49 protein-coding genes, 1 tRNA gene and 1 pseudogene (1 of these 51 only partly in view) are annotated in these 57,671 nt (G+C 71.1%); 39 read left to right on the top strand and 12 right to left on the bottom strand.

Annotated elements, in window-relative coordinates:
- Positions 1–669, top strand: the 3' portion of a protein-coding gene (locus ACIOGX_RS23080) for a lactate utilization protein C (protein WP_401915751.1). 30 nt of this gene lie to the left of the window's left edge; only the last 669 of its 699 coding nucleotides appear in the window; its start codon lies off the left edge, out of view; it ends in the stop codon at positions 667–669.
- 18 nt (positions 670–687) lie between these two features.
- Here ACIOGX_RS23080 and ACIOGX_RS23075 read toward each other — a convergent pair whose 3' ends face one another.
- A complete protein-coding gene (locus ACIOGX_RS23075; protein WP_356508111.1) occupies positions 688–1,071 on the bottom strand; it encodes a DUF309 domain-containing protein in 384 nt (127 codons plus the stop codon).
- A gap of 205 nt (positions 1,072–1,276) precedes the next feature.
- Between ACIOGX_RS23075 and ACIOGX_RS23070 the strand changes: the two genes are divergently transcribed.
- A tRNA-Pro gene (locus ACIOGX_RS23070) sits at positions 1,277–1,353 on the top strand.
- Positions 1,354–1,647: 294 nt separating this feature from the next.
- Here the strand turns inward: ACIOGX_RS23070 and ACIOGX_RS23065 are convergent.
- Entirely contained in the window at positions 1,648–4,731 is a 3,084-nt protein-coding gene (locus tag ACIOGX_RS23065) for a LuxR C-terminal-related transcriptional regulator (protein WP_401915748.1), read from the bottom strand.
- A 135-nt stretch (positions 4,732–4,866) separates the two neighbouring features.
- Here ACIOGX_RS23065 and ACIOGX_RS23060 point away from each other — a divergent pair, with 135 nt between their 5' ends.
- The 3 genes from ACIOGX_RS23060 to ACIOGX_RS23050 all read left to right on the top strand — a co-directional run bounded on the left by ACIOGX_RS23060 (position 4,867) and on the right by ACIOGX_RS23050 (position 8,732).
- Complete coding sequence (locus ACIOGX_RS23060) at positions 4,867–5,505, top strand: response regulator transcription factor (protein WP_356508107.1); 639 nt, start codon at positions 4,867–4,869, stop codon at positions 5,503–5,505.
- 306 nt (positions 5,506–5,811) lie between these two features.
- Positions 5,812–6,498, top strand: coding sequence for a DUF4255 domain-containing protein (locus ACIOGX_RS23055; RefSeq protein ID WP_401762682.1), 687 nt, complete (start codon positions 5,812–5,814; stop codon positions 6,496–6,498).
- The gene (locus tag ACIOGX_RS23050) at positions 6,495–8,732 is read left to right on the top strand and encodes an ATP-binding protein (RefSeq protein ID WP_401915745.1); all 2,238 of its coding nucleotides are present in this window, start codon (positions 6,495–6,497) and stop codon (positions 8,730–8,732) included. Before ACIOGX_RS23055 ends, ACIOGX_RS23050 begins: the two co-directional genes overlap by 4 nt.
- 95 nt (positions 8,733–8,827) lie before the next feature.
- On the opposite strand, the gene ACIOGX_RS23045 is transcribed toward ACIOGX_RS23050, so the two are convergent.
- Complete coding sequence (locus tag ACIOGX_RS23045; RefSeq protein ID WP_401915743.1) at positions 8,828–10,351, bottom strand: hypothetical protein; 1,524 nt, start codon at positions 10,349–10,351, stop codon at positions 8,828–8,830.
- A 333-nt stretch (positions 10,352–10,684) separates the two neighbouring features.
- Here ACIOGX_RS23045 and ACIOGX_RS23040 point away from each other — a divergent pair, with 333 nt between their 5' ends.
- From ACIOGX_RS23040 to ACIOGX_RS23025, 4 genes are all read left to right on the top strand, one after another.
- Complete coding sequence (locus tag ACIOGX_RS23040; RefSeq protein WP_401915741.1) at positions 10,685–12,313, top strand: phage tail sheath family protein; 1,629 nt, start codon at positions 10,685–10,687, stop codon at positions 12,311–12,313.
- A 77-nt stretch (positions 12,314–12,390) separates the two neighbouring features.
- On the top strand, positions 12,391–12,834 hold the full coding sequence (locus ACIOGX_RS23035) for a phage tail protein (RefSeq protein ID WP_129771869.1): 444 nt from the start codon (positions 12,391–12,393) through the stop codon (positions 12,832–12,834).
- Positions 12,834–13,316: a hypothetical protein gene (locus tag ACIOGX_RS23030; protein WP_356508099.1), complete on the top strand. Its 483-nt coding sequence runs from the start codon at positions 12,834–12,836 to the stop codon at positions 13,314–13,316. Before ACIOGX_RS23035 ends, ACIOGX_RS23030 begins: the two co-directional genes overlap by 1 nt.
- Positions 13,313–13,471: a DUF6760 family protein gene (locus ACIOGX_RS23025; protein ID WP_014153881.1), complete on the top strand. Its 159-nt coding sequence runs from the start codon at positions 13,313–13,315 to the stop codon at positions 13,469–13,471. The genes ACIOGX_RS23030 and ACIOGX_RS23025 overlap by 4 nt, the downstream gene beginning before the upstream one ends.
- Positions 13,472–14,405: 934 nt before the next feature.
- Here the strand turns inward: ACIOGX_RS23025 and ACIOGX_RS23020 are convergent.
- A complete protein-coding gene (locus ACIOGX_RS23020; protein ID WP_401915737.1) occupies positions 14,406–14,561 on the bottom strand; it encodes a hypothetical protein in 156 nt (51 codons plus the stop codon).
- Between the two features lie 2,161 nt (positions 14,562–16,722).
- Here ACIOGX_RS23020 and ACIOGX_RS23015 point away from each other — a divergent pair.
- From ACIOGX_RS23015 to ACIOGX_RS22980, 8 genes are all read left to right on the top strand, one after another.
- On the top strand, positions 16,723–16,872 hold the full coding sequence (locus ACIOGX_RS23015) for a hypothetical protein (RefSeq protein ID WP_356508097.1): 150 nt from the start codon (positions 16,723–16,725) through the stop codon (positions 16,870–16,872).
- Positions 16,873–17,007: 135 nt separating this feature from the next.
- A complete protein-coding gene (locus tag ACIOGX_RS23010; protein ID WP_356508096.1) occupies positions 17,008–17,445 on the top strand; it encodes a phage tail protein in 438 nt (145 codons plus the stop codon).
- Between the two features lie 3 nt (positions 17,446–17,448).
- Entirely contained in the window at positions 17,449–18,171 is a 723-nt protein-coding gene (locus ACIOGX_RS23005) for a LysM peptidoglycan-binding domain-containing protein (protein ID WP_356508094.1), read from the top strand.
- A complete protein-coding gene (locus ACIOGX_RS23000) occupies positions 18,171–19,973 on the top strand; it encodes a VgrG-related protein (protein WP_401915734.1) in 1,803 nt (600 codons plus the stop codon). Before ACIOGX_RS23005 ends, ACIOGX_RS23000 begins: the two co-directional genes overlap by 1 nt.
- Complete coding sequence (locus tag ACIOGX_RS22995; RefSeq protein ID WP_356508090.1) at positions 19,973–20,416, top strand: GPW/gp25 family protein; 444 nt, start codon at positions 19,973–19,975, stop codon at positions 20,414–20,416. Before ACIOGX_RS23000 ends, ACIOGX_RS22995 begins: the two co-directional genes overlap by 1 nt.
- Complete coding sequence (locus tag ACIOGX_RS22990; RefSeq protein ID WP_356508088.1) at positions 20,416–22,374, top strand: putative baseplate assembly protein; 1,959 nt, start codon at positions 20,416–20,418, stop codon at positions 22,372–22,374. Before ACIOGX_RS22995 ends, ACIOGX_RS22990 begins: the two co-directional genes overlap by 1 nt.
- 62 nt (positions 22,375–22,436) lie before the next feature.
- Positions 22,437–23,036 (top strand): phage tail protein, encoded by a 600-nt coding sequence (locus tag ACIOGX_RS22985; RefSeq protein ID WP_401915911.1) that lies wholly within the window; start codon positions 22,437–22,439, stop codon positions 23,034–23,036.
- 290 nt (positions 23,037–23,326) lie between these two features.
- Positions 23,327–24,388: an NADase-type glycan-binding domain-containing protein gene (locus ACIOGX_RS22980; protein ID WP_401915731.1), complete on the top strand. Its 1,062-nt coding sequence runs from the start codon at positions 23,327–23,329 to the stop codon at positions 24,386–24,388.
- Positions 24,389–24,528: 140 nt separating this feature from the next.
- Here ACIOGX_RS22980 and ACIOGX_RS22975 read toward each other — a convergent pair whose 3' ends face one another.
- Together ACIOGX_RS22975 and ACIOGX_RS22970 are read right to left on the bottom strand one after the other, a co-directional pair.
- Positions 24,529–25,056: an HPP family protein gene (locus ACIOGX_RS22975; RefSeq protein WP_356508084.1), complete on the bottom strand. Its 528-nt coding sequence runs from the start codon at positions 25,054–25,056 to the stop codon at positions 24,529–24,531.
- A 19-nt stretch (positions 25,057–25,075) separates the two neighbouring features.
- Entirely contained in the window at positions 25,076–26,527 is a 1,452-nt protein-coding gene (locus ACIOGX_RS22970) for a dihydrolipoyl dehydrogenase family protein (RefSeq protein ID WP_401915728.1), read from the bottom strand.
- Between the two features lie 382 nt (positions 26,528–26,909).
- On the opposite strand from ACIOGX_RS22970, the gene ACIOGX_RS22965 reads away from it, so the two are divergent.
- Entirely contained in the window at positions 26,910–29,789 is a 2,880-nt protein-coding gene (locus tag ACIOGX_RS22965; protein ID WP_401915725.1) for an exo-alpha-sialidase, read from the top strand.
- Positions 29,790–29,893: 104 nt separating this feature from the next.
- Here ACIOGX_RS22965 and gap read toward each other — a convergent pair whose 3' ends face one another.
- Complete coding sequence (gene gap / locus ACIOGX_RS22960; RefSeq protein ID WP_401915722.1) at positions 29,894–30,892, bottom strand: type I glyceraldehyde-3-phosphate dehydrogenase; 999 nt, start codon at positions 30,890–30,892, stop codon at positions 29,894–29,896.
- 107 nt (positions 30,893–30,999) lie between these two features.
- Positions 31,000–31,956, bottom strand: a complete 957-nt coding sequence (locus ACIOGX_RS22955) for a GlxA family transcriptional regulator (protein ID WP_401761864.1) — start codon at positions 31,954–31,956, stop codon at positions 31,000–31,002.
- A 322-nt stretch (positions 31,957–32,278) separates the two neighbouring features.
- On the opposite strand from ACIOGX_RS22955, the gene ACIOGX_RS22950 reads away from it, so the two are divergent.
- From ACIOGX_RS22950 to ACIOGX_RS22940, 3 genes are all read left to right on the top strand, one after another.
- The gene (locus ACIOGX_RS22950; protein WP_401915718.1) at positions 32,279–32,734 is read left to right on the top strand and encodes a hypothetical protein; all 456 of its coding nucleotides are present in this window, start codon (positions 32,279–32,281) and stop codon (positions 32,732–32,734) included.
- Positions 32,735–32,887: 153 nt separating this feature from the next.
- Entirely contained in the window at positions 32,888–33,370 is a 483-nt protein-coding gene (locus ACIOGX_RS22945; protein ID WP_356508072.1) for a hypothetical protein, read from the top strand.
- Between the two features lie 326 nt (positions 33,371–33,696).
- Positions 33,697–34,260 (top strand): hypothetical protein, encoded by a 564-nt coding sequence (locus tag ACIOGX_RS22940; protein WP_384774738.1) that lies wholly within the window; start codon positions 33,697–33,699, stop codon positions 34,258–34,260.
- A 202-nt stretch (positions 34,261–34,462) separates the two neighbouring features.
- Here ACIOGX_RS22940 and ACIOGX_RS22935 read toward each other — a convergent pair whose 3' ends face one another.
- Positions 34,463–35,959, bottom strand: coding sequence for a ricin-type beta-trefoil lectin domain protein (locus ACIOGX_RS22935; protein ID WP_401915715.1), 1,497 nt, complete (start codon positions 35,957–35,959; stop codon positions 34,463–34,465).
- Between the two features lie 148 nt (positions 35,960–36,107).
- Here ACIOGX_RS22935 and ACIOGX_RS22930 point away from each other — a divergent pair, with 148 nt between their 5' ends.
- The 6 genes from ACIOGX_RS22930 to ACIOGX_RS22905 all read left to right on the top strand — a co-directional run bounded on the left by ACIOGX_RS22930 (position 36,108) and on the right by ACIOGX_RS22905 (position 42,168).
- Positions 36,108–36,893 carry a hypothetical protein gene (locus ACIOGX_RS22930; RefSeq protein WP_401915712.1) on the top strand — a complete coding sequence of 262 codons (786 nt, stop codon included), beginning with the start codon at positions 36,108–36,110 and terminating at the stop codon, positions 36,891–36,893.
- Positions 36,890–37,777 carry an SMP-30/gluconolactonase/LRE family protein gene (locus ACIOGX_RS22925; RefSeq protein ID WP_401915709.1) on the top strand — a complete coding sequence of 296 codons (888 nt, stop codon included), beginning with the start codon at positions 36,890–36,892 and terminating at the stop codon, positions 37,775–37,777. The genes ACIOGX_RS22930 and ACIOGX_RS22925 overlap by 4 nt, the downstream gene beginning before the upstream one ends.
- Positions 37,774–38,535 carry an SDR family oxidoreductase gene (locus ACIOGX_RS22920; protein WP_356508062.1) on the top strand — a complete coding sequence of 254 codons (762 nt, stop codon included), beginning with the start codon at positions 37,774–37,776 and terminating at the stop codon, positions 38,533–38,535. The genes ACIOGX_RS22925 and ACIOGX_RS22920 overlap by 4 nt, the downstream gene beginning before the upstream one ends.
- Entirely contained in the window at positions 38,532–39,284 is a 753-nt protein-coding gene (locus ACIOGX_RS22915) for an SDR family NAD(P)-dependent oxidoreductase (RefSeq protein WP_401915706.1), read from the top strand. The genes ACIOGX_RS22920 and ACIOGX_RS22915 overlap by 4 nt, the downstream gene beginning before the upstream one ends.
- 283 nt (positions 39,285–39,567) lie before the next feature.
- On the top strand, positions 39,568–40,596 hold the full coding sequence (locus ACIOGX_RS22910; protein WP_383969332.1) for a LysR family transcriptional regulator: 1,029 nt from the start codon (positions 39,568–39,570) through the stop codon (positions 40,594–40,596).
- 189 nt (positions 40,597–40,785) lie between these two features.
- Positions 40,786–42,168: a tannase/feruloyl esterase family alpha/beta hydrolase gene (locus ACIOGX_RS22905; protein WP_401915703.1), complete on the top strand. Its 1,383-nt coding sequence runs from the start codon at positions 40,786–40,788 to the stop codon at positions 42,166–42,168.
- Positions 42,169–42,238: 70 nt separating this feature from the next.
- On the opposite strand, the gene ACIOGX_RS22900 is transcribed toward ACIOGX_RS22905, so the two are convergent.
- From ACIOGX_RS22900 to ACIOGX_RS22890, 3 genes are all read right to left on the bottom strand, one after another.
- Entirely contained in the window at positions 42,239–43,873 is a 1,635-nt protein-coding gene (locus ACIOGX_RS22900; protein ID WP_401915700.1) for a flavin-containing monooxygenase, read from the bottom strand.
- A 3-nt stretch (positions 43,874–43,876) separates the two neighbouring features.
- A complete protein-coding gene (locus ACIOGX_RS22895) occupies positions 43,877–44,341 on the bottom strand; it encodes a cupin domain-containing protein (RefSeq protein ID WP_401915698.1) in 465 nt (154 codons plus the stop codon).
- A gap of 170 nt (positions 44,342–44,511) precedes the next feature.
- Positions 44,512–45,339 (bottom strand): IclR family transcriptional regulator, encoded by an 828-nt coding sequence (locus ACIOGX_RS22890; RefSeq protein WP_384771456.1) that lies wholly within the window; start codon positions 45,337–45,339, stop codon positions 44,512–44,514.
- Positions 45,340–45,434: 95 nt separating this feature from the next.
- On the opposite strand from ACIOGX_RS22890, the gene ACIOGX_RS22885 reads away from it, so the two are divergent.
- The 12 genes and pseudogenes from ACIOGX_RS22885 to ACIOGX_RS22830 form a co-directional block, all read left to right on the top strand.
- The gene (locus tag ACIOGX_RS22885) at positions 45,435–46,217 is read left to right on the top strand and encodes an SDR family oxidoreductase (RefSeq protein ID WP_401915908.1); all 783 of its coding nucleotides are present in this window, start codon (positions 45,435–45,437) and stop codon (positions 46,215–46,217) included.
- Positions 46,217–46,720, top strand: a complete 504-nt coding sequence (locus tag ACIOGX_RS22880; protein ID WP_356508048.1) for a cupin domain-containing protein — start codon at positions 46,217–46,219, stop codon at positions 46,718–46,720. The genes ACIOGX_RS22885 and ACIOGX_RS22880 overlap by 1 nt, the downstream gene beginning before the upstream one ends.
- Entirely contained in the window at positions 46,717–47,595 is an 879-nt protein-coding gene (locus tag ACIOGX_RS22875) for an alpha/beta fold hydrolase (RefSeq protein WP_356508046.1), read from the top strand. The genes ACIOGX_RS22880 and ACIOGX_RS22875 overlap by 4 nt, the downstream gene beginning before the upstream one ends.
- Complete coding sequence (locus ACIOGX_RS22870; RefSeq protein WP_401915693.1) at positions 47,592–48,527, top strand: 2,3-dihydroxyphenylpropionate 1,2-dioxygenase; 936 nt, start codon at positions 47,592–47,594, stop codon at positions 48,525–48,527. Before ACIOGX_RS22875 ends, ACIOGX_RS22870 begins: the two co-directional genes overlap by 4 nt.
- 13 nt (positions 48,528–48,540) lie before the next feature.
- Complete coding sequence (locus tag ACIOGX_RS22865) at positions 48,541–49,347, top strand: 2-keto-4-pentenoate hydratase (RefSeq protein WP_401915691.1); 807 nt, start codon at positions 48,541–48,543, stop codon at positions 49,345–49,347.
- Positions 49,344–50,279, top strand: a complete 936-nt coding sequence (locus ACIOGX_RS22860) for an acetaldehyde dehydrogenase (acetylating) (protein ID WP_401915688.1) — start codon at positions 49,344–49,346, stop codon at positions 50,277–50,279. Before ACIOGX_RS22865 ends, ACIOGX_RS22860 begins: the two co-directional genes overlap by 4 nt.
- Positions 50,276–51,289 (top strand): 4-hydroxy-2-oxovalerate aldolase, encoded by a 1,014-nt coding sequence (gene dmpG, locus ACIOGX_RS22855; protein ID WP_401915685.1) that lies wholly within the window; start codon positions 50,276–50,278, stop codon positions 51,287–51,289. Before ACIOGX_RS22860 ends, dmpG begins: the two co-directional genes overlap by 4 nt.
- Positions 51,290–51,606: 317 nt before the next feature.
- Positions 51,607–52,605 carry a LacI family DNA-binding transcriptional regulator gene (locus ACIOGX_RS22850; protein WP_383969307.1) on the top strand — a complete coding sequence of 333 codons (999 nt, stop codon included), beginning with the start codon at positions 51,607–51,609 and terminating at the stop codon, positions 52,603–52,605.
- Positions 52,606–52,819: 214 nt separating this feature from the next.
- Positions 52,820–54,154, top strand: coding sequence for an ABC transporter substrate-binding protein (locus tag ACIOGX_RS22845; protein ID WP_401915683.1), 1,335 nt, complete (start codon positions 52,820–52,822; stop codon positions 54,152–54,154).
- A gap of 7 nt (positions 54,155–54,161) precedes the next feature.
- The gene (locus ACIOGX_RS22840) at positions 54,162–55,127 is read left to right on the top strand and encodes a sugar ABC transporter permease (protein ID WP_356508032.1); all 966 of its coding nucleotides are present in this window, start codon (positions 54,162–54,164) and stop codon (positions 55,125–55,127) included.
- A complete protein-coding gene (locus ACIOGX_RS22835) occupies positions 55,124–55,981 on the top strand; it encodes a carbohydrate ABC transporter permease (RefSeq protein WP_383969300.1) in 858 nt (285 codons plus the stop codon). The genes ACIOGX_RS22840 and ACIOGX_RS22835 overlap by 4 nt, the downstream gene beginning before the upstream one ends.
- A gap of 82 nt (positions 55,982–56,063) precedes the next feature.
- Positions 56,064–57,671: pseudogene (locus ACIOGX_RS22830) on the top strand (alpha-mannosidase); the annotation flags it as partial.

Here is a 57,671-nt window from a genome sequence, read left to right as displayed (position 1 = left end):
ACCGGCTCGGACGCGGTTTCGGGCAGGGGCGGCGGATCCCGGGAGCGGATCCTCGCCAGGATCCGTGCCGCCGTCGCGGACGCTCCCGACGCCCCGGAAGCCGCGCGCGACTACCTGGATACCCACACCCCGGACGAACGCGTGATCGACCTGCTCGCCGAGAACCTCGCCGACTACCGCGCGCTCGTCCACCGGACGGACAGCGAGGAACTGCCCGCGCTCATCGCGCGCCTCCTGGCCGAACGCGGTGCCCGTACCGTCCTCGTCCCCCCGCTGCTCCCCGCCTTGTGGCTCTCCGCGCTCTCCTCGGTGGGCACCGATCTGGTCAGGATCGAGGACGACCCCACCTCCACGGCCCAGGAACTGGACGTCGTGGACAGCGTGATCACGGGCTGCGCCCTGGCCATCGCGGAGACCGGCACCCTGGTCCTGGACGCGGCCCCCGACCAGGGACGGCGCCGCATCACACTCGTCCCCGACCATCACATCTGTGTCGTACGCACCGCTGACCAGGTGGTCGGCTCCGTACCGCAGGCCATGCCCCGGCTCGACCCCACCCGCCCGCTGACCTGGATCTCCGGACCGTCCGCGACCAGCGACATCGAACTCGACCGGGTGGAGGGCGTACACGGTCCGCGCACGCTCGAAGTCATCCTGCTCAGCGAGTGACGCCCGACGTCATCCTGCTCAGGGGGTGAGCGGTGTCAGCCGAGGCGCCTCACGGGCCGCGTCCACCTCTTCCCCGTCCGCCACCCGCCCCGCCAACTCCCGCGCCCAGGCGGTCAGTCCGGGCACATCGATACCGTGCGGGTCACGGAACGGGGCGATCGCCTCCGCGCCCCGCGACAGCAGCCGCGCCCCACCGGTCGCGTTCCCCCGGGCGGAGTGCGTCAGCCCGACCGCCAGCTGAGCCATCCCTTTCCACAGCGCCCGCTCCGCGTCGGGCCCCGACTTCCACGCGTCCTCGAACACCTCGTGCGCATGGAACGGCTTCCCCGCGTCGAGCAGCCGCTGCGCCTCCGCAAGCGTCTCCCCGGGCGTACGGACCACCCCCTCGGGCTGCCGCTCCACCCCAGGAGCCCCATACGCCAACGGCCGCCCCAGCCCATCCCGGGGCCGCGCACTCCGCGCCCGCCCCTCGTCGTCCCGATCCCGCCGGTTCTCCTTCATACCCCGATTGTCGCGCGGACGGGGCGCGTCTTCGCGCCGCTCGGAGTGAGGTAATGTTCTCGTGTGTGGTCGACCGGGGGATTTCCTCCCCATTGATGCCGCACATCGGGACGTGGCGCAGCTTGGTAGCGCACTTGACTGGGGGTCAAGGGGTCGCAGGTTCAAATCCTGTCGTCCCGACCAGCGTTTTCGCAGGTCGCAGGCGGTATCGGAGAAATCCGGTACCGCCTTTCCGTGCTTCTTGAATCCAGCCCGCTGGTGACCGGGCCGTGGTCTCCGGGGGCGTATCGGCCGCCGTGTCCCGCCGGTGAGGGGGCGGCGTTCGGCGCCGGCCCGCAGGTTCGGCAGGACGTTCCAGGTCGCGAACGGCGTCGCACGACCGCCAGAGCCCCAAAGGCGCGGGGTCACATCCGAACGGGCATGGTGAGGCCCTGTTGGGTGCCCTCCTCCGGCCGGTAGGCGGTCGGCCCCGGGTCGTCAAGTCAGCTCTTCCGTATCGTCGTTCAGCGCGGCCGTGAGATCCCCCCGCCGTCGTATGCCGAGTTTCCGGTAGGTGCTGGTCAGATGGGTTTCCACAGTGCGCCGTGCCAGGTGCAGCAGTTCGGAGATCTCGGCGTTCGTCCGGCCGTCGGCGGCCAGCGCGGCGATGCGGCGTTCGCTCGTGGTCAGTGAACTCCGGCCCGTGAGGGCGGTGTTCCTGCGGCGGGCGCCACTGGCGCGCAGGGCCCGTTCCGCGTTGCCCGACAGCCGTACCGCGCCCAGCCGTTCGGCCGTGGCCGCGGCCTCCCTGAGCAGGGGGCGGGCACGGCGAGGCTGCCCGCCCGCCGTGAGCTGGAGGCCGTGGGTGATCAGCGCGGGGATCAGCTCGATGTCGAGCGCGGCGCCGCGCAGGATGCCGACGGCCTCGCCGGTGAGTTCGAGACCCCTTCGGCCGCCGGTGGCCGCGCCCAGGACGCGCAGCGCGCGGCCCCGGACCCGGGGCGTGTCCCATACGGCGGCGTACCGGCTCTCCTCCTCGGCGAGCGCGAGAGCCTCCCGTGGTTCTCCCAGAAGGAGGTGGCATTCGGCGGCGGCCGAGCGCCACGGTGTGATGATGGGGCTCTCCGCGTCACGGCTGTGCTGGAGCCTGCCGCATTCCCGGAAGTCGTCCAGGGCGCCCGCCGGGTCGCCGGCGGACGCGCGCAGCAGACCACGTGCGTAGAGGAACCGGTTCAGTTCGCTCATGTCGTGCGCGTCACCGACCTCGATGCCTGCGATGAGCCGCTCGGCCTCGGCGGGACGGCCGCGCTCGACGAGCGCGATGACGCGCTGGGCCAGGAAGTTGCTCGCACCGGTAGGGGGCGCGTCGCCCCGGGCCCCTGACGTGTCGGCGGTCTCCTCCAGCACCCGCCGGTAATCTCCGCGTGCGGCGGCGGTGTCCACCCGCGCGTTGAGCAGCGTCTGGTGGACGGGATGCAGCGGCGACAGCCGGTGCTCGGTCAGCCCGGTCCTGATGAGCCGCTCGGCGTAGTCCGGCTCGTCGGCCCACTGTGCCACGGCGGCCGCCGTACCCAGCAGATACGGCACCAGCAGCGGATCCTCGGGGGCCGTCAGCAGCTGCCGGATCCGCCGTACGGCAGATCCGGCGGACCGCAGCCCGGCCGCCGACTCGTAACGGATCAGCAGGGCGCACAGGGCCGGACTGATCCATTCCGGAGTGCGCTCGGCGCGCTCGCGCAGCGCGATGTAGGCGGCCCGCCGGCTCTCCGGATCGTGGCCGGTGAAGAACGCCGACGCCGCCTGGACCGTACGGGCGAGGACGGGCTCCCCGTCCAACTCACCCAGATCGCGCAGGACATCGAGCGCGGCGTGCGGATTTCCCCCACTGGTCAGGGCGCTGCTCAGGGTGACCGCGGCCAGCACCCGGTTCCTGGGCTGTTCCTGGAGGCGCAGCGCCTCGGCCAGCCGGGGTGTCCCGCCGGTCCGCAGGGTGGTGAACTCCAGTTCGCCGAGTGCGGTGAGTACCGTCGCCCGGTGCTCACGCGGCATCGGTTCGTCCAGCGCCCGGCGCAGATACCGCGCGGCGGCGCCGGTCCGGCCGGCCCTGGACGCTTCGGCCGCCGCGTCGAGGAGCGTCTTGCCGACGGACACCGAACCCCCGGCCGTATCGCCGGGTGTGGTACGGAGCAGATGATCGGCCACCGCCTCGGCCCTGTCGCCCCGCCGCTGGCGCAGTTCGGCCGCGCGCAGGTGCAGGGCCTGCCGTTGTGAGCGTGGCCAGCCGTCAAGGACGGCCCCGCGCAGCAGGGGGTGCGCGAGGCGCGGGAGGCCGGTGCCGGGGGCGCGGCGCAGCAGCCCGAGCCGGATCATCGCGGTGATCCAGCCGCCGACGCGGTCGGGGTCGGCCCGCGTCAGCTCGGAGAGGAAACAGACGAAATCCTCGCCGTGGCCGTGGCCGTGGCCGTGGCCGTGGCCGTGGCCGTGGTCCGGCCCGGCTTCGTCGTGGCCCGCGGGCCGCCCCGGCCGGGGGCGGGGTAATCGGGGAGCGGCGGCGGACCCGAACTCCGCCTCCCTTTCCGCCTGTTGCTCCCTCCTCCCGGCGCCGTCCGACTCGGACTCCGGTTCTGGTGCCGGTTCCGAGTGCTCCAGCTCCGCGAGCGCGCGCGCCACCATGGTGCTTCCGGGGCCGGCGCTCTCCAGCCACCACGAGACCGCCGCCACGAACGCACCCGGATACAGCTCGGCACAGTCCTCGGGCAGCCGTGGTTCCGGTCCGCCGCCGGCCGCGATGCTGTCCCGGCCGCCGTACGGGAAGACCGCCCGCAGATCGTCGAGCAGCGCGAGCAGCAGCAGCGGATTGGCGGCGCCCGCCCGTACACAGCCGTCCACCCAGGCGTCGGAGGCGTCCGCGCCCAGGGCGCCGCGTACCAGCTCCTCGGCGGCGGAACGGCTCAGTGGTGTCACCGCGTGCACCCGCACCACGCCGGGGGACAGTGAGTGCGCGAGGCCCGGTGCCGGCGGAGCGATGTCGTACTGCCCGCGCTCGGTCACCACCATCAGGACCGGCATCCCGGTCAGCCGTCGGGCACTCTCGGTCAGCCAGCGCCGGGAGGCCTGGTCGGCGAGGTGCGCGTCGTCCACGGTGACCAGCAGCGGCGACTCGGCCGCGTGCTCGCACAGCAACTGCCACAGGCGGGAAGGGTAGCTGAGGTGGTGCGGGGTCTCAGGGGTGTCGTCGTCGAGGCCGCCGAGACCGGGCGGCGGATCCAGCAGCTGCCGTACGAGAGCGAGCGGGACGCCGGAGTTCTCGGCGGAGGCATGGGCACGCAGGACCCGCATGCCGCGTTTCACGCCCAGTTCGGCGGCGGCCTCCAGGAGGACGCTGCGGCCCATACCGGTAGGCGCACGGAACAGAACCAGCCGTCCTGATCCGCCCCGTGCCCGGTCGGCCTCCGCGGCCAGCAGGTCGAGCGCGGCCCCGCGTTCCAGGAGTCCGGCCGAGGCGGGGACCAGGGCCGGCGGCGGGGCCGGGACGGGCCGGCGGGCCGGCGGCTGACTCGTTGTCGCCGGTATCGCTGTCATGAGCACTTGCCGCCAATCTCGTGGTCGGTCTCGTGGTGGGCCACGGTTGTGGTCGTCCTGTCGGCGGAGAAAGGGTGGAAGTGCATGAAACGTGTGTTCTGTTGGGCAAGAGACAAGACGCGAGGACGTACAGGCATGGTTCAACGAACCCCGGCCAGAATCCCGGTGGAGATCCTCGCGTCGGACCCGCTCTCTCACGACGGAGCGGTCAGCCAGCTTCGCCGCCACTCCGAGGTGGAGCTGGTCGACGAGGGCGCGGGCCGGCCGGGCACGGTCGCGTTGGTGCTCGCCGAGGTGCTCGACGAACCCACGCTGTCGCGGCTGAGGCGGCTGACCCGCGCGGAAGGCACCAAGGCCGTCCTCGTCACGACTCTGATCCGCGAGGCCGATCTGCTTCAGGTGATCGAGTACGGCGTCGGCGCGATCGTCTGGCGCCGCGAGGCCACCGGCCACCGGCTTCTCCAAGCGGTCCTCGCGGCCTCTCGGGGCGACGGGGATCTGCCGTCGGACCTGCTGGGGCGGCTGATGGCCCAGATCGGTACGTTGCAGCGCGGCGCGACCAGCCTGTCGGGCGGCGCGGCGTCCGGCTTGGCGCCACGCGAGGTCGATGTGCTCCGGCTGGTGGCCGAGGGGATGGACACCGGGGAGATCGCCACCAAACTCTCGTACTCCGAACGCACGGTCAAGAACGTCATGCACGGTCTGACGACGCGTTTGCAGCTCCGCAACCGTACGCATGCCGTGGCCTATGCCTTGCGTGAAGGCTACATCTGATGGTCCGTGCGCCGGGTCAAGGCCCCTGAGGGCAGGCGAGGGGCGACGCGGGGGCAGCAGGGGTGTCCCCTGATCGTCCCCCCGGTGCCTCGCGAGGTGGGTGTCAGGACGACCACGATGGACTCGACCGGGTGCTCTGTGCCGAGGCGCCGGACGACCGGCTGGACCACGGACGGTTCCGCCGGATGAAGCGACAGGTCGTCACGCGACAGATCGTCGCGTGGCGAGTCACCGCGTGACGGCCCGTTCGGTGGCGAACGGCGAACGATTCCGTGACGAGCGGCGAAAGTGAAGGGCAGAGCGACCGTGATCCACGAGGTGGACGACATCCTGAAAGGGCTGCTCACCCGCGGCGCCTTCGCGGGGTCCGAGGTCGAGGTCACCTTCGACGCCCCGAGCCGCGACTGGGCGGCCCGGCGCAACGCCCCGACCATCGACGCGTATCTCTACGACATCCGCGAGGACACCAAGCGGCGCCAGCGCGGCAAGATGTCGCTCCGTGACGAGCAGGGTCTCGTGGTCAAGCAGCACCAGCCGCCGCGCTGGTTCCGGCTCTCGTATCTCGTGACGGCCTGGACCAAGCGTCCGCAGGACGAACACCGGATGCTCTCCGCCGTACTGCACACGCTGCTGCCCAAGGAGATCCTCCCGCAGGAGGACCTGACCGGCACGCTCGCCGCACTGGGGCTCTCCGTCCCGCTGACCGTCGCGGGGGTGCACACCGAGGCGCGCTCGCTCGCGGACATCTGGTCCGCACTCGGTGGCGAACTCAAACCCTCGCTCGACGTGGTGATCACCGCGCCCTTCCTCGCGTTCCCCGAGTACAGTGTCGGTCCGCCGGTCACCGAAGGGCTCGGCGTCCAGGTGCGGGCGACGGACGGGCCCGAAGACAGTCCCACGCGCTACCAGAGCGCCGAGATCGTCAACACCGCCAAGGCGGACTTCGCGAAGCAGCACGGCACGACGGGAACGCTTCGGGAGCAGCGCAAGTGAAGGACCGCACCTCGCCGTTGCTCGAACGGCTCGCGGGACTGCGCGAGCGGGTGGCGTTCCTGGTCGAGCGGCGCAGCGCCGACGACCCGACGGCCGCCGATCCGATGCGCGGGATGTATCTGAGTGACGACGCGGTGCGGCGCCTGCTGTACGGGCCTGCGGCGGGTGCGTATCCCGCCGTCCCGGAGGCATCGGGCGGGCCGGACGGGCGGGACGGGTCCGCGGAGCGGGGCACCGCGCACGCGCCGGACGAGCGGGACACCGCGGGTACGGCGTACCGGCCGGGCGGTCCCGACGCGCCCGAAGCGGTCGAGACGCCGGACGACTCCGGCACGTTCGAGCCGCGCGACGACGATCGCCTCCACTGGCTCGCCCACTCGCTGCGTCTCGGCCCGCTCGACACCCAGATCCTGCTGATCGCGCTGGCGCCCGACCTGGACCGCGCCTTCGAGTCGCTGTACGGCTACCTCAATGACGACGTCACCCGTCGCCGGGCGACCGTCGCGCTCGCCCTCGACCTCTGCGGGGTGCCCGTGCACTCCGCCGCCGGACGGTCCCGGTTCCGTCCGGCCGCGCGGCTCCTCGCGTGGGGCCTGATCGAGGTGGACGACCCCGAACGCCCTCTCCTCAGCCGCTCCTTGCGCGTTCCCGACCGGGTCGTGGCGCATCTGCTGGGCGACGACACCCCGGACCCGGCGCTGGACAGGACCGTACGCCCCCTTCCGTACCGGCCCAGGGAAACGGACACGACGGGCGCGGCGGCCGGAGAGGGTGCGGAGGGCGCGGAGGCCATCGGCACCGCGTACGGCGTCGACCCGGTGGTGGGGAGACTGGCCGAGCAGCTGACGGAGCGCCCACTCACGGTCTACCTCCGTGAGCACCGCGCGGGCGACGGGCTCGCCTGCGCCACCGTCGCCCTGGGCGCGGCCGGTATCCCGGCCCTGTACCTCGCACCGGGCGAACACCCGGTGGACCAACGCCCCGGCGACCACGCGCCGGTGGAACGTACGGCGGGGGAGCGCCTCCCCTGCCGGGAGCTGCTGCGCGAGGCGCGGCTGACGGGGCGCGCCATCGTGGTGACCCCGCTGCCCGAGAAGCCCGAGGAGCTGATCCGGGCGCTCGCCGTGAGCGACGTACCTGTGGTGTTCGCGGACCCGCGCCCGTACGACCCGCAGTGGTACGACGGCGGGCGCGACCCGATCGTGCTGGAGGCGCCCCGGCAGCGTGCCGGTGATCTCGACGCCTGGCGGGCGGCGCTCGGCCCCGGCGAGCCGGATTTCGACCTCGCGCCGGTCGTCGCCGCGTACCGGCTCGGGCCCGGCGGTATCGACCGCGCGTCCCGTGCGGCACTGGACCTCGCCGCGTTCGACGGTACGGAACTGTCCGCAACGCATCTGCGGCTCGCGGCCCGGCAGCAGTCCGCGTCGGGCCTCGAACGCTACGCCCGCCACATCCGGCCCGACGTCGGCTGGAACGACCTCGTCCTGCCCCACCGCCCGCTGGCACAACTGCGGGAACTGGTCCTGCGCGCCCGGCACCGCGACCGGGTGCTCGGCGACTGGAGGCTGAGCGCGGGAGGCGGGCGCGGGCGGGGCGTGGTGGGGCTGTTCGCGGGCGACTCCGGGACAGGGAAGACGCTCTCCGCCGAGGTGGTCGCGGGTGAACTCGGCCTCGATCTCTACGTCGTGCAGCTGCCGTCCGTCGTGGACAAGTACGTCGGCGAGACGGAGAAGAACCTGGAGCGGATCTTCACCGAGGCCGACCGTACGGACGCGGTGCTGCTCTTCGACGAGGCGGACGCCGTGTTCGGCAAGCGCTCCGAGGTCAGCAGCTCCAACGACCGCCACGCGAACATGGAGAGCGCCTATCTCCTCCAGCGCCTGGAGTCGTTCGACGGCATCGCCCTGCTCACCACCAACCTGCGCTCCAACATCGACGACGCCTTCACGCGCCGGCTGGACCTGGTGGTCGACTTCCCCTTCCCCGACGAGGAACAGCGCCTGGCGCTCTGGCGGCACAGCCTGGCCCATGTCCCGTGCGCCGACGACATCGATCCGGCGTCCTGTGCACGGGAGTTCGAGCTGGCGGGCGGCTCCATCCGCAGCGCGGTCGTCACGGCCGCGTACGCGGCGGCGGGCCGGGGTGACGGTGTGTCGACGGCGGACCTGCTGGCGGGCGCCCAGCGCGAATACCGCAAGTCGGGCCGGCTGGTCCTGGACGACGCGACCTGGTAGACCGGTCGCCACCGCGGGCCGTGGCCGCCCGACAGAACGTGTCCGGCGGCCACGGCCCGCAGGGGCGACCGCGGCGGCTTGAGACCGAAGCCGGTCTACTCCACCGGTGCCGGGAGCCAGTCCTCGGCCGTCACCGTGCCGGGAGCGTCCTGCTCATTGATCCAGCCCAGCTTCGCTTTACTGAGCGTCAGCTCGTCGAGCACCCCGGTCCGCTCGGCCGCGAACAGGCCCTGGTACTCCTTGATCCTGTTCTTGAGGGGCTGGGTCGGCTTCTCCTTGAGCTGTATGTGCTTCTGGAGATAATCTATGTTGATCTTGGTGTACTTCGCCGTCGTGGCCAGGTCGCCGTCGTCGAACTCGGCCTGAGTGCCCCAGAGCAGGACGTTCCGTACCCACGGCACCTCCGGGCTGAGCTCGTCATCCCTCAGGTCCACTGACTTCACGCCGGCGAAGTGCGCTGCCAGGAGCGCGGTCATCGTGGAACGGCCGAGGTTCCCGAGCCCGTCGTTCTCCGTCAGCCGGCTCACGTCGCCGTTCGCCGCCCTGTGCGACTGCTGGAAGCACTTCAGCGCCTCCGCGGTCGCCGGGTCCAGCTTGCCCACCGCGTGCGTGGCGGTCAGCTTGCAGCCGCCCGCTCCCTCGACCAGCCGCACCTGTGCGAACTGCACGAAGAGGTTCGGCGGGTCCTCCGACGTGATGGGCAGCGGACCCCGCTCAACCTCTTCTTCTTCCTTCTTCTTCTCCCCGCCGCCACCACCGTCGTCCTTGGGCTCATCGGCGGGCGCGGCGTCCTTGGAGGGCTCGTCCTTCGGCTGCTCCGGTTCCTCCGGCAGCGCGGTGGCCGCGGCCTTCTGGAGCTTCTCCTGCGCGATGGTGCGGACCGGCGCCTTGTAGGCGAACCAGAGCACGAGGCCGGTGATGGTGAGCGCGAGCAGCAGACTCAGCGTGGTCATCATCCAGAGCGGCAGCAGGCTGCGCTGTACATACGTCCCGCTCACCGCCACGGGTGTGAACCCCGAGCGCCGCAACGACAGTTCGTACGGCCGCTCCTGCTTCTGCCCGACCCAGGTGATCTGCCGGGGCTTGAGAGTCGCGTCGACGAAGGCGGCGCGGCCGGGTTCGATCTGGACGTTGGACGGGACGATCTCGTACGAGAGGTCGTCGCTGCTCTTGTCGCCGCCGCCGATCGACGCCGTGAGCAGGGTGTTGCCGAGGTTGTCGACGGCCAGCTTGGGCCGGCCCCTGAAGCGCCCCTTGACGGTCTCCGGGACCAGCTCGGCCCGCACTTCCGTGAACGTGGTGAACGTGACGTTCCCCTCGGCGACCGTGGTGGCCTCGGGGTGCTCCGTGGGCAGGATGCGCACACCGTACGGATGCGGACCCGCGGTCGCGTCCGGAGTACGGGGCGGGGCGAAGTTCAGCTCCACGATCCCGGTGGTTCCCGGAAAGAGCCTGATCGACGGGGGGTCCACCGTGACGTACGGAGCGACGTCGCCGACCGCCTCGAAGCGGTACTCATCAACGACGTCGCCGGTGTTGCGCAGACGCAGTCGTACGGTGGTGCTGCTGCCCGGGTCGACCGTGGTCGAGGCGGGCTCCAGAGATGTCCAGGTGGTCACCCGATCGACGCTACTTCCCACCGGAGAGGCGACGTAAGGGGCCACCGGGTAGCCTCGCTGCCCGAAAGGTGGCGCTCGTTGCCCTCGAACCCCTCCGCGTAGATCCCGGGTCGGGGAGGCGGGCTCCCACCGTTGCCGGACCCCACGGTGCGCCCCCGGTACCTCCTCACGGGGAGCCCCTGGTGGCGGGACCCGCCGCGCAGCCTTCCTCCCGTTGTCCATGAGGGCACGCACCATGCCCTTGACAAGGCACTGAAGGACATTTACCCGGTCGCGCGGAGGCGGCGAAGGTTGAGTCTGGTCTCGCTATTGGTACCCCGAGGAGAGCAGAGCATGCCGTCTTACCTGTCGCCGGGCGTGTACGTGGAAGAGGTGGCCAGCGGCTCTCGTCCGATCGAGGGGGTCGGTACCTCGGTGGCCGCCTTCGTCGGGCTGGCGCCCGGCGGTCCTCTGAACGAGCCGACGCTGGTCACCAACTGGACCCAGTACGTCGCCGCCTTCGGTGAGTTCACCGACGGCTACTTCCTGGCCCACTCGGTGTACGGCTTCTTCAACAACGGTGGCTCCGCCGCCTACGTGGTCCGTGTGGGCGGGGCACCCGGCGGCGTCACGGGCGCGCCGGGCGAGGGCACCGACCCGGTCAATGGACAGCGCGGCCGGCCGGCCGTCGACGGCGGTGCCGCGGCGCCCGCCGAACTGACGGCCGGGGAGCCTCAGGCCCTCGGTACGTTCACGGTGTCGGCCGTCGCGCCCGGCGAGAGCGGCACGCTCAGCGTCGAGGTCACGGACGCCGAGGGCGAGGGTCCCGCCGAGCGCTTCCGGCTGGTCGTCAAGGACGGTACGAAGCCCGTCGAGACCTTCGACGTCTCGGCGAAGAAGAACGCCCGCAACTACGTGGTCACGCAGGTCAAGGAACGCTCCAAGCTGATCTCCGTGCAGGAAGCGGCCCCGGCCTCGCAGCTCGCCCGCCCCGACAACCAGACGGTCGCACTCCCGGTTCCCGTCGCCACCGCGCAGACCCCCGCGGTGCCGGACGCGGGGGAGGGCGAGTCGGCCGGCATCGCCGAGTACCTGGGCGACTCCTCGGACCGTACCGGCTTCGGCGGTCTCGAAGCGGTGGACGAGATCTCGATGGTCGCCGTCCCCGACCTGATGGCCGCCTACCAGCGCGGCGCGATCGACCTGGAGGCCGTGAAGGCCGTCCAGCTCGGTCTGATCGCCCACTGCGAACTGATGGGCGACCGACTGGCGATCATCGACCCGCCGCCCGGCCTCAACGCCCGTCAGATCCGGGTCTGGCGCCAGGAGACGTCCAACTACGACTCCAAGTACGCCGCGCTCTACTACCCGTGGATCAAGGTCTTCGACCCGGCCGGCGGCCAGACCCGGCTGATCCCGCCGAGCGGCCACATCGCCGGCATCTGGGCACGCAACGACTCCGAGCGCGGCGTGCACAAGGCTCCCGCCAACGAGGTCGTACGCGGCGCTGTCGACCTGGAGATACAGATCACCCGCGGCGAGCAGGACCTGCTCAACCCGATCGGCGTCAACTGCATCCGCACCTTCCCCGGCCGCGGCATCCGCGTCTGGGGCGCGCGCACCCTCTCCTCCGACCCGGCCTGGCGCTACCTCAACGTCCGCAGGTACTTCAACTACCTGGAGGAGTCGATCCTCAACGGCACGCAGTGGGTGGTGTTCGAGCCCAACGACCAGGCGCTCTGGGCCCGGATCCGCCGGAACATCTCCGCGTTCCTGGTGACGGAGTGGCGCAGTGGCGCGCTGTTCGGCGCCACGCCGGAGGACGCCTACTACGTGAAGTGTGACGCCGAGACCAACCCGATCGAGTCGGTGGACCTGGGACGGGTCGTCTGCCAGATCGGTGTCTCGCCGGTCAAGCCCGCCGAGTTCGTGATCTTCCGGCTGGCGCAGTTCTCCGGCGGTAGCGGCGAGTTGGAGGAGTAGACCGTCCCACACCTCCGGCCCCCGCTTGACCGCGCGTACAGCCACAGGTCCCCGCATCAACAGAAGGAACGGCTTTCATGACTCTCTCCCAGGGTGACGCCCTCACTACCCATAACTTCGGCCTCCAGATCGACGGAGTCATGGTCGAGTACCTCCACGCCGTGGGCGAGGTGGGCATGGAGCAGGACGTCATCGAGTACCAGCAGGTCTCGGCGAACGGCCATCCGATCACCAAGAAGATGCCCGGCGTGCAGAAGGCCGGTGAGACCACCGTGACGCGCGGTATGGAGCAGTCCGCCGCCTTCACCGAGTGGATCAACGCCTCGCTGCGCGGCGACATGGGCTCGGCCCGTAAGAACGCGAGCATCATCTACATGGACTACCAGTACAACCCGGTCAGGCGTCAGCACCTGCGCAACGCCTGGTGCACCAAGGTGATGGGCGCGGCGGCGACGGCGGGCGAGGCGTCCGTGATGACCGAGACCGTCACGATCGTCTACGAAGAGCTGGTCACCGAGTAATGCGCCGCGGACCCGCCAGGCCCGCCACCGACGCCGCTGCCGCCACCTCCGCTCTCGCGGACGTGGCGGCCCCGGCCGTCGCACCGGCGGAAGCACATCCCGTACGGCAGCAGTTGCGGACCGAGTTCGCGTTCGAGCTGCCGCGCGGGTACGTGGACGACATGGGAACCGTGCATCGCGAGGGCGTGATGCGGCTGGCGACCGCACGGGACGAGCTGATCCCGCTGCGGGACATGCGGGTGCAGGAGAACCCCGCGTACCTCTCGGTGGTGCTGCTCGGCCGGGTCATCACCCAGTTGGGCACCGTGGCACACATGCATGACGGTGTGGTGGAGAACATGTTCGCCTCCGACCTCGCCTTCTTGCAGGACTTCTACCGTCAGGTCAACGCCGAGGGCCACACCAGGGCCGGAGTGTCCTGCCCGCACTGCGAGCAGCCGTTCGAGGTCGAACTCGGCGGGAGCCGCCTGGGGGAATCGTGACGTACGCGACCGACCGGATCCATGAGGAGATCGCGTACATCGCCTACCACTTCCACTGGAATCTGGACGACATTCTGGACCTCGAACACCGTGAGCGGCGGCGATATGCCGAGCAGATCGCCACGTTGGTGACGCGTGCGGCAACGGAGCGCTGATGGGCATATTCGACCGGCTCAGGGGCCGGAGCCACGGCCGGGACCGGGACCGGGACCGGGAGCGGAGTGTGGCCGGAGGCGGGGACGGTACGGTACCGGGCCCCGCCCCTGAGGCATCCGCCGGTGCGGGCCAGGGCGTGGGTGCCGCTGTTCCCGGTGGGGGACGCGGCTGGGCCTCTCTGCCGCCGATCCAGCGTGTGACGCTGGCGCCCGCGCGGCAGACCATCGCGTCCCCGGACTTCGGCGGTTCGCTGACCGCCTGGCAGAACCACTCGTTCTCCGGGACGCTCTCGCATGCCGTCCTGGGCCGTGCCCCGGGTCTCTTCACGGACCCGCTGTCTCCCGCCGTAGCCCCCGCGGCGGGCGCCCTGGGCGCCGCCAGGCTCTCCCTGCCGGTCACTGTCGTCGACGACAGTGGCGGTGGCGGTGGCGGAGGGGGCGGCGACGCGCGCGGCCGGGGCCAGGGGCCTTCGGTCCAGCGTGCCGTGGGTCCGCGGGTCGCCCCCGTACGGCCCCGGCCGGGGCCGTACGCGCCGGGGGCGCTGACACGGGCCTCCGCCCTGAGCACGGTGCGGCGCAGGGTGCTGCCCGCGGTGGCGCCGAGCAGGGCGACGACGCCCGCCACGGCGGCTTCGGGCGCAGCCGCGCGGACATCGGCGACGACGCTCGCGCGGGTGTCGACGCCTGCGTCTTCGTCTTCCGCTGTGTCCTCTCCGGCTCCCGTTCCGGCCCCGGCTCCTGCCGTGACTCCGGCTGCCGCCGTTCGCGTCCAGCGCTCCGAGGGTGACGAGGACGGCCCGCGCGGCGGGTCCGCGCGGATCGAACCGCCGGGGTCCGGCCCCCGGCCTCCCGGCCCGACGCGGGCGCCCAAGGCGGCGCCGCCGGCGGACCGGACACCCCCCGCCCACATCTCCGCACTTCCCGTACAACGACGTCAGGCGAACGCTCCCGGCCGGGCGGCCGAACCGGCGAGCGCCACGCCACCCCGGCGCCCGCTGCTCGGGCCTCCGTTGCCGGGACCGGCGGTTCCGCCCGCGTCACCGGCGCCGGACACCTCGCGGACTTCACCGGTGCGGGGGCGTCGTGGCATCGCCGGTCCCGTCGTGCGACCGGCCCCGCAAGGGCCCGCAACGCTCGCCGTCCCGCCTCCGGGCCGTTCCGGGGGCGAAGCGGCGTCGGGACCGGCGCGTGCGTCCGGCAGTGGCGGCAACGGCGGAACGCCGCCGGTACAGAGGACACCGGCGGCCGGGCCAGGAGCTGTCGCGCGCCCGGCCGTCGCGTCGGGAACAGGTACGTCGGGCGCCGGTGCGCCCGCACCTCGTCCGGCCGTCCGGCCGAAGCTGGGCGCTCCGCTTCGTGGGCCTGTCGGCGGTCGGGCGGCGGACCCGTCGGCTTCCCCGGCGGCGCGTCGGCCGACCGGTGCCCCGGCTTCCGGCGGCACACCCCCCGTACAGCGTTCACCGGCGCTCGGTGGGCCTGTGGGCGCTCCGGTGCCACCGTCCGTACGGCCGTCCTCGCGGCCCGCGACGCCTGCCACACCCGTCGTGCCCGCCACTCCTCCCGCACCGGCGCCGCCCGTACAGCGGCGCGACGCGTCTGACGGTGCGTCGTCGGGTGGGAGTCGGCGGACGGGTGCGGGGGCCGGTTCGGTCTCCGGCGCTGCTTCGGTCTCCGGGGTTGGTGCCTCGGACTCCTCCCACTCCACCACGTCGCCCGAGCCTTCCCGCTCTTCCGGCTCCGGTACGGCTGCGAGCGGCGCGGTGCCGGGGTCCGGCACCGCCGCTGGACAGCCCGTCGTACCGACGCGTGCGGACTCCGCGGTGGTGGCCGATCCCACCGGGAAGCCCGGCGGTCCGCTCCCGGTGCGGCGGCTCGCCGCACCGGCAGCCGGTGCCCGTGCCGGTGATCTCTCGCTCCCCACGCGTCCGGCGGTGGTCCGCGACTCCGGTCCCGCCGCCCTCGCTCCGGCGGCTACCGGTGGCACGCACGTGTCCGGTGTTCCCGTTCGGCCGCCGGTGGGTTCCGGTGGCGGCGGCGCCAACAGGACCACTCCGTCGGCGAGTTCGACACGGCCCGTGGTCACGGGCGGCCACGGAGCCGCTCGGTTGGCCGCCCAGCCGCTCGTCCAGCGGGCGGCACCGCCCACCTCGCCGACGGGTTCCACACGATCGGTGCCCGTGGTCGGCGCCGGTCCCGCGCCCGGTTCCAAGCCCGCTTCCGCGGTGGGGAAGCCGGTGCTGCCCGCCGTGAACGACGGGGCGGGATCCGGCCGTCCGGACGGCGCGTCGCCCGTGCAGCGGTCGTCCCTCGCCCCGGCCTCGGCACAGCCCCGGCCCTCGGCCCAGGCCCCTGTCCCCGCCTCTGCTTCTCCCTCCGCCTCTGCCTCGGGCACCACATCGGTGCCGGCCTCCCGCACCCCTGTCGCTCCGACGGCTGCCCTGCCGTCCGTGGTGCGGTCGCCCGCTGCGTCCGCGACCTCAGCCGTACCCCTGGCATCGGCCGGCGCGCCTTCGGTGTCGAGGTCGATGCCGACGCGGGTCGCCCCGCTGGTGGGTTCGTCGCGGCCGGTCACGGCCGCCGGGTTCACGCCGTCGCCGACGAGCGACCCGAGGACCGCCCCGAACGCCGTGCGTCCGCACCGCGTCAGGGCCGTCGCCGAGGCACGTGCGGCCACGGGCAACGCCGGTGCACCCGCGGTCACGGGCCCCGGCACCGCCGGCGCTCCCCGGCTCGCCGTACAGCGTTCCGCATCGTCGGCGACGCCGCCGCCCGCCGCCCTCCGTCGGCTTTCGCGGACAGCCGCCCACTCCGCTCATCCCGTGTCGGCTCCCGCCACAACGTCCGCGCCTGTGCGACTCGGCAGCGCGGGAGACCAGTTCAGTGGTGTGGCCGAGGCATTCCCCGTCGTCCGGCGCTCCGCATCCCTGTCCGCGTCGGCGCCGCCCATTCCGGGCGGGATCGCCCGTACCTCGGTGCCGGACGCTCCCGCCACCTCCGTGGCCGGACCTGACCGGAGCCCCGTCGTGTCCCTCGTGCCCGCCCGGCCCGCTCCGGCCGCCGCGCTCCCTGTCCAGCGGTCGTCCGCGCACCTGGACGCGCGGCCCTCCCCGCCCCCACCGCCGCCTCCGCCGCCACCCCGGGCACCCGCGCCCGCCCCCGTGCGGGTATCCACGCCGAGCCGCGCCCCGTCCGTCGCGGTGCAACGGCGCGGGGGTGGCGGCGGGAGTTCTCCGGCGCGCCCCGTGCCCTCCGTGACCAGTCAGTTCACACCGCGTGACTTGGCGGAGGACCAGCTGGCCGAACTGGTCCACCGGCTGATCGGGCCGATGACCCGGTTGTTGCGCACCGAACTACGGCTCGACCGCGAGCGGATCGGCAAGCTGCGCGACCCACGCCGTTGACCGGCCCCGCGGGAGCCGGGCCGGGGCACACGATCCGGCCCGTGAACCGTGCACCCGTAAGCCCACGACCTCCCCACGACCGACCCCGCCGGACCCCGACCCCACGCATGTGGAACCGCAGGAAGGCCCCACCCGATGCCCACGGAACTCGACGCAGGCTCCACCATCTTCTTCAACCTCACGATCGACGGTGAGAGCCTGGGCAACTTCAACGGTTGCGAAGGGCTCTCCTCCCAGGTCGAGATCGAGCAGCGGGAGGAGGGCGGCAACAACGGATTCGTCTGGCAGCTGCCGTCCCGTGTCACCTTCTCCAACATCACGCTGACCCGCCCCCTCACCGGGGAAACCGCGAAGGTCGCGGAGTGGATCTCCTCCGTCACCACGGGCGTGACCCGGCCCACCGGGCAGATCGCGGCGCTGCGCGCCGACGGTTCGATGGTCGCCCAGTGGGGGCTGATCGACGTGCTCCCGGTGAGCTGGCGTGGTCCCTCCTTCGATCCGGCGAGCCCCGCCGTGGCCACCGAGGTCCTGGAGATCGCGCATCACGGGTTCACGGACGCGGGGGAGGCGTAGCCGATGAACCTCTCCAGCTTCGGCATCGGCGACAGCCTGGTACGGGCGACGCTCGCCATCCATCAGCCGCCGATTGGCAGCAGCACCCGTCCGGGCGCACTGATGAAGACGTTCAATTTCGACTTCAACCCGTCCCAGTTGTCGCTGACCCGCAGGGCCCAGTGGAAGACCACGCCCACCGCCGCGGTGCGGGACGGCGCGGTACCGGAGTTCATGGGTCCCGAGCCTCGGGAGATGACGGTGGAGATCTTCCTCGACCGTTCCGACAACCCGGACAGCAACGATGTGCGCAAGAAGGTCGAAGCGCTGTTCTCCTGCTGCGAGACGACCAGCGCCAGCATCGCGGCCAAACAGCCGTCGACGCCGTGGGTGATCTTCGAGTGGGGCGCCTTCTCCACCGCCCGCTTCAACGCCTACGTCAGCTCGGTGGAAGCCCAGTACACCCTCTTCAACACCAACGGGATGCCGATCCGCGCCGCCTGCCAGGTGAATCTGCACGAGATCCCGAGCAGCACTCCCGGTCAGAACCCCACCTCCGGCGCGCTCACCAGCCGCCGGGTGCACCGGGTCGTGGCGGGCGACTCGCTCCAGCTCCTCGCCTGGCGCGAGTACGGGGACGCCACCGAGTGGCGCACGATCGCCGAGGCCAACGGCATCGACGACCCGAAGGTGCTGACACCCGGTGTCGAGCTGATGCTTCCCGCCGCTGAAGAGGCCGGCGCCTGATGTCCGACATCGGTTTCTCCAACATCCTGACGGTGAAGATCGCCGGCAGGAAGCTCACGTCCCCGGATGAGAAGAAACTGGTGGAGGGCTGGGTCGACTTCGGCGCGGGGGTCCCCGGCGCGTTCCAGCTCCGCTTCCGTGACGACAAGAAGGACGTCCTCTCCAAGCTGAACGTCGAGATCGGCGTGCCCGTGGTCATCTCGCCCCTCTCGGACGGCAAGGGCACCCCGCTGCTCACCGGCGAGGTCACCGCGCTGGAGACCGACTACGACCGCACCGGTACGTTCACCATCATCCGCGGCTACGACAAGGGCCACCGCATGCTCCGGCGGCTCAGGGTCGCGGCCTACAAGAACAAGACCGCCACCGAGATCGCCGTCGAACTGGCCCGCAAGAACGGCATTCCGATGGGCAAGACCCAACGGACCAAGGGCCAGTACGAGTTCATCAGCCAGGCCAACGTCACCGACTGGGACTTCGTCCAGCGGCTCGCGGACGAGAACGAGATGGTGATGTCCATCAACTCGTCGGGCAAGTTCCAGTTCGTCAAGCGGCAACACGCGGCCACGGCTCCCCCCGAGAGCATGCCGAGCGACAAGAGCGCCCTTCTTCTGAAGGGCGGCGAGGACATCCTGCGCTGTCGCGCGGCGGTCACCTCGGCCGACCAGGTGACCGCTGTCGAGGCGCGTGGCTGGAACGTCACCACCAAGCAGCCCCTCGTCTTCACGTCAGCCGCCCTGGACAACTCGGGCTTCGCCATCGGTACGACGCCGGCCGAGGTGTCCAAGTCGTTCGGCAAGGCCGAACTCGTCCACACCGACACGCCCTACGACAAGCTGGACGAGGTCAAGCACGCGGCCGACGCCCTGGCGGACGATGTGACCTCCTCCTTCGCCGAGGTGGAGATCACGGCGCGCGGCAACACCGAACTGCGTCCTGGCGTGGCCGTCACCCTCAAGGACGTGGGCAAACCGTTCCAGGGCAAGTACACGGTCACGGCCGCCCGCCATACCTTCGGCGACCAGGAGCACTACCAGACGTTCCTGAACGTCAGCGGGCGGCAGTGGCGTTCGCTGTACGGGCTCGCCTCCGGAGGCGGCGCGGGGAGTCCGGCCGGGCTGCCGAGCGTCGCCAACGCCCTGGTCACCGATATCAAGGACCCGTTGCGTCAGGGCAGGGTCAAGCTGAAGTTCCCGTGGCTGGACGACATGTACGTCAGCGACTGGACCCGTACCGTCCAGCTCGGCGGGGTCGGGGGCGGCAGCATGATCTCCCCGGACGTGGACGACGAGGTGCTGGTGGCCTTCGACCGCGGCGCCTTGGACCACCCGTACGTCATCGGCGGCCTCTACAACGGCGTCGACAAGCCGGACCCGGTCGACGTGCCGGTGTACGACGCGACGCGCGGCAAGGTCACCCGGCGCACCCTGTCCGACCGCGGCAACAACCGTGTCGACCTGCTCGACCAGAGCGTCGGCCTCAAGCGCGGGGTGCGCCTCTCCACCGGGGACAACAGGCTCACCATCAACCTGGACCGGACCAAGACCGAGATCGTCGTGGACAGCAAGGGAAAGGTCTCCATCAGAGGCACCGGCGCCGTGGCCATCAACGCGGGCGGCAACCTCTCGCTGAACGCGGTGGGCTCCCTGACGATCCGCAGCGGCGGACCGATGAACATCAACGCCGGGGCCTCTCTCCAGATCTCCGCGGGCATCAATATCGGTCTGCAAGCGGTCACGATCAAATCCAGCGGCATCCTGACCTCCAACTTCAAGCCGGTGCTGACCGTAGGAGGAGTCTGATGGCGGAACAGTTCGTCGGCTCCGGCTGGGCGTTCCCCATGCGTATCGGCCCCACCGGCGGTATCGCCCTGGTCAGCGGGGAACGCGAGGTCGAGGAGGCCATCCGGCTCGTCCTGTCCACCGCGCCCGGTGAGCGGCCGATGCGCCCCGAATTCGGCTGCGCCATCCACGACATGGTCTTCGCCCCCGTCAACGAGGCCACCGCGGGCCGCATCCAGCATGAGGTGCACAGCTGCCTCGACCGCTGGGAGCCGCGCATCGAGGTGGACGAGGTCGCGGTGACCGCGGGACCGGAACAGGGCGTGCTCTTCATCGACGTCCGCTACTCGATCACGGGCACCAACAACCCGCGCAGTCTGGTTTTCCCGTTCTACGTGATCCCCTCCCACGACGGGCCCGAGGGGTCCGGCACCTCCGACGAGCACCTTGGAAGCGACCACTGATGGCCCTGCCCTCTCCCCACCTCGACGACCGGCGCTTCCAGCAGTTCGTCGACGACGCCAAGCGCTACATACAGCAGCGCGCCCCCGAGTGGACCGACCACAACGTCTCCGATCCGGGCGTGACCCTCGTCGAGACGGTCGCCCACATGGCCGACCAGATCGTGTACCGGCTCAACCGGGTGCCCGAGAAGAACCACCTGGCGTTCCTGGACCTCATCGGGATCACCCTCTTCCCGCCCTCCGCCGCGCGCGCCGACGTCACCTTCTGGCTGTCGGCGCCGCAACAGCGGCCCGTCGTACTGGCGACGGGCACCGAGGTCGCCACGATCCGTACCCAGACCGAGGACGCGGTGGTCTTCGCCACCGAGCGTGAACTCACCGTGGTGCCCTGTGAGTTGTCGTATCTCGTGGTCCAGCCCTCCGGACAGGAAGCGACCGACCGCACCTCGGACCTCGCCGAGTCCACGGACGTGCACTGCTTCACGGAGGCCCCGCGCCCCGGTGACCTCATGCTGTTCGGGCTCAGCGCCGCCGTACCGGAGTGCGCCGTCGTCCTGGAACTCGACAGCCAGGTGGACGGTGTCGGCGTCGACCCGAGGCAGCCGCCGCTCGCCTGGGAGGCGTGGACCGCCGACGGCTGGGCCGCCTGCGACGTCGACCGGGACACCACCGGCGGACTCAACCGCCCCGGCGAGGTCGTCCTGCACGTCCCCGGCGGCCACGCGCTCTCCCGCACCGGACGGCGCGAGGCGGGCTGGCTGCGCTGCCGGGTCACCGAGCCGGACCAGGGCCAGCCGTTCTACACCACCTCGCCCACCATCCGCTCCGCCGAGGTCTTCAGCATCGGCGGCACCACCGGCGTCGTGCACGCCGAGACGGTGCGGGACGAATCGCTGGGGGAGTCCACCGGGCTGCCGGGACATCGGCTGCGGCTGGCCCACAGCCCCGTCGTCGGTGACGCGCAGCCGCTGCTCCTGCAGATCGCCGAGCGCGACGGCTGGGTCGACTGGGAGACCGTCGATCACTTCGCCGCATCGGGTCCCACCGACCGGCACATCACCCTGGACGCGACCACCGGCGAGATCGCCTTCGGCCCGTCCGTACGCGAACCCGACGGCACATTGCGCCAGTACGGGGCCGTACCGCCCAAGGGCGCGCCCGTCCGGGCCCGCCGCTACCGCACGGGCGGCGGAAAGGCCGGCAATGTCGCCAGGGGCGCCATCCAGGTGTTGCGCGACTCGATCCCGTATGTCTCCGACGTCGTCAACCGGGAAGCCGCGCGCGGCGGGGTCGACGGCGAGACCGTCGAGGAGGCGAAGCTCAGGGCGCCCATCGCGCTGAGCGCGCAGGACCGCGCCGTGACCCTGCGGGACTACGAGGAACTCGCTCGGCGCGCGGCCCCCGAGACCGCGCGCATCACCTGCCTCGCGGCCGAGCCGGACGAGCACGGCGCCCACGCCGTACGGGTACTGGTCGTCCCGCAGGCCGTCTCCGATCCGGGCGGCCGGCTGCGCTTCGAACAACTCGTGCCGGGCGACGCCCTGTTGGGGCGCATCACCCGGTACCTGGACGAGCGGCGGCTGATCGGCACCCGGCTTGCGGTCGGACCGCCGTTCTACCAGGGGGTCACGGTCGTCGCGACCGTGCACGCGTTCCGCGGCACCGACACCGACCGGGTCAGGCGGCAGGCGCACGACGCCCTGTACCGCCATCTCGACCCGTTGACAGGGGGAGCGCACGGCACGGGCTGGCCCTTCGGCCGCCCGGTGCAGGTGGGCGAGGTGTTCGCGGTGCTGCAACGGGTGCCCGGCGTGGAGCTGGTGGACGAGGTGCTGCTGCACCCCGCGGACCCGCTCAGCGGCAGGCGCGGCGACCCCACCGAGCGGATCGATCTCGAACCCCCCGCGCTGGTCTTCTCCTTCGACCACCGCGTTCGGGTGATCGGGGACGCGTCGTGACCACGAGCGGGAGCGCGCGCGGCTCCGTCGACGGACTCGGCTCCTCGGCCCCGCTGGGCGTCATGCTGCCCGCGGTGTTCGCCGACGACGATCTCGCCCAGCGCTTCGTCGCGGGCATCGACGAGGTCTTCGCGCCGCTCCACAACGTGCTCGACTGCCTGGACGCCTACTTCATGCCGTCGCTCGCGCCCGTCGACTTCATCCGCTGGCTCGCCGGCTGGGTGGGCGCGGAGACCGAGGGGCACGACGCGGCCGGACGCGCCGACGGACCCGCGGGCCGCGACGGTGCGCACTCCCCGCGCACCGCACCGGCCACCGGCCACCCGCAGGACACGGAGGCGACGGTCGCGCTGCGCGCCGCGTTGACCGCCGCCGTACGGCTGCACCGCCTCCGCGGCACCCGGCGCGGACTGTCCGAAGCGGTACGGCTCGCCTTCGGCGTGGAGCCGGAGATCACCGAGAGCGGCGCGGCCACCTGGGACGCCAGGCCCCTGGGCCCGGTCCCCGGCGAGAGCCGCCCGCGCCTGCACGTCGCCCTACGGCTGCCGGATCCCGGCCCCGCCGCCGAATACCGGCTGGAGCGCCTCGTAGCGGCGTCTCGCCCCGCCCACATGCCCTACACGGTCCAGGTGACCGCCGCCGAAAGGACTTCCGACAGGTGACCAGTCAGCAGGCTTCCTCCCCCACGCCACCCTCCGAGGGCGGGGGCGACACGGGGAACAAGCCACGCCACTGTGCCGAGTGCGGCACGCCGTACACTCCGGGGCAGTCCTTCTGCGACGGTTGCGGAGCGGTACTGAGCTGGACCCCGGACGCACGGGCACGGGACGCGGGTGCGGCCGGTCGGCAGGGCGCCGCCGACGCTCCCGGCTCGGGCGCGGGCAGGGGTACGCCGGCCGATGCGGATGCCGATGCCTGGGCGGACCCGGTGCGCGAGCCGGCATACGGACCGGTGCGCACACCCATACACGAACCCGAGCGCGACTCCGCGCACGAGCCCGTACAGGAGCCCTTTCGCGAGCCCGCACGCGCCGATTCGCCTCCGGTGCCGTCCGAGGACGACGACACCCTGCCCACCATGCCGGTGACCCCCGCCGCGAGCCCGGCCCCGGACCCGGACGCGAGCGCGCGGGCCAGGGCCCTGCTCGTACCGGTCGCCGACCAGCGCGCCGCACCCGTACCGGAAGTCGCCCCGGTCTTCCCGGGCATGCCCGCCGCCGCCCGCCCCCGGATCCAGGCCCCCGGTGGCGAACCCGCCGACGAGACCGGCCCCCCGTGTCCCTGGTGCGCGGTCGGCAACCGCCCCGGCCGGCACTTCTGCCGACGCTGCGGCATGTCCCTCGCGCAGCGCCTCGGTGTCACGGAAGCCCCGCGCCCCTGGTGGCGCCGGATATGGGACTTCGGTAACGGCCCGACGCCATGGGCGGGCGACCGTCCGAGGACGCGCCGGGGCATCGGCCGCGTCTTCGGCTGGATCGCTTACGGCCTCGCGCTCGGGCTGGTGATCTACGCGGTGTTCAACGTGGGTACGGCGTGGAACGCGGCGCGCGACCACTTCTCGAAGCGGGCCCAGATCACGCCGGACTCCGCCGCGGCGTCCCGCTCCTTCGGCAGCCACCCGCCGAAGCTGATCTTCGACAAGGTCAGCAACAGCTGGTGGGGTCCCGGCATCTCGGGGAGCGCCGAGGGCGAGTGGGTCGAGGCGCGCTTCGAGGAACCCACCCGTCTGCTGGACATCCTCATCACGTCCGGCATCTCCACCAAGGCGCCCGATCTGACCGAGGCCGCGCTGCCGTACCGGATGGACGCGGTCATCACGACGTCCGACGGCAAGAAGACCACGCGCCAGATCACACTCGACCAGGTCAGCGGCCCTCAGCAGCGGAAGTTCCGGGCGCAGAACGTCATCAGCGTACGGTTCGTCATACGCTCGGCATTCAACGTCGGCACCGACAAGCAGGTCTCGATAGCCGAGATCGAGTTCTTCACCCGCGCCAGGAGCAGCGGCGCGTAGGCCCCGGCCCACGGGTTGCCGCAGTCGCCGCCCGCTCCGTCCGTGACACCCTCGCCGGGCCGATGGCCTGGACCGGGCGTTCCGGTGGGGACCACGAAGCCGACGCCGGTGTGCACGCCGGTGGCCAGGAGGAGCCCCGCCTACCCGCGAGTCGCTCCCCGCCCCCTCGTGGGAAACGGCAGACGGGACAGCAGCGCCGCCGCGGTGATCAGCAGGGCGAGGCCCGTGAGCATGCCGTACAGCGGCGGTCCCGGCCGGGCGATCCCCGAGGTGATGAGCAGGGCCGTGGCCGCGGCCGGCGGATGATGGGCGTTCAGCAGGACGAGCAGAAAGAGCGTCAGTCCCACCGCCAGGGCCTGGGCGCCGATCTGCCGCCAGGTGTCCGTCCGCTGCTCGGCGATGGACGGATACCGCCACAGGCCGAAGACGGCCAGGCAGAGCAGCCCGGAGGCGGTGGCACAGGTGTGTCCGAGGACGGAGCTGCGGACCTGGGCGGCCTCCGTGTGCGGGTGCGCGAGCAGGATGTACGCCGTGGGGCCGAGGGTCGTGGTGAGCAGCACCCACTCCAGCGTCCGGCCGACGGCCCCCACCACCACGAGCGCGGCGGCGGACAGGACGAAGAGCCGGACTCCTGTGCGCAGCCGCGCGGGCACGCGGGTTCTCTCCATACGTCCGTGGCCGGGCCGCTCAGCCTCGGTACGCCTTCATCAGGTGCAGCCAGACCTCGCTGATCGAGGGGAAGCAGGGGACGGCGTGCCAGAGCCGTTCGACGGGGATCCGGCCGGAGACGGCGACGGTGGCCGAGTGGAGCAGCTCGCCGACGCCCGGACCGACGAAGGTCACACCGAGCAGATGACCGTGGTCCAGATCGACGACCATACGGGCCCGTCCCTGGTACCCGTCGGCGTACAGATACGCCCCGGGGACGGCGCCGAGGTCGACATCGACGACCCGCACCCGGTGCCCGGCCTGCCCGGCCTGCGCGGCGGAGAGACCGACGGCCGCCGCCTCCGGGTCGGAGAAGAAGATCTGCGGCACCGCGTGGACGTCGGCGGTGGTGGCGTGGGCGCCCCAGGGCTCCGTGTCCAGCGACTGCCCGTTGGCGCGGGCACTGATGGCATCGCCCGCGATACGGGCCTGGTACTTGCCCTGATGGGTGAGGAGCGCATGGTGGTTGACATCGCCCATCGCGTACAGCCAGTCGCCCTCGACGGCCCGTACCCGGCAGGTCTCGTCCGTCTCCAGCCAGTCCCCGGGGGTGAGACCCACCGTCTCCAGGCCGATGTCATCGGTGCGCGGGGACCTGCCGGTCGCGAACAGCACCTCGTCGGCCTCCAGTTGGCCGCCGTCGCTCAGTGTCAGGGTGACCGGTCCGCTCCCGCCGGGACGTCTCAGCCCGGTGACGGAGACATGGACGCGCACGTCCACTCCGGCCTCCGTGAGCCCCTTCGCGACCACGTCGCCGACGAAGGGCTCCATGCGGGGGAGCAGGCCGGAGCCGCGGACCAGCAGGGTGACCGCGGACCCCAGGCCCTGCCAGGCGCTGGCCATCTCCACCCCGACACCTCCGGCGCCGACGATGGCGAGCCGCTCGGGCACGGTGCTGGAGTCGGTGGCCTCACGGTTGGTCCAGGGCCGGGCCTCGGCGATACCGGGAAGCTCGGGCAGTACGGCGTCGCTGCCGGTGGCCACCGCCACGGCGTGCCGGGCTGTGAGGGTGACGGGCGGGCCCTCGGAGGGGGTGACGGTGACCTGGCGCGGCCCGGTCAGCCGCGCGTGTCCGCGCACCAGTTCGGCGCCCATGCCCGCCAGCAGGTCCGCCTGTCCGCCGTCGTCCCAGCTCGACACGGCACGGTCGCGGCGGCCGAACACCCCGCGCGCGTCGAGCGAGCCACCGACCGCCTCGCGCGCACCGTCGACCCGACGGGCATCCGCGAGGGCGATGACGGGCCGCAGCAGTGCCTTGCTGGGAATGCACGCCCAGTACGAACACTCGCCGCCGACCAGTTCCTTCTCCACCACGGCCACACTCAGCCCACCGGCGCGCACCCGTTCAACGGCGGTCTGCCCGACAGGTCCCGCACCGATGACGATGACGTCATAGGTGTTCTCGGCGGAGGCTCCCACTGCGTCGCTCACGATCCGCTCCCGTCTTCCGCATCTTCCGGCGCAGGGAGGGCATGAGCCCAGACCAGAAAAATGCCCGTTATGCCTGGATTTGAGGCACTTTATCAAGCGGGCGTCATGCCCCCAGGTTCCCCCCGGCCTCAAGGCGCGCCCACTCGTCCGGACCGGCCGCGGGGCAATCACGTCGCCCACCGCGACGCCTGTGCCATCCCGCCCGGGGACTACCGTCGGCGGGCCCTCGGACGCTCGACATAATCAGAGGCGGCTCGGCACCTTCCGGTCGGGTGGGGACGCTCATGGCGGCGGGCGGGAGCGCGTCGGCGATGGGCGTTATTTCGCGAGGGGGCAAGGAATGAAGCGCCGGTTCCGAAGAACGATGCTTCGAGTAATGGGGATGAGTCTGTTCGTATCGGTGGCCCTGGCGGCCCCGGTGGCGACGGCGGCGGAGAGCGGAACGACAGGGGCCGGGTCCGCGGGGCGGGGCGTGTCCGCGGTCGCGGCCTCTGCCGACGCGGTCGCCGATACGGGCTCGTCCGCCGATCCGGGCGCGTTCGCCGAGTCCGAGCTATGGGACTCGACGGACGACGACGCGTACGCCAGCTTCCATGTACAGGGTCTGGCGGTCGTGCCCGCGGGAATCGTGCCGCCCGCCGGGGACGGGCAGGCCTTGCCCGACGATGTGGTGCTGACGTTCACCGAGGGCCGGTTCGCCGTGGGCGACGGCGGGGAGAAGGATCTCCTGGTTCGCCGCAGTGTGGACGGAGGGCGCAACTGGTCGGCCGGCGTGCCCGTGGTTCCGAGGCAGACGGGCCAGAGCTGGGGCAACCCCACGCCGGTGGTCGATGAACAGACGGGCCGGGTCTGCCTGTTCTACAAGGGATCCGGCGGAGCCGTTTTCGTCAAGCGAAGCGACGACGCCGGGGCCAGTTGGTCGGCGGCCGAGGACTTGACCCCGTTGTTCGCGTCGAACCCGCACGGCTGGACGCTCAACAGCCCGGTCCCCGGACACGGCATACAGCTCCGGAACGGCCGGCTGCTGATGCCCGTCCAGCACCGCGCCCCCGACCCGGACCGCAATTACGGCATCGAGATGCTGTACAGCGACGCCCACGGCGATCCCGGTTCCTGGCGGCGAAGCGCCGCGGTACCGCTGTCCGTCGCGTACCCGGTCAATGAGAGCCGTGTCCACGAACGCGCCGACGGGTCGGTGGTCCTCAACGGCCGGTGGGGCTCGGGCGGCACCCGTTACCGCATCACCGCGACCAGCACGGACCGGGGTACGAGCTGGTCCGCGCCCGCGATCGACGGCTCGACCGGACAGTTCGTCTCGGTGGACGCGAGCGTGCTCCAGTACAGTCGCGGCCCGGTCGACCGGGTGCTGTTCAGCGGGCCGGACGCGTCGGCCCGGGAGAACATGACCGTCTCGGTCTCGTACGACGGAGGGGCGAGCTACCGGTACAGCCGGGTGATCAACCCGGGCATGTCCTACTACTCCGACCTCGCCCGGCTGTCGGACGGCACGATCCTGCTGGTCTACGGCCGGGACGGCGCCGACGCGGGCTTTCCCGAGCGGATCTCGGTCGCCCGGTTCGACCTCGCGTGGCTGACCCAGGGGCGGGACAGCCTCACCACCGGTCCCGGGCTCTCCCAGCAGACGTACGAACTGGCCACCACGGAAGCCCGCACCGATACGGGTGCGGCGGCGCCGATCGTGTCCGACGCCAACGCGCGGGACGGCAGGACACTGCGCTACCCGGCTCCGGCGGTGGGCCGTTACGTCGAGGCCCCGTTCGACGTCGCGGCGGCGGGCACCTACGAGGTGGCGGTCCGGCTGCACCGCGGAGCCGACCGGGGACAGATACGCGCGAGCGTCGACGGCACAGCACTCGGTCAGGGGCTTGTCGACCCGACCATGACGGTGGGCGAGGGCTATCAGCTCTACCGGCTGGGCACGGCTGAGCTGACGGCCGGGCGGCACTCGATCCGGTTCACGCTGGCCGGCCAGGGGCGGGGCGGCGGCAGCGTCATCACCGCCGACCAGTTGTTCCTGACCTCGGGCGGACATCCCGCGGACACCCCGAAGGCGGTCGCGGACAATGACTCCGCCGCCGGCTTCGAAACGGTGTCGGGCACCTGGACCAGAGTGGAGAAGGCCCCCGGGGAGTACGGGCAGAGCCACCGCACGCACGCCGCGGGGACCGGCGGCGCCAGAGTACGGTTCCGGCCGGACGTGCCGATGAGCGGTGTGTACGAGGTCTCCGCCTGGTACGCGCCCGGCACGGGCCGCGCGTCCGACGCCTCCTATGTGATCCGCCACGCCGAAGGCCAGGAGACGGTCGAGGTGGACCAGCGGTCCGGCGGCGGACGTTGGGTACGGCTCGGTGATTTCGCGTTCACCGCCGGCGGCGGGGGCACGGTCGAACTCTCCGACGCCGCCGACGGGCTCGTCGCCGCCGACGCCATCCGCCTCGCCTACCGGGGCGCCGTCGCGGACAACGACTCGACCGCGTACGAAACGGTCTCCGGCGAGTGGAACAACGCGTCCGGCACCGCCGGGTACTACGGCCCGAACTACCGGACCCATCCCTCGGGTACCGGGAGTTCGGTCGTGCGCTGGCGGCTGGACGTACCGGCCGACGGGACGTACGACGTGTCCGTCTGGTACGCGGCACACGCCAACCGTGCCTCCAACGCGCCCTACGTCGTCCACCACGCCCAGGGCTCCACCACCGTGCGCGTCGACCAGCGTGAACGCGGCGGCCAGTGGGTCTCACTGGGCAGCTACCCGTTCACCGCCGGCGGCGGGGGCACGGTCGAACTCTCCGACGCGGCCGACGGATACGTCGTCGCCGACGCCGTACGCACCACGTACCACGGGCTCGTCGCCGACAACGACGACGCCTCGCACTACGAAGTGGTCTCGGGCACGTGGAACAACGCCACGGGCACCGCCGGGTATTACGGCCCGAACTACCGCACCCATCCCTCGGGTACCGGGAGTTCGGTCGTGCGCTGGCGGCTGGACGTACCGGTGAGCGGGAGGTACGACGTGTCCGTCTGGTACGCGGCACACGCCAACCGTGCCTCCAACGCGCCCTACGTCGTCGATCACGCCGACGGCTCCACCACCGTGCGCGTCGACCAGCGTGAACGCGGCGGGCGGTGGGTGTCGTTGGGCACCTACTCGTTCACGGCCGGCCGGCAAGCCACCGTGGGACTCTCCGACGCGGCCGACGGATACGTCGTCGCCGACGCCGTACGGCTCGTCAGGTAGAGGACGACGGGAAACGGCCCGCCCCACCGGAGGAATCCGGTGGGGCGGCCCTGCGGATCGCGGAGTCCGTCAAGAGGTGTGAGGCCGGGCGCCCCGGTGTCCGGTCAGCCGGCGGCGAGCAGTTCGAGCGTATCGATCACGCGGTTCGAGAAGCCCCACTCGTTGTCGTACCAGGCGACCACCTTGATGTGGCGGCCGTCGACGCGGGTGAGAGCCGAGTCGAAGATCGACGAGGCCGGATTGCCCGTGATGTCGGACGACACGAGCGGGTCGTCCGAGTACTCGAGTACGCCCGCGAGCGGCCCCTCGGCGGCGGTGCGGTACGCCGCCAGCACATCCTCGCGCGTCACGTCCCGGGCGACGGTCGTATTGAGCTCGACGATCGATCCCACCGGAACCGGCACGCGGATCGAGTCGCCCGACAGCTTGCCGTCGAGGTTCGGCAGCACGAGGCCGATCGCCTTGGCGGCGCCCGTCGTGGTCGGCACGATGTTGACAGCGGCCGCGCGCGCACGGCGGGCGTCGCGGTGCGGACCGTCCTGGAGGTTCTGCTCCTGCGTGTAGGCGTGCACCGTCGTCATGAAGCCGTGCTCGATGCCGGCGAGACCGTCGAGCACCGCGGCCAGCGGCGCGAGCGCGTTGGTCGTGCACGAGGCGTTCGAGACGATCGTGTGCACGGCCGGGTCGTACGCGTCGGTGTTGACCCCGAACGCGAGTGTGACATCGGCGCCGTCCGCCGGCGCGCTGATGAGGACCCTTTTCGCGCCCGCGTCGAGGTGGGCGCGGGCGGCCTTGGCCGAGGTGAAACGGCCCGTCGCCTCGAGCACGATGTCGACGCCGAGCCCGGCCCACGGCAGCCGCGCCGGTTCGCGTTCGGCGAGCACGGTGATGCGACGGCCGTCGACGACGAGGGCGTCCCCGTCGACCGTCACCGGGCGGCCGAGCCGCCCCGCCGTCGTGTCGAAGGCGAGCAGCCGCGCGAGGGTGGCGGGCTCCGTGAGGTCGTTGACGGCGACGACCTCCAGGTCGCTGTCGCGTTCGAGCAGCGCGCGCAGCACGTTGCGTCCGATGCGGCCGAATCCGTTGATGGCGATGCGAGTCATGGATGGTGTCCCTTCGGGTTCGCCCTCAGGTTCTCGCGCGGCGTCCGCCGGTGACAGCGGCGTGGTCGCCACGGTCCAAAAGGATCACGCCACGCGGTGCCGGCGGGCTACCGCCCCTGGGCGAAGGTGCGGCGGTACTCACTCGGCGTGGTGTCGAGAATGCGCTGGAAGTGCAGCCGCAGATTCGCACCGGTGCCGAGACCGACGTCGGCGGCGATCTGCTCGATGCCCCGCTGTGAACGCTCCAGCAGCTCACGGGCCATGTCGATGCGGGCACGCATGACCCACTGCATCGGGGTGTACCCCGTGTCCTCGACGAAGCGCCGCGAGAACGTGCGCGGCGACACCGCCGCGTGCCGGGCGAGCACTTCGAGGGTGAGGGGCTCGCCGAGCCGGTGCAGTGCCCACTCCCGGGTGGCGGCGAACCGCTCGCCGAGCGACTCGGGCACACTGCGCGGCACGTACTGTGCCTGACCGCCGCTGCGGTAGGGGGCCGCCACCAGGCGCCGGGCCGCGTGGTTCGACGCGGACACCCCCAGATCACCGCGCAGGATGTGCAGGCACAGGTCGATGCCCGAGGCGGCGCCGGCCGACGTCAGCACGCTGCCTTCGTCGACGAACAGAACGTTCGCGTCGACCTGGACGAGCGGACGCTTCGCCGCGAGTGCCCGTGTGTAATGCCAGTGCGTCGTGGCGCGCCTGCCGTCGAGCAGGCCCGTGGCGGCGAGCGCGAAGGCGCCCGTGGAGATGGCGGCGAGCCGCGCGCCCCGACGGTGGGCGGCGATCAGCGCGTCGACGACGGCCCGCGGCGGGTCCTCACGGTCCGGATGCCGGTAGCCGGGAACGAAGACGATGTCGGCCCACGCGAGTGCGTCGAGGCCGTGGGCGACGTAGTACGACAGGCCGTCGCCGCCCGCCACGAGACCGGGCGCCGCGCCGCACACCCGCACCTCGTACGGCATGCTCGCGCGGGTCGTGAACACCTGCGCGGGAATACCGACATCGAGCGGCTTCGCACCTTCGAGCACGAGAACGGCGACGCGACGCAGGGGTGAGGCTGGCACGAGGAAGAGGATACGTGGGGTCATCGGCCCAGGTCCCGAAGCCGCACGGGTCCACCGGCCAAGGCGCTCACCGGCGCGTCGGACGCACGGGAGCGGACATGGACCTCCCTCACGCGCCTCGTGGCGGATTCGCCGGGCGGCGGGGCAGCGACGCGGAGCCGAGGCTTCGGCCGACGCGCTGGACGACGAGCCCATTACCTCGCGCGTAATCGACGCCCCCCGCCTCGCCCGGCACTCTTGCGGTACCGGAACCCGGACGGCGCGCTCCCTCCGGGGACCGGTTCCGGCCACCCCGTACGACCTCGATGGAGGCTGATCCGTCATGTCCGCAACTCTGCTCGCCGGCATCGCCCGCACCACCGAGCCGCAGACGATGCTGCGCCGGTTCCTCGCCCTCGACGCTGTCATCACCGGCGTCAACGGACTGGCGTATGTCGCGGCGTCCGGACCGCTCGGCCGGCTGCTCGGAGTCGACGACACCGTCCTGCTCGGGCTGGGCGTCTTTCTCGCTCTGTTCGGGGCCGGAGTCGGTTTCCTCGCGACCCGTCGCCGGCCGCCGCGGCTTCCCGTGAAGATCGTCGTCGACTCGAATCTGCTGTGGGCCGTCCTCAGCATCGCCGCGCTGTCGTTCTGGCTCGACCCGACCACGGCCGGCGCCGTCTGGATCCCGGTGCAGGCGCTGACCGTCGCCGGCTTCGCCGTTGTGCAGTGGTCCGCACTGCGCGCCGCCGCTCCCGGCCCCGGGACGGACCCGCGACCGCGGCCGGGCCCGGCGTGATCACCGCGTACGCGGCGCGCGGTCGCGCCAAGGGCCTCGCCCCCCGGCGCCGAGGACAACAAATCTGACAGATCATCAAAGATGACGGGGTGGAAGCGAAAGGCACCCATTTCGCCGATAGAACTCGATAGCCGTCAGTGATCCAATTTCCCCATGATTCGCACCCGTGCCATGCGCACCGTCATGACCGCGACCGTCGTCCTGCTGGCGTTGGGCGGTCTGGCCACCGCCCCCGCTCAGGCCACCACCGAGTTCGCCGCCGCACCCGCGACCTCCCGGGCGGAGGCGCCGGCGGCCACGCCTGCCACCAGCCACGTGGACACCTTCCTCAAGGCGTACCGCCGCGCCGTGCTCGGGCAGGGCAGTGAGGACCCCCTGGCCGTCCGCGAGCGGTTCCTCTCCCCGTACCTGAACCTCCGGCTGGACGCGTGGGCCCAGCAGAACGACGCCGATCCGGTGTTCCGCGCGCAGAACGTCCCGGCGAAGTGGTCGGCCCACCAGGTCAAGCAGGAAGCCGGCTTCGCCTCCGTCCGGTTGACCGAGTCCTGGACGGGCGGGGGCGTCCAGGAGGTCTGGTACACCGTCCGCGTCGCCGATCTGCGGATCGTCGACCTGGGTGATCAGCCCGCGTTCTGACCTGACCGCAGGCAGTGCCCCGCTCGGATCCCGATCCGTGGCGGGGCACTGTCGATCTGGCGGTGGATTCCGCAGGCGTGCGCCTCATGGGGACGCGGCGCACGCCCCTGGTGTGTTCAAGAGGCCGCACGAACACCCTTACCTTTGAGGGGAGTTGCGTCGTAGGACCGGTTATGACGGTCGTTTGGAACGTTCGAATGGCCGGTTGGAACGTTCAAACCCTTGACCCGCTTGCCCGCCGGAAGCCACCATTTCTCTGGCCGTCGACAGCGGGCGGCCGAACCACCGGAACTACGCCTGCGATTTCGCGCCAACGAAGGGTCGGTATGTCCGTGTTCCCCCACTCGATTCACCGCACGATAGGCACGGCCGTGGCCGCGTTGGGCGTCGCCGCGTCATCTCTCGTGGCCGGCTCCGGCTCGGCTCGGGCCGCCGAGCCGGCCGAGCGTGTGTCCTCCGCGGCGGCTCCCTCGGCGACGGCCGCCGAGGGCAACGCGATCGTCACCTTCACCAACAACGTGAGCGGTGGGTCGTACACCTGTGAGGTCACCACGCCCAACGGCATCGGACACCCGCCCACCCAGCCGCATCAGCTCTCCTGGCGGTCCGTTGTCGTGTGCGGCGTTGTCGTGCGGATGTACGGCGTCAGCCACTCGTACGTGTGGGGCAGTGACATCTCCTACTACCCGGGCAGCACCTACGACATCACCGGCACGATCGCCGAGACCGTCGGCAGGGTCAATGTGCCCCCGGGCGCGTGGGGTCTGAACAGCAACGTCATCATCTTCACCCCGGCCGGCTACACGGCCACCCCGGGCAACGGCTGCGCGGCCGTGGCCGCCGACCAGACCAAGTGCATCGCCACCGCCGGGCCGATCATGGTCAGCTGAGTTCACTCGGCCCGTCACGCGTGCCGATCGTTCGTCGCGACGGTCACCCCGCCCGCGCGGTGGCGGTCGAGCCGCCGAAGGCGACGTGCCCGGAGTCGGGGCGCACGGTCCGCCGAAGTTCCCGTCACGGTGGGCGGTGGCGTGCTGCCGGTCACGGCTCATGTCGTCCGTGACCGGCCACGCGTGTCCGGACGGCGTCCCGCTAGAGGAGCCGCCATTTCTGGTTGTTGCCGTTCCCGCAGGCCCAGAGCTGGACGTTCTGGCGGCCGGCCAGGTCGGCGTCCAGGCAGAGGCGGGAGTCGGCCCCGCGGACCGTCCCGTCGGAGAAGAAGTACCACCGCTGGTTGGAGTTGCCCGTGCAGTCATGGCTGACGACGGGGGTGCCGTTGGTCTTGCCGAAGCCGAAGGCGTCCAGGCATTTCGTCCCGTCGTAGACGCTGATCCGACCGTTGGACGTTCGGGTCCATCGCTGGTTGTCGGCGTTCCCGCAGGCCGAGACCTGGAGCCGGACATCGTTGGCGTGGGACGCGCCGGGGATATCGAGGCACGCGTCGTAGCCGACGTTGCGCAGCCGGGTCGTGCTCGCACGGGGCTTGCCGAAGGCGTGGAGGAGGCGGTTGACGGCCGTGGGGTTCGGCTCCCACAGCGGCAGATTCTGGGTGCCGCCGTCGAACGCGCTGAAGAGCCTGAGGATGTTCAGCGAGTCGTGGTCCGGGCTCGTGGTCCTGCCGCCGATTCCGTGACACCAGATCGCGCCCAGGCCGTAGTCGTGGATGACGTCCGTGATGGCGCGCAGGAACGCGACTTCCTTGGGGGTCGTGGCGCTGGGGGTGGCGTCGTAGTCGATGCCGTTGTCGGCGTCGGCGCCGAACTCCTCGATGACGGTGCGGTCGGTGCAGTTGCCCATGAGGGTCTTGATGTCGTTGACCCAGTACTCGTAGCTCCGCGCCTCATAGGGAAAGGCGTAGCGGTGCATCGCGAGGTAGACCCCGTTGAAGCGGGAGTCGTTGCACAGCGGCCTGAGGTCGGAGCCCCAGCCGCCGCCGTCGATCTGGGCGCCCTCGATGAACATCCGGTCCCTCGGGAGACCGGCCGCACTCGCGCGGGTGACCCAATTGGCGGCGAAGTTCAGCCACTCGGCGGTGGTGAAACCGACGGGCTCGTTCATCGGGTCGAAGTAGATCAGGGGGTTGGACAGGTATCTGGCCATGACCGTGTCCCACATCCGGTTCCAGGTGGGCAGATAGCTGTCCGTGATCTTGTTGCTGCCGTCCTCCGACCAGTAGGACAGGACGACCTTGAAGCCCTTGGCGGTCGCGGCGTCGATGACGGCGTTGTACGTGTTCCAGCTCGCGGTGGCGGGGTTCATCGGCAGCCGGACGGTGTTGGCGCCCAGGGTGCTCTGGAACGCGGCGAACATCCCGTCGGCCTTGTTCCTGGCGGAGTTGTAGTCGTCGTTCGGCGACAGCCCCTGCAGCACGAGCCGGTCGAAGGTGAAGTTGTCTCCGAGGCGGGACCAGTGCACGCCCTGGAACTGGCCGGGGGCGAGCCTGGCGTCGGCGGCGGCCGGTGACGCGTCGGACACCGTCTTGAGCGGCACCAGGATCAGCACGGCCAGTGCGGCCAGCATCCAGGTGACGACGCGGCGACTGAGACGGGTGCGGGCAGGCGGGGGTGCGATGGGGTGGGAGCGTGGCATGGCTTCCTCTCCGGCTTGGCGCGCGAGAATGGCCGGACGCGGGCCCTACGGGGGCGGCAACGCGCCGTTGACAACGTGGACATGAACGTAGCGGCGCTTCCCGAGCGCGTCGATCGCGTATTTCGGAACGCGCCGATCCGTGTGGCGAATGGCAGGGCTCGGCCGGATCCACCGCCCGGTGCCGGAGCGGTCCCGGCCGGCTGTGCCCGGCGCGCCGGGGCTTCAGTGCGGCGGGAGCGACGCGTACTCGGGCCTGACCGCCAACCCGGCCCTCGGAGTGGCGGCCGATCTTCTGGTCGCCGCCGGTGGCCGGGTCGTCCTCGGCGAGACCCCCGAGATCTACGGCGCCGAACACCTGCTGCGCAGGCGGGCCGTCACACCTGCGGTCGGCCGCCGTATCGACGAACTGATCGCCTGGTGGCAGGCGTACACGGCGCGCAACGACGCGGAGCTGGACAACAACCCGTCCGTGGGCAATCGGGCCGGCGGCATCACCACCATCTGGGAGAAGTCGCTCGGTGCGGTCCTCAAGGGCGGTACGAGCCCGCTCAACGACGTGGTGGCCTACGCCGAGCCGGTCACGGCACCAGGTCTCACCTTCATGGACACCCCGGGATACGACCCGGTCTCGGCGACCGGTATGGTCGCGGGCGGGGCGAATCTGCTGGCGTTCACGACCGGACGGGGCTCCGTCTTCGGATCGCGGCCCACTCCCTGCCTCAAGATCAGCACCACGACTCGGCTGTACGAACGCATGCGCGGCGATATCGACTTCGACGCCGGCTCCGCCATGTCGCGAGACGATCAACTCCGCCACGGAACCCTGCTGTTCGAGGCCCTGATAGACATGGCATCGGGAAAGCCCAGCAAGTCCGAGGAGCTCGGATTCGGCACCGAGGAGATCGTGCCGTGGCGGAGGGGAGCCGTAGTGTGACCTCAGTGTTCTGGAACGGACGGGCCACCCTGGGCGAGGGGCCGCTGTGGGACGCGCGCACGGACACGCTGTACTGGGTGGATATCGTCGCCGGGGTCGTCTTCGCCCAGACCTCCGGCGCCGGCCGGCCGAGGCGGATCGAGGCCGGGGCACAGACCGGCTGCCTCGGTCTCACCGACGATCCACGTGTCCTCGTGGCCGGTCTGCGCACCGGCTGGCACCTGCTCGACGTCGGCACGGGCGACCGTACCCTCCTCGCCGATCCCGAGGCGGATCGCCCGGCCTGCCGTTTCAACGACGGATCGGTCGACCCGGCGGGACGGTTCTGGACCGGTTCACTGGAGGACGGTGAGGCCCGTGCCGTGGGCCGGCTCTACCGGCTGGACGCCAATGGCGCCTACACCGTGGTCGACGAGGGCTTCTCCTGCCCCAACGGCATCGACTGGTCGCCGGACGGACGCTGGATGTACTTCGTGGACTCCCGCGCCGACGTGATCCACCGGTACGCCTTCGACGCCGAGTCCGGGGCGGCCACGGGCCGTCGGGTCTTCGTCGACACCTCATCGCTCCCGGGCATCCCCGACGGGCTGCGGGTGGACGCGAAGGGCGACGTGTGGTGTGCCTTCTGGGACGGCGCCCACGTGAGCCGCTTCACCCCCGACGGCGCCCTCGCCGAGCAGCTGCCGGTGCCGGTCCCGCGCCCGACGAGCGTCGCCTTCGGCGGGCCAGGCCTTCGCACCATGTACATCACGTCGGCGTCGATCGGGCTCACCGAGGCTCAGCTGGCCGAGTGGCCCCTGTCCGGATCGGTGCTGCGGCGCACCGCCGACACCCCGGGCCGGCCGTCGGCCCTCTTCCACTCCGCACGAGAGGTGCTCGCATGAGATTCAGCGGGAAGGTCGCCGTGGTCACCGGCGCCGACTCCGGCATCGGCCGGGCGACGGCGGTCCGGCTCCTGGACGAGGGCGCCACGGTCGTCGCCGTCGACCTGAAGCACACCCGGCCATGGCCCGACGAGCCGACAGGACGTCTGCGGCTGGTCGGCCTGGACGTCGCGGACCCGGACGCGGGACAGCGGCTGGAGACATACCTGCGGGAGGAGTTCCAGCGGGTCGACGTGCTGGCCAACGTCGCCGGAATTCTGCGCATCGCGCCGTTCCTCCAGGTCACCCGGGCCGACTGGGACCGTGTTGTCGCGGTGAACCTGACGGGCGTGTTCTTCCTGAGCCAGGCCGCCGCCCGCGTCATGGTGGAACACGGCACGCCGGGCCGCATCGTCAACGTCTCATCGGTCCACGCCGTGGTGTCCGAGCCGAACGCGGCGCCCTATACGGCGACCAAAGGCGGCATCGAGGCGATGACTCGCACGATGGCATCCGAACTGGCTCCCCACGGCGTCACCGTGAACTGCGTCCGTCCGGGCGCCACCCGGACCGGGATGAGCGAACCCCTCTACACACCGGAGATCGTCAGCTCGCTGACGGCGAAGATCCCGCTGCGGGAGATCGCGCCGCCGGAGTGGGTCGCGTCGGCCATCTGCTATCTCGCGTCCGAGGAGGCGCGCTACACCACCGGCGCCTGCCTCGACGTCGACGGCGGATACGCCATGGACGGCTCGCTGCCCGGGACGGCGTACTCATGAGCGCCGTCGCCGTGGTCACCGGCGCCGCCTCCGGCATCGGGCGCGCCACCGCCGTGCGACTCGCGCGCGAAGGCCACCATGTCGCGTTGCTGGACCTGGACGCCGTTGGCCTGGCCACGACGTGTGCGCGGATCGAGGAGGCCGGCGGGCAGGCGCACCCTTTCACCGTGGACCTGTGCGACCCGCTGGAGGTCGGCGCGGTGACCCGGGAGATCGCCGTGACGGCCGGCCCCCCGCAGGTGCTCGTCAATGTGGCCGGTATCGGCGTGGCCGCGACCGTGCTGGAGACGAGCGACGAGGACTGGAACCGCGTCCTGACGGTGAACCTCACCGGGCCCTTCTTCACCACACGGGCGACGCTGCCGCTGATGCTCGACCGCCGCAGCGGGGTGATCGTCAACATCGCCTCGGTGGCCGGTCAGGTCGGCATGGCCCGCCGCGCGGCGTACTGCGCGTCCAAGGCCGGGCTGGTCGGGCTCACCCGCGCGATCGCCGTGGACCACGCCCGCGAGGGAATTCGCTGCGTGGCGATCTGCCCCGGCACCGTGGAGACCGAGTGGATCGGGAAGATCCTGGCGAACGCCCCGGACCCGGCCGCCGCGCGTGAGGCGATGGCGGAACGGCAGCTCGACGGGCGGATGGGATCGCCGGAGGAGATCGCGGCCATGGTCGCCTTCGTCGCGGGCCCGGACGGCCGATTCGTCAACGGAGCCGCTCTCGTCCTGGACGGCGGGATGACGGCGGCGTAGGGCGTGTCCGGTGCTCTGCCCACGGGCGGGCACGGTCACCCGCGCCCGCCGGGCCCGCGCTCGCTCACCGTGTGTTCCGCTCTGTCGGACGCCATGGGCGGCCGGACGCGCTGTAGCGGTGTCGCCGCACGGGCCATTACGCTCGTGCGGCGGATCCACCGGCGGCGGAACCGGTGCGCGTACGCGAACGAGCTGTCCGCGCACGGGCGTTGGAGACCCGGGCCGGAGCCATGCTCGGTGGTGGCGGGCGGGATGCCGCGGAGCCGCGAAAGGGGGCCTCCACGTGACAGAGCCCAGGACGGAACGCCTCCAGGGCCCACCGGATCCGGCATGGACGACGCACGTCACGGCCGACCCGCCGCCGCGCGATCCCCGGGACGCCATGTCGTTGCAGACCGCCTGGTTGCGCAGCTTTCTCGCGGTCGCCGACAAGGGCGGGTTCGGTGCGGCCACCCTTGTACTGCATCTGTCGCAGTCGCGGGTCAGCGCCCATATCGCCGCGCTCGAACACGCCCTTGGGGTGACGCTCTTCGACCGCAAGGCCCGCCCCATCCGCCTGACCGAGGCAGGCGAGCTGTTCCGCGGGCATGCCATGACGGCCCTGCTGGAGTTGCAGCGCGGCGTCGACGCCGCACGCGGCACACTCGACAGTTTCGTCGCGCATGTCAGTATCGGCAGTTATCCGAGCGTCAGCTCGACGTACCTGCCGGCGGTGCTCCGGGAGCTGAAGTCGACGTACCAGGGCATGACGGTCGACTTGTTCGAGGGGAACGCCTCGACACTGGAGGAGATGGCCGTCAACGGGACCGTCGACCTCGCGTTCCGGCCGCTGCTGCCGAAGATGCACGAGACCACGCTCTGCCATCGCACGATCTGGCGCGAGGACATCGTCGCCGTGATGCGCGAGCACGACCCCCTCGCCGGGCAGACCTCGGTCAGTGTGGACGACATCCAGGCGCGGCCGCTCATCGGCAATCCGGCCGGCAGCGAGGAGGACGGCGGCGGCTTCGATCTGCGCCACACGCTCGGCGAGGCATCCGGCCGGGCCGACATCGTGTATCTGACCGACCAGCCGACCACCCTGGTCGCGTTGGTCCGTTCCGCCTTCGGCGTCGGCATCATCAACCGCCTCGCGCTGCGGACCACCAGCACCGAAGGGCTGGCCATCCGCACGATCGACTCCCCGACCGCCTTCCGGGAAGTCGCCCTGTTCTGGGCGCGACGGCGCGCGGACACCGTCGGTGTCAGAGCGTTTCTCGATGTTCAGGGACGAGCGAAGCTACCGCCCGGCGTACAGGCGATCCTGAGCTGACCCGCACGTGTCGGCCGAAGTGGTGTGTGCCCGTCAGCCCCCCCGCGACGACGCCGGGGTGGGTGCTCGCTCTACTTCCCGGCTCCCGGAACTATGGGCCGTCCACATGGCCCGGCCGACCGGGGGCGCTGACGATGTGCGCCATGGCAATGACGCACCCGACCGGGGCGAGCCCATCGGAGGAGATCCATGCGTGTGAGAACAGGTGTCGCCGTGCTGGCCGCCATGCTGCTGGCTGTCACGGCGACCGGCGCCGCACCCGCCCCCGTACCGGCTTCGGAGGCCCCGACGGCGCTGTCCCACTGCGGCGCCCGTGAACGGGTCTCCGTGCCCGGCGCGGAATTCCAGACCACGGCCTGTCTGCCGGACATGACCACCGCCGCGCTCGCCGGCACCCGGTACACCGACTCCACCGACTGGTCCCCGCTCTTCGCCAAGGGCACCACGAACCCCTCGGGCGTGCCCGGTGTCCAGATCGACGGCTACTTCCCCGACTCCTCGCGGCTGAACGCCACCCACGGCTGGAAGCACGACGCCCAGTTCGTGATGCGGCTGCCCGACCGCTGGAACGGCGGCCTCGTGGTGACCGGCGCGCCCGGCAATCGCAAGCAGTACTCGCTGGACCCGCTGATCTCCGACTGGGTGCTGGCCCAGGGCTATGCCTTCGCCTCCACCGACAAGGGGAACAGCGGCCCCGACTTCTACACGGACGGCACCCGGCCCGGCGACGCGGTCGCCGAATGGAACCGCCGCACCACCGAGTTGACCCGCGCCGCGCGCACGGTCCTCCGGCGCACGTACGGACACGCCCCGCGCCGCACGTACATGACCGGCACCTCGAACGGCGGCTATCTGACCCGTTGGCAGCTGGAGAACCATCCCGAGCTGTACGACGGCGGGGTGGACTGGGAGGGCACGCTCTGGACCGAGGGCGGCCCCAATCCGCTCACGTATCTGCCGACCACTGTCGCGTACCGGGCCGGCGACGCGGGAGCCGACGACATGTACGCGGCCGGGTTCGCCCCGGGCAGCGAGTTCCTCTGGCCCTACCACCAGACCGCCTACTGGGGGCTGACACAGAAGGTCTACCGAGCCGTGTTCGACCCCACGTACGACCCCGACTGCCCCGGTACTTCGGCCGGTTCGACGACCGAGGAGATCCTCTCGCCCTGTGCCTCGGACGCTTCGTACGACTACGCGGCCCGGCCGCGCTCCGTCCACCGGGCCGTCGAGCGCGTGTCGCTGACCGGCAGAATCGGCAAACCCATGATCACACTCCAGGGCTCACTGGACACGCTGCTGCCGATCGCCACCGACTCGGACGTCTACGCGCGCATGATCGACGACCGGCACCGGGCCCGGCTGCACCGGTACTACACGATCGAGGGCGGTACTCATGTCGACGGGCTGTATGACACGTATCCGGACCGGCTGCGCCCGATCCTGCCCTGCTACCGGAGCGCGTTCGAGGCGCTGACACAGTGGGTCGAGCGCGGCGAGGCCCCGCCGGCCAGCCGTACCGTCCCGAAGCCCGTCTCCGGCGACGTCGTGAACTCCTGCGCACTGCGCTGAACCCGCCGGACCGCTCCGACCTGTTGACGGACCGGTGAGGGGCCCGGCCCGCGGCGAGGCCGGACGCCCGTTACGAAGCTGTCTCCGCCGTCCGGTCCTCCGGCACAGGCTGGGCCGACACCCGCGCGGCGCGGTCCGTGGATGTCGGGGTGCCCGGCGCGCGGGGCGCCCCGAGACGCGCCATGAGCCTGGGGGTCACCCGCCGGTAGGCCGCCGGGTTGACGGGGTTCAGCCAGTGGACCGCGCGGACCAGCGGATTGATGTTGAGGTCGAGATCGTTCAGTACCTCGTCGGCGTTGTGAACCGAGAATGGGATGATCTTCGTACCCCGGCAGTGGTGCCGGTCCGTGGCCTCGTCCATGAACGCGAGCTGGTCGACCACCGCCTGCCGCCGGGCCGCCGGTGCGGGCAGCGGCAGCAGGCCCCCGAGGTCGGCGGCGATCCACAGCGCGGCCATCTCGGCGTTGAGCGGGCTGAAGAGCGAGGAGTTGTAACCGTTGAAGTACAGCCCGGGTACGTCGAGCGGCAGGATCTGCCGGTAGAGCATGAAGTTGCCCCGCTCGTCGAGGAGTTGACGCCGCACGTCCTCGGCGAGGAAGGGAACGCCCTGCGTGAAGCCGGTGGCGCAGACCACAAGGTCGGCGGGCAGGGTCGTACCGTCGCTGAGTTCCGCGAAGGGGCGGCCCCCCTGCGCGAACAGCCGGGTGATCGTACGATCGCGGCGCACCGTGATCGCACCGGCGGCGACGGCCTCGAAGAAGCCCTCGGTGCCGAGTCCGATCGCCCCCTGGATGATGTGCTCCATGTGCCCCTTCGGCACCAGGTCCAGCGCCTCCAGCCCGTACTGCCGCACGGAGACCGAACCGATCGAGTTGAGCATCCGCCGGCGCAGGCCGTTGCCGGGACCGTGCAGGAACCGTTCGACTCCCCGCAGCCGCCGATAGCGGAACAGGGCCTCGCCCATGCGGGTCAGCAGCAGCATCTTGAAGTTGAGGAAGCCGCCGATCCTGCGCGGTACCTTCCAGAGCAGCTGGCGTGCGACGACGTCGGCGCTCGCGGCGGTCGCGCTGATCGGTACGGCCACGTCGCACGCCGACTTGCCGTACCCCACCACGAGCACGTGCCTGTCGCGCGCCTCCTCCGCGTCGTGGAACGCGTTGCCTGCACACAACCGGCCCCCGGCCGCGGTGAATTCGTCCAGTCCCGGATACGTGGGAAGGGCAGGCTCGCAGAACACGCCGTTGGCGACGACGAGCCGGTCGAACCGCTCCGTGGACGGTGTGCCCCTTCCGCCGGCCTCGCGTACGCCGTCGCTCTGTATGCCGTCGCTCTGTACGCCGTCGTGCCGTGCGTCGGCCTCCCGCACGTCGACGATCCAGCCGCCGCCGGCCGCCCGCACGCGGGTCACCTCGGTCCGCAGCCGCAGATGGGCGTCCAGTCCGAAATGCCGGGCGTAGGCGGCGAAGTAGCCCTGTACCTGGGCACCGCCCGGCCACTCCGGCAACTCTTTCGGCATGGGAAAGTCCGACAGGGCGTACTGCGTTTTCGGGCTCTGTGTCGACAGACCCGGGTAGCGGCGGGTCTCGCTCCACACACCGCCGACGTCCGGGGTCCGGTCGAAGACGACGACGTCATGGCCCGCCTGCTTGAGCACCTTGGCTGTCGTCAGTCCGGCGACACCGGCGCCTACGATCCCGATCCTCATGGCTCAGTGACCCCCGGGCGGCAGGTGCAGCACGATTCCGAAATCGTCCATGATCGACTTGATCGTGGAGATGTCCTTCGGTCCCGGCGGCATGGCGGCCAGGGCCTGGTAATAGCCTTCGAGACCCGCCGGTGACACCACGGAGATCACCCGCGACTCCTCTCCGTACGGATTTCGGAAGGCGTGTGGCACATCGCGCGGCAGATACATGTAGTCGCCGAATTCCAGCACGTAGTCCCGGTCGCCGAGCGTGACGTCGAGCCGGCCGGCGAGGCAGATGAACGACTCGTCCTCGCGTGTGTGCGTGTGCAGCGGCGGCCCGTCCGTCTCCGGCGGGATCGCGTACTCGAACAGTGAGTACGCGTCGCGCGTCGACTTGCCGTCGGTCTTCATCGTGATGCCCAGCCCGATCGCGGCAATCCGTGTGCCGTCGCGGGAGGGGAGCAGGTAGCCACCGCCCAGGGTCATTCGTGGCCTCCTTCGGAGGTGTCGCACCGTCACTTCGCCGGTGTGCGCCGGGCTCACAGCGTGACGGGAGGCCATCGATCCACCAAGCTCAAGTCCCGCTCACCGGGACACCTTCCGTTTCGGGGTTCCCGCTCCCGCCCGGCGTCCGAGAGGTCCGCCGGGCTCCGGGCTCACCTCCGGGCGGAGTAGGCGCGCGAGGCCGCCGCGGCGGCCATCCGCACAGCCGGCCCGACACGGTCGGCGCGGACCAGTTCCGTCGGCCCGGTGACGGAGAGGGCGGCGACGACGCCGCCGAGCGGCCCGAAGACGGGAGCGGCCACACAGCTCACGCCGGTGTTGCCCTCCTCCCGGTCCACCGCCCAGCCGCGGTCGGGGATGGCGGCCAGCTCACGCCGCAGGCCCACCGGGCTGGTCATCGTCCACGGTGTACGCGGGGTGAGACCGGCCTCGATCACCGCGTCGACGGTCGCCGCGTCCGACCACGCGAGGATGGCCCGGCCGATGCCCGAGCAGTGCGCCGGAATGGTGCCGCCGACCTGCGAGAGCATCGGCATCGGCCGATGCCCGGTGATCTTCTCGACGACCAGCACCCGCGGGCTGTCGAGCACGCCGAGCTGCACCGTCGTACGGGTGGCCTGATAGAGGTCCTGGAGATACGGCAGCACGGCCTCACGCAGTTCGTGCCGGACTGGGGCCAGACCGGAGATCTCGAAGAGGCGGTTACCGATCCGGTAGCGGTCGCGCGGCTTGTCCAGCCAGCCCAGCCTGATCATGGTGTCGGCCGTGCGGTGCGTGGTGGAGCGCGGCAGACCGCTGCGCTGGACGAGCGCGGCGAGGGTCAGTTCGCGGTGGGTCGGTGTGAACGCGCCGAGGATCGCCGCGGCGCGGTCTAGCGCGCCCATCCCCGCCACACCCCTGTCCTGCGCCGCGCCGGCGCCCCTGGCCGCCGCGCCGGCATCCCCGGCCGCCGTACCGGTGTCCCGTTCAGTGGGACTCATCGTTGGTTCCTCGATGTCATGCGGGTCAGGCTAGTGCCCTGTCACCCGTTGATGGTCGGGCACGTCACGGCCACGCCCCCACACACCCCAGGGAGATCGCCATCGCCGTTCGGACCGCACTCGTAGGCGGCGGAGCCACCGGGATCGGGCACGCCACCGCCGGACAACTGGCCCTGAGCGGGCACCGGGTGGTCATCACCGGCCGCCGCGCCGATGCCCTGCAATCGGCGGCGGCCGGTCTTCGGGCGAGCACCGGGGGAGACGTGCACTGGCTCGCCGGCGATATGACCGACCCCGTTTCCGCGGAGATGGTGGCCGAGGAGGCCGAGAGGCGTCACGGCTCCGTCGACGTCCTCGTCCTCAACGCGGGCGGCCCCCCGCCGGGCCGGATTCTGGAGATCGACGACCAGCAGTGGCAGTCCGCCTTCCGGCTCCTGCTCCTCGGCCCTCTCCGACTGGCCCGCCTGGCGCTTCCGCGAATGGCGGCGCGCGGTTTCGGCCGCGTGGTGTTCGTGACGTCCACGGCGGTCCGGCAGCCGCAGCCTGACCTCGCGCTCTCCGTGGTGCTGCGCTCCGCGGTGACGGCGGCGGCCAAACTGCTGGCCCGGGAGTTCGCGGCCGACGGTGTGACGGTCAACTGTGTCGCACCCGGCCCGACCGCCACCGGGCGGCGCGAGCAGATCCTGACCGCCCGCGCCGCAGCCACCGGGCGCACCTACGCCGACCTCGACGCCGAGGATGTCGCGAGCGTCCCGGCCGGCCGTGCCGGGGACCCGGCGGAGATCGGAGCGGCGGTGGCCTTCCTGGCCTCCGCGGCGACAAGTTACGTCAACGGAACGGTACTGACCGTCGACGGCGGACGAACGGAGACAATCTGATGGCAGAGTCCGGAGCGGACTTCACCCTGGCGGACTTTCTCGGAGGCATCTCCGACACCGTCCGCCCCAGCACGGCGCGGCCGGTCGTGGTGCGCGCGGCGGAACTTGAACGGCTGCCCGCCGGCCAGGTGCACAATCCGACCACGCTCTCCATCGCCGGGCGGCTGCCGACCACGACGTTCGAGATCTTCCGGCAGACGATCCTGCCGGGCGAGAGCTCCGACATGCAACGCCACCACCACGAGACGGTGCACTACGTCATCTCCGGCGAGGGCCACAGCGAGGTCGAGGACGACACGGAGTCGTGGTCGGCCGGGGACTTCGTCTACACCCCGCCGTGGACCTGGCACCGCCACTACAACGACTCCGCCGAGCACCCGGTCGAATTCCTGACGATCGAGAACTCACGGCTGCTCGGCCTGCTCGGTGTCGCGCGCAGGCAGAGCGCCGGTCTGGCCACCATGGCGGAGGCCCGCGCCCGGTTCGAGGAGGACCACTCATGAGCGGACTGCCCGAGCACATCAGCATCTGGGCCGAACTGGCCGATGTCGACCACGAGTTGACCCATGTCGATGTCGGAGGTGTCCGCACCCGGGTGCTGCGGGCCGGTTCCGGGCCCGACCTGATTCTCCTGCATGGCACCGGCGGGCATCTCGAGGCGTACGCCCGTGACATCGCCGGGCTGGCGGCCGACTTCCGGGTCACGCTGTACGACATGGTCGGTCACGGCTGGTCGGACCTGCCGGACACGCCGTACACCATCGATGTGCTCTCCGGGCACCTCCTCGGTCTCATGGACGCCCTGGGCATCGACAGCGCACATCTGTCGGGTGAATCGCTCGGCGGCTGGGTGGTGGCGTGGACGGCCGCGCACCACCCCGGGCGGGTGGACCGGCTGGTGCTCAACACCCCCGGCAACATCGCCAACAAGCCCGAGGTCATGGCCCTGATGCGGGACAGCACGCTGGCCGCCGTGCGCAACCCCGACGACGCGACCGTACGCCGCCGGGTGGAGTTCCTCTTCCACCGCAAGGAGATGGTGACCGACGAACTGGTCAACCTGCGGCGGGCCGTCTACAGCAGGCCCGGATTCGTCGGAGCGATCACCAACACACTGGTGCTCCAGGACCCCGTGGTGCGCAAGGACTTCGCGTGGGACCCGGAGTGGGTCGGCAGGATCGGCGCGCGCACGCTGCTGCTGTGGACCGACCACGATCCGACCGGCGGACTCGACGAGGCCGCGACGCTCCTGGAATGGCTGCCCGACGCCCGCCTCCATGTCATCGAGGGCGCCGGCCACTGGCCGCAGTGGGAGAAGGCCGACGACTACCTGCGCGCACATCGCGACTTCCTGCTTCTCGACAAGGACCCGGCATGAGCGAGATCATCGGCTTCGTGGGGATGTCCCACTCCCCCTTCGTCACGATGCTGCCGCCCTCGTCCCCCTCCGGGCCGGGCGGGGGATTCCTCGGCGACGCCGCCAGGGTGGCGGCCGCGGTGACGGAACTGTCGCCGGACGCGATCGTCGTCATCGGCCCCGATCACTTCCACGCCAACTTCTACGACGCGATGCCGCCGTTCGTCCTCGGCGTCGAGGCGGCCGAGGGGTTCGGCGACTTCGGCAGCGCGTCGGGCCCCCTGCCGGTGGCCTCGTCGCTGGCCTGGTCGGTCCACGAGGGCCTGGCCGCCGCCGACTTCGACATCTCCCTGTCCTACTCGCTCACCGTCGACCACGGCATCGTGCAGAGCTACCGGATGGTGTCGCACGAGGACGGAATCCCGCTGGTCCCGCTGATCGTGAACACCGCCGCGCCGCCACTGCCGAGCATGGAGCGCTGTGTGGCGCTGGGCCGGGCACTGGGGGAGGCGATCCGCGCCTCCGACTTCGACGGGCGGGTGCTCGTCGTCGCCAGCGGCGGGCTGTCGCACTGGCTGCCCCCCAACGACCCCCGCGACGTGACGGTCGCCGGTGAGAAGCGCGAGGCGCTGATCCACGGCCGCCGCGACGCCCGCGCCTTCGCCGCGGCCCGTGAACCCAGGGTGCGCGCGATGGGCGGCGACCCCACCGCACGGGTCAACGCCGACTGGGACAGCTGGTTCCTCGGACAACTCGCCGCCGGTGACCTCGACTCCGTCACAGCCCTCGGCCACGAACGCCTGGAGGAGCACGCGGGCAGCGGCGGCCACGAGATCCGCTGCTGGCTGGCGGGACACGCCGCCGTCGGCGAGCCGCTGGTCTGGAGCTCGTACGAGCCGGTGCCCGAGTGGATCACCGGCATGGCCATCGGCACCACCTTCGAGGTCGTCTGAGATGGCGCCCGGGATGACCGCGTCCTCGCTCGCCCGCGCCACCGCGGAGGCGTCCCGCCGCCTGGCGGTCGCCCGCGTGTCGCACCGCCCCTGTCCGCCGGTGCGTGACCTCCTGCCGCCGGGAGACATCCATGCCGCCTACGCCGTGCAGGCGCGGTGGGTGACCGGGCGCGAGGCGGCCGGCGCCCGGGTGATCGGCCGCAAGATCGGCCTCACCAGCCCCACGGTCCAGGCCCAACTCGGCGTGGACCAGCCCGACTTCGGATTCCTCCTGAACGACATGGCCTGCCCCGACGGCGCCCCCGTCGACATGGACCGGCTGATACAGCCGAAGATCGAGGCGGAGGTCGCCTTCGTGCTCGCCACCGATCTCGACACCGCGTCCGTCGGCGCGGCCGAGGTCGCCGCGGCGACCGGCCAGGTGGTCGCCGCCCTGGAGATCGTGGACAGCCGGATCGCGGACTGGGACATCTCCCTCGTGGACACGGTGGCCGACAACGCCTCCTCCGGTCTCTTCGTCCTCGGCTCCCAGCCGCGCCCGCTCGACGGACTCGACCTGGCCGGCTGCGAGATGGTCCTCCGTCGCGGTGAGGAAGTGGTGTCCACCGGTACGGGCACCGACTGTCTGGGCGGTCCCGCCCTGGCCGTCGCCTGGCTGGCCCGTACCGCCCGCGCCCATGGCCGCCCGCTGCGCGCGGGCGACATCGTGCTCTCCGGCGCCCTCGGACCGATGGTGCCGGTGACGGCGGGAGACATCTTCGAGGCGGAGATCACCGGTCTCGGCACCGTCCGTACAAGCTTCACGGGAGGCAACGCATGACCAAGGTCGCCGTGATCGGCTCCGGCAACATCGGCACCGACCTCATGATCAAGGTGCTGCGGCTCTCGGAGCGCCTGGAGATGGCCGCGATGGCGGGCATCGACCCGGCCTCCGACGGGCTGGCGCGGGCCGCCCGGTTCGGTGTGCCCACGACGGCCGGCGGTGTCGAAGGGCTGCTCGCGCTCCCCGGGGCCGACGAGATCGAGATCGTCTTCGACGCCACCTCCGCCCGTGCGCACGAGGCCAACGCACGCGCGCTGGCGCCCCACGGCACTCGTCTGATCGACCTCACACCGGCCGCGCTGGGCCCGTTCGTGGTCCCCGCGGTGAATCTCGACGCGCATCTGGACGCGCCGGACCTCAACATGGTGACCTGCGGGGGCCAGGCGACCATCCCGGTCGTCGCCGCCGTCTCACGGGTGACTCCCGTCCCGTACGCCGAGATCGTCGCGTCCATCGCCTCGAAGTCGGCCGGCCCGGGTACCCGCGCCAACATCGACGAGTTCACCGAGACCACGGCCACCGCGATCAGGACCGTCGGCGGGGCCGGCCGTGGCAAGGCGGTGATCGTCCTCAATCCGGCCGAGCCCCCGATGATCATGCGCGACACGGTGCTCTGTCTGATCGCCGACCCGGATCCCGCGACACACGAGCGGGTGGTCGCCTCCGTCGAGCGGATGGTCGCCGACGTGGCGGCGTACGTGCCCGGCTACCGGCTCAAGCAGCGCGTGCGGATCACCCCGCTCACCGACGATGCGCACACCCTGGCCGGGGACTCCGGTGTCACACACCGGGTCGGTGTGTTTCTCCAAGTGGAGGGCGCGGGCCACTATCTGCCCCCGTACGCGGGGAATCTCGACATCATGACCTCGGCGGCCCTGGCGGTCGCCGAGCGCCTCGCCCACCACACGACGCGGGAGTGTGTCCGATGACCCGTCGGCTCTTCGTCCAGGACGTCACGCTCCGGGACGGCATGCACGCGATGCGGCACCGGATCACTCCGGAGCGGGTCGCCCGGATCGTCGGCGCCCTGGACGCCGCCGGGGTCGACGCCGTCGAGGTCGCACACGGCGACGGGCTGGCCGGCGGCAGTCTCACGTACGGCCCGGGGAGCCATACGGACTGGGAGTGGATCGAGGCGGCGGCCGGGGCGATCACCCGCGCCCGGCTCACCACACTGCTGCTGCCCGGGATCGGAACGGTCAAGGAACTGAGACAGGCGTTCGCGCTGGGCGTGCGGTCCGTACGGGTGGCCACGCACTGCACCGAGGCCGATGTGTCGGCGCAGCACATCGCGACCGCCCGCGAGCTGGGCATGGACGTGTCGGGCTTCCTGATGATGAGTCACCTGGCGTCTCCGGCGGAACTGGCCGTCCAGGCACGGCTGATGGAGTCGTACGGCGCGCACTGTGTGTATGTCACCGACTCCGGCGGACGGCTCACCGTGAACGATGTCCGCGAACGGGTCCGGGCCTACCGTGACACGCTCGCCCCGGACACCGGCATCGGCATCCACGCACACGAGAACCTGTCGCTGTCGGTGGCCAACTCACTGGCCGCGGCCGAGGAGGGTGCCACCCGCGTCGATGCCTCGCTGGCGGGCCACGGCGCGGGAGCCGGCAACTGTCCCCTGGAACCGTTCATCGCGGTCGCCACGCTGGAGGGCTGGGAACACGGCTGCGACCTCTTCGCTCTCCAGGACGCAGCCGAGGACCTCGTCCGGCCGCTCCAGGACCGGCCCGCACGTGTCGACCGCGAGACATTGACCCTCGGGTACGCGGGGGTCTACTCCAGCTTCCTGCGCCACGCCGAGACGGCGGCCCGCCAATGCGGCGTCGACGTACGGGACTTGCTGGTGGAGGCCGGAAACCGGGGCCTGGTCGGCGGGCAGGAGGACATGCTGCTCGACATCGCGCTGGACCTGTCGGGCGGCGCCGGCTGAGTTCCCGTGGTGGCGGCACGGATCCCCGTCGGCATCGCCGCCCGTGGGGCGTCACGTCCGGAAGGCGCTGACGGGGATCGGCACGGAGACGGGCGCGCGCCGGCGTGACCCGAGCCGGACGCGCGCCGGTGCCCACCGGCCGAGGGCCGGACAGCGGGGCTGTCATGCGCGGTTCCGGCGCTCGCGTGATCAGAGCCGGTCACGTCCGGTCACCTCCGTGAGGGAAGCCGCTCTCGCGCCGCCGCGCCGCGCACGGGCATACTCGGGCCCTGCGGGACGCACCGGCACCCGCGAGCAGCGGGAGGTACGCGATGGTGATGTCGTCGAGGACGGAACCTCGGAAGGTCACGATCAATGACGTCGCCCGGTCCGTCGGGGTGTCCCGGCAGACCGTGTCGCGGGCGCTCAACGACAAGGACGAGATCGACGTCTCCACCAAGCAGCGCGTGCTCGACGCCGCCCGCGAGCTCGGCTACCGGCCGAGCCGGTTCGCGCGCGGTCTGGTACGGCAGGACACCACCACCATCGGGCTGGTGATCCCGGATCTGCTCAACCCGTTCTTCACCGAGGTCGCCGCGGGCGCTCTGGAGGCGGCCAGGACCCACGGCTGGCACGTGGTCGTATACGACACCGCGGACCGGGCCGAAGAGGAACTCGGCACGCTCCAGGTGATCGCCTCGCAGGTGGACGCGGTCGTCGGCTACTTCAGCTGCTCCGAGGACGAGCTCGAACTGTTCACCCGTGGCGTCCCGGTGGTGCTCATCGGCCGCGAGCACCACAGCGCGCGGTTCAGCTCGATCCGGATCGACGGCGAGGAGGGCGTCCACGCCGCGATCGCGCACCTGGTCGCCGCGGGCCACACCCGCATCGGCATGCTCGACCACGACGGCCGCGCCGAGCCGAGCATCCGGCGCGAGTGGTTCACGAAGGCCGCGGCGGCGTGCGGGATCGACGCCGGCAGGGTGGTCGGCGCGGACCAGTCGGCCGACGGCGGCGGAGCGGCGCTCACCACCCTGCTCGCCGCCCATCCCGATGTCACCGCGGTCCTCACCTTCAACGACATCATCGCGATCGGCGTGCTGCGCGAGGCGCGCCGGCTCGGCAGGAGCGTCCCGCGGGACCTCGCCGTGATCGGCTTCGACGGTCTTCAGCTCGGCGCCCTCGTCGAGCCGCCGCTCTCCAGCGTCGCCCTCGACACCCGGAAGCTCGGCGCGCTCGCCATCGACCAGGCCGCACGGCTGTTGACCGGGGTGGACCCGCTCGGGGACGACGAGCTGGTCATCCGGGCCGAGCTGCGGCTGGGCGGCTCCGCTTAACCTGCCGGACTCGTGCATGACCGAAAGTCTTGACACTCGACCGCACCGGAGCGCACACTTCCGAACAATTCAGAGCTCCCGTGAACGTTCACGGGAGCGCTCACGGAGACGGGCTCGCCAAGCCCCGACCGTTCCGACCAGTAAGGCACCTCGCCCGAGGTGTCAACGTCGACCCGTCCAGCGCCGTCGCTAGTCGTTCTCTGGTAAGGAAAGTATGAGCAACACCGTCACGCGCATCCGCCTCGCCGTCGTCGCCGCGGCAGCCGGCATCGCCGTACTCGCCGGGTGCTCGTCACCCGCTCCGTCGGGCGACGCGTCCGCGGCCTCCTGCGAGCCCGCCAAGGGCAAAGTCACCCTCCAGTACTGGAACACCGTGCCGGGGATGGAGCAGGTCGTCGCCCTGTGGAACAAGAAGAACCCGGACATCCAGGTTCAGACGAAGAACATCTCCAACGACCAGTACGGCACCCTCGGCAACGCCCTCAAGGCGGGCAAGGCGCCGGATCTCGCTCAGGTCGGTTACGACCAGCTGCCCAGCCTGCGCACCCAGAACGCCTTCGAGGACGCCTCGGCCTGCTCGGCGGCCCCCGCGGCCAAGTCGAAGTTCGTGCCGTGGACCTGGTCGCAGACCAGCTTCGGGGACACCGGTGTGTTCGCCTTCCCGCAGGACACCGGCCCGATGGCCCTCTATGTGCGAAGCGACATCTTCGAACAGCACGGCATCGGGATACCGAAGACCTGGGACGAGTACGCGGCGGCTGCCGAGAAGCTGCACAAGGCGGACCCCAACGTCAGCATGACGTTCTTCGACCCGAAGAACGCCGAGTGGTTCAACGGGCTCCTCTGGCAGAACAGCGCCAACATGTACACGTACTCCGGCGACAAGTGGCACGTCAGCGTCGCGTCCGAACAGAGCAAGCAGGTCGCCGAGTACTGGCAGAAGCTGGTGGCCGCCAAGCTCGTGCGCACCGACCTCGCCCACGGCTCGACCCAGATGTACGCCGCCTACCAGAAGAACCAGATCGCCAGCTACGTCGGCGCCTCCTGGGGCTACAGCATGTTCCGCGACAACCTCCCCGACCAGGCCGGCAAGTGGTCCATCGTCCCGATGCCGACCTGGGGTTCGAGCACCGCGTCCGGCAACTGGGGTGGATCCACCGTCGCGTTCATGAAGGGCGGTAAGCACCTGTACGAGTCGGTCAAGTTCAACTCCTGGCTGAACACCGACCCGGAAGCCCTCGCGCTGGAGAACAAGCTGGGCGGCCTCTACCCGGCGGCCACCGCGGGTCTGCAACTCCCCGCACTCTCGCAGGGCGTCCCGTACTACAACAACGAGAAGATCTTCGACGTCTTCGCCGACTCGTCCAAGAAGATCGACACCAGCTTCTCCTGGGGCCCCACCCAGAAGACGGTGAACCTGGCGCTCCAGGACGCGATGGCCAAGGCGACAGCCGGCAGCGGCACGCTCACCGACGCACTCTCGGCCGCCCAGGCGGCCGCGCTGAAGTCGATGAAGGATCAGGCGATCCCGGCTACAGCGGGCAAGTGACCGGAGCATGACTGATATCGCGACTCGCGCGAGCCGCGCGGTGGCGGCCACGGGGGGCCGCCGCCGCCACGGCGTCGGCCCCCGGCGTCACAGCGTCGGCCCCCGGGCGGGCACCATCGCCGCGTTCCTGACCCCGTTCTTCCTCCCCTTCGTGCTGTTCTACCTGGTGCCGGTCGGCTACGCGATCTGGCAGAGCTTCCTCGTCGTGCGGCGTACCGGCGGCCAGTTCGGCACGTCGTACACGACCTTCGGCGGGTTCGAGCAGTACGTGCAGGTGTTCCAGAACGCCGAGTTCAGGGCCAGCATCGGGCGCATCGCACTGTTCGGCATCGTGCAGGTGCCGGTCATGCTGTTCGTCGCGCTGATCATGGCGCTGCTGCTCGACACCCCCCTGCTGAAGCTCAAGTCGTTCTTCCGCATCGCGGCGTTCATGCCGTACGCCGTGCCCGGTGTCATCGCCGCGATCATGTGGTCGTACCTCTACTCGCCGCAGCTCAGCCCCATCGTCGACCTGCTCAAAGGCATCGGCCTCCAGCCCGACTTCCTCGGCCCGGGAGCCGTGCTGTGGTCGGCGGCGAACGTCTCCACCTGGCTCTGGACCGGCTACAACATGCTGATCATGTTCTCGGCACTCCAGTCGATCCCGCAGGAGCTCTACGAAGCCGCCAAGCTCGACGGAGCGAGCAACTGGACCATCGCGTGGCAGATCAAAGTCCCGATCATCGCCCCGTCGATCATCCTCACCACGGTGTTCTCGATCATCGGCACACTACAGCTCTACGCCGAGCCTGCCGTGCTGCGCCAGATCTCCTCGAACATATCGAGCACCTACACACCGAACATGCTCGCGTATGCCGTGGCCTCAGGGAACAACTACCAGCAGGCAGCGGCGATTTCCGTGGTCATCGCCGTCATCACCTTCGTCCTGAGCTTCGGATTCATGCGACTGACCTCGAAGAAGGCCGGATTGTGAGCAACCAGACCCTGATCCGGGAAAGCCGTGTGAGCCGCACGGCCGCCATGTCCCTGATGTTCCTCCTGGTGATCTACTTCCTGCTGCCGATCTACTTTCTGATCGTCGCGGCGACGAAACCGCAGGGGGACCTCGCCTCCACCAACGGGCTGGCGTTCTCCGACTTCAACCTCTTCAGCAATCTGGGCACCCTGTTCGGCCGCAGCGACGGCATCTTCGGACGATGGGCTCTGAACAGCGTCATCTACGCGGTGCTCGGCGCGGCCGTCGGCACTCTGATCTCCGCGCTGTGCGGCTACGCGCTCGCCAAGTTCAGGTTCCGGGGCCGTGAGTTCCTGTTCTCCGTCGTGCTCGGCGGTGTGCTGGTGCCCACCACCGCGCTCGCGCTCCCGCTGTTCCTCCTGTTCTCGGCGACCGGGATCGTCAACACCTATCTCGCGGTGTTCCTGCCCAGCATCGTCAGCCCGTTCGGCGTCTACCTCGCCCGTATCTTCGCCGCCGCCGCCGTCCCCGAGGAGATCCTCGAATCGGCGCGCATCGACGGCGCCGGCGAGTTCCGTACGTTCTTCTCGGTGGCGTTCAAGCTGATGGCGCCGTCGCTGGTGACCATCTTCCTGTTCCAGTTCGTCGCCATCTGGAACAACTTCTTCCTGCCGATGGTGATGCTCCAGAAGGAGTCGCTCTTCCCGATCACACTCGGCCTCTACGAGTGGAACGGCCAGACCGCCCGTGCGCCGCTCCTTCAGGAATCCGTGATCACCGGCTCGTTGGTGTCGATCGTGCCCGTCATCATCGTATTCATCCTGCTCCAGCGGTTCTGGCGCACCGGACTCGCCTCGGGCTCCCTCAAGTAGCCCCGCAGCCCCGCAGCCCGCAGCCCCCGAAGCGACGCGCTCCCGCTCACCCATGCCCCGCCGACAGAAAGCCCCACTCGCTATGCGAAACCCCGCCGTCTTCGTGCCCCATTTCCACTGGGACCGGGAATGGTATGAGCCTTTCCAGGTGTTCCGGCACCGGCTCGTCGCCGCGCTGGACACGGTGCTGGAGACGGCCGAGGCGAACCCGGACTTCCGGTTCACCGTCGACGGGCAGATGGCCGCGGTCGAGGACTACCTGGAGATGCGACCGGAGAACCGCGACCGACTCGTGGCCCTGGTCACCGGCGGTCAGCTCGCCATCGGGCCCTGGCTCATCCTGCTCGACGAGTTCCTCTGCTCGGGCGAGACCATCGTCCGCAATCTGCAGATGGGATGGGCGGCCGCGGCGGAGCTCGGCGGCTCGATGCCCATCGGCTATCTGCCGGACATGTTCGGCCATGTCGCCCAGATGCCGCAGATCCTGGCGCGCGCCGGGATCGAGCACGCGGCGCTGTGGCGCGGGGTTCCCGGCTCCGTCGACGGTCACGCCTTCCGCTGGCGCGCCCCCGACGGCTCCGAGGTGCGTACCGAGTTCCTCTTCGACGGCTACGACAACGGCCTGGACGTCCTGCTGGTGCCCGACCAGATCGGGCGCGCGCTCGGCGAGTACGCGGAGATGACGGCCGACCGGTGGGGTGACGACCCGGTGCTCGCGATGGCCGGCACCGACCACAACGCGCCCGACCCGCGACTCGCGACCTGGCTGCGGCGCGCGTCCGGCGACGAGCGCGCCATCACCATCGCGACGCTCGACGAGTACATCCGCGAGCATGTGCGCGACGAGGTCTCCGCCGTCGTCACCGGCGAGCTGCGCAGCCATGTGCGCGGCAACATCCTCCCGGGCGTACTCTCCGTGCGGCTCGGCCTCAAGCAGCGGATGGCCGTCGCCGAGCGCACCATCGACCACGCCGAGCGGCTGAACGCGCTGTGGTCCCGGCGCGACGACTCACCGTTCCTCTCGCTGGCGTGGCACAAGATCATCGAGTCGACCGCGCACGACTCGGTCGTCGGCTCCGGTACCGACGAGACCTCCGATCAGGTCGAAGCACGCCTCGCCGAAGCCACGCACGCCGCACGGGCGGTCCGGGACGCGGCCCTCGCCGTGCCCGCCGCCCTGATGCCGAGTGACGCCTGTCTGGTCGCGAACCCGCTGCCGTTCCCGCGCACGGCGCTGGTCGAGGTGGACGTCGTGGCCCCGCCCGCGGGAACCGTTCTGGCCGCGACCGCGGCCGACGGCTCGGCGCGGCCCGTGCAGCTGATCTCCGAGGCCCCGACCGTGCTCAGCGACGAGCGCATGGACGCCTCGCAGCTCGAACGTGTGCTGCGCCGCATCCACCGCCGCGAACTCTTCGGCCGTCTGATCGACCACTACGAACTCACCCCGGGATCGCTCGTCTTCCATCTCGCCGAGGTGCCGGCCAGTGGACCGTTCGACCTGCTGATCCTTCGCCGGGAGGTCGCTGCCGCCGCCGCCGCGCATCCGGGGGAGTGGAGGGTGCTGACGCTGGAGGAAGCCCGCGCGACCGCGCTGGTGCCCGTGCGCGTACCCGCCTCGGGGCTCGCGGGTTTCCGTGTCGAACCGAGCGACCGGACGCCCGTACGGCCGACGACGTCCGCACCCGCGACG

Origin of the sequence: Streptomyces sp. NPDC088147, from assembly GCF_044741565.1 — a bacterium.
Taxonomy (GTDB): domain Bacteria; phylum Actinomycetota; class Actinomycetes; order Streptomycetales; family Streptomycetaceae; genus Streptomyces.
This window is presented reverse-complemented; position numbering and strand designations above follow the sequence as displayed.

Coding starts and splice junctions, on each gene's coding strand:
- ACIOGX_RS23065 (WP_401915748.1), bottom strand. CDS start 4,731: ATGACAGCGATACCGGCGACAACGAGTCAGCCGCCGGCCCGCCGGCCC.
- ACIOGX_RS23060 (WP_356508107.1), top strand. CDS start 4,867: ATGGTTCAACGAACCCCGGCCAGAATCCCGGTGGAGATCCTCGCGTCG.
- ACIOGX_RS23040 (WP_401915741.1), top strand. CDS start 10,685: ATGCCGTCTTACCTGTCGCCGGGCGTGTACGTGGAAGAGGTGGCCAGC.
- ACIOGX_RS23035 (WP_129771869.1), top strand. CDS start 12,391: ATGACTCTCTCCCAGGGTGACGCCCTCACTACCCATAACTTCGGCCTC.
- ACIOGX_RS23030 (WP_356508099.1), top strand. CDS start 12,834: ATGCGCCGCGGACCCGCCAGGCCCGCCACCGACGCCGCTGCCGCCACC.
- ACIOGX_RS23020 (WP_401915737.1), bottom strand. CDS start 14,561: ATGCCACGACGCCCCCGCACCGGTGAAGTCCGCGAGGTGTCCGGCGCC.
- ACIOGX_RS23010 (WP_356508096.1), top strand. CDS start 17,008: ATGCCCACGGAACTCGACGCAGGCTCCACCATCTTCTTCAACCTCACG.
- ACIOGX_RS23005 (WP_356508094.1), top strand. CDS start 17,449: ATGAACCTCTCCAGCTTCGGCATCGGCGACAGCCTGGTACGGGCGACG.
- ACIOGX_RS23000 (WP_401915734.1), top strand. CDS start 18,171: ATGTCCGACATCGGTTTCTCCAACATCCTGACGGTGAAGATCGCCGGC.
- ACIOGX_RS22995 (WP_356508090.1), top strand. CDS start 19,973: ATGGCGGAACAGTTCGTCGGCTCCGGCTGGGCGTTCCCCATGCGTATC.
- ACIOGX_RS22990 (WP_356508088.1), top strand. CDS start 20,416: ATGGCCCTGCCCTCTCCCCACCTCGACGACCGGCGCTTCCAGCAGTTC.
- ACIOGX_RS22985 (WP_401915911.1), top strand. CDS start 22,437: ATGCTGCCCGCGGTGTTCGCCGACGACGATCTCGCCCAGCGCTTCGTC.
- ACIOGX_RS22975 (WP_356508084.1), bottom strand. CDS start 25,056: ATGGAGAGAACCCGCGTGCCCGCGCGGCTGCGCACAGGAGTCCGGCTC.
- ACIOGX_RS22965 (WP_401915725.1), top strand. CDS start 26,910: ATGAGTCTGTTCGTATCGGTGGCCCTGGCGGCCCCGGTGGCGACGGCG.
- gap (WP_401915722.1), bottom strand. CDS start 30,892: ATGACTCGCATCGCCATCAACGGATTCGGCCGCATCGGACGCAACGTG.
- ACIOGX_RS22950 (WP_401915718.1), top strand. CDS start 32,279: ATGTCCGCAACTCTGCTCGCCGGCATCGCCCGCACCACCGAGCCGCAG.
- ACIOGX_RS22945 (WP_356508072.1), top strand. CDS start 32,888: ATGATTCGCACCCGTGCCATGCGCACCGTCATGACCGCGACCGTCGTC.
- ACIOGX_RS22940 (WP_384774738.1), top strand. CDS start 33,697: ATGTCCGTGTTCCCCCACTCGATTCACCGCACGATAGGCACGGCCGTG.
- ACIOGX_RS22935 (WP_401915715.1), bottom strand. CDS start 35,959: ATGCCACGCTCCCACCCCATCGCACCCCCGCCTGCCCGCACCCGTCTC.
- ACIOGX_RS22930 (WP_401915712.1), top strand. CDS start 36,108: ATGGCAGGGCTCGGCCGGATCCACCGCCCGGTGCCGGAGCGGTCCCGG.
- ACIOGX_RS22920 (WP_356508062.1), top strand. CDS start 37,774: ATGAGATTCAGCGGGAAGGTCGCCGTGGTCACCGGCGCCGACTCCGGC.
- ACIOGX_RS22915 (WP_401915706.1), top strand. CDS start 38,532: ATGAGCGCCGTCGCCGTGGTCACCGGCGCCGCCTCCGGCATCGGGCGC.
- ACIOGX_RS22905 (WP_401915703.1), top strand. CDS start 40,786: ATGCGTGTGAGAACAGGTGTCGCCGTGCTGGCCGCCATGCTGCTGGCT.
- ACIOGX_RS22900 (WP_401915700.1), bottom strand. CDS start 43,873: ATGAGGATCGGGATCGTAGGCGCCGGTGTCGCCGGACTGACGACAGCC.
- ACIOGX_RS22895 (WP_401915698.1), bottom strand. CDS start 44,341: ATGACCCTGGGCGGTGGCTACCTGCTCCCCTCCCGCGACGGCACACGG.
- ACIOGX_RS22890 (WP_384771456.1), bottom strand. CDS start 45,339: ATGAGTCCCACTGAACGGGACACCGGTACGGCGGCCGGGGATGCCGGC.
- ACIOGX_RS22880 (WP_356508048.1), top strand. CDS start 46,217: ATGGCAGAGTCCGGAGCGGACTTCACCCTGGCGGACTTTCTCGGAGGC.
- ACIOGX_RS22875 (WP_356508046.1), top strand. CDS start 46,717: ATGAGCGGACTGCCCGAGCACATCAGCATCTGGGCCGAACTGGCCGAT.
- ACIOGX_RS22870 (WP_401915693.1), top strand. CDS start 47,592: ATGAGCGAGATCATCGGCTTCGTGGGGATGTCCCACTCCCCCTTCGTC.
- ACIOGX_RS22865 (WP_401915691.1), top strand. CDS start 48,541: ATGACCGCGTCCTCGCTCGCCCGCGCCACCGCGGAGGCGTCCCGCCGC.
- ACIOGX_RS22860 (WP_401915688.1), top strand. CDS start 49,344: ATGACCAAGGTCGCCGTGATCGGCTCCGGCAACATCGGCACCGACCTC.
- dmpG (WP_401915685.1), top strand. CDS start 50,276: ATGACCCGTCGGCTCTTCGTCCAGGACGTCACGCTCCGGGACGGCATG.
- ACIOGX_RS22850 (WP_383969307.1), top strand. CDS start 51,607: ATGTCGTCGAGGACGGAACCTCGGAAGGTCACGATCAATGACGTCGCC.
- ACIOGX_RS22845 (WP_401915683.1), top strand. CDS start 52,820: ATGAGCAACACCGTCACGCGCATCCGCCTCGCCGTCGTCGCCGCGGCA.
- ACIOGX_RS22840 (WP_356508032.1), top strand. CDS start 54,162: ATGACTGATATCGCGACTCGCGCGAGCCGCGCGGTGGCGGCCACGGGG.